Source organism: Cupriavidus sp. 291-E7 (genome assembly GCF_057798835.1).
On record NZ_JBYOJV010000027.1, the window covers coordinates 1 to 57,671 of the forward strand.

Below are 57,671 nucleotides of genomic sequence, written 5' to 3' on the forward strand. Positions count from 1 at the left end.
GGTTCTTCGGAGAATTCCGGGGACTGAATTGCCACATTCCGTATCCTAATGGCCGTTAAGACGGCTGTTGAGGAACGGGATGCTGGATCGGAAGACGCTGCAGGCCTTGGGCTGCTGGGATGGCTACAGGCTGGATCGGGTGGTATGGCCTGAAGGGGAGAGCCGTACGCTGGCGCTGTACTTGAAGCCAGTCAGCAAGGTCATGTACTGCGAGGAATGCGGATCGAAGTGCCGGCAGGTCCATGAAACGGTGGTGCGGCGCGTGCGCGATCTTCCGCTGTTCGAGTACCGGGTGGTGCTGCATGTCCCCCGCAGGCGCGTCTGGTGCGATCAATGCGGGGGGCCGCGACTCGAGCGGCTCGAATGGCTTGGGCGCTACCAGCGTGTCACAGCCAGGCTGGCGCAGGCCTGCGGGCAGTTGCTGCGTCACTGCACGGTGCAGGCCGTGGCGGCTTTCTATGACCTGGGCTGGCATACCGTCAAGACGATCGACAAGGCGCGCCTGCGCGAGGCAGTCGTCGAGCCGGACTGGTCCAGCATCCGCTACCTGGCCATGGACGAATTCGCGCTGCACAAGGGCCATCGCTATGCGACGGTGGTGGTCGATCCGATTGGGCGGCAAGTGCTCTGGATCGGTCAGGGCCGCTCGCGCGAGACGGCGCGCGCCTTCTTTGCGCAACTCCCGGCAGGCGCGGCAGAGCGCATCGAGGCCGTTGCCATCGACATGACGACCGCCTATGAACTGGAGATCCGCGAGCATTGCCCGCAGGCTGAGGTGGTCTTCGACCTCTTCCACGTCGTGGCCAAGTACGGGCGCGAGGTGATCGACCGGGTCCGTGTAGATCAGGCCAACCGCCTGCGGCACGACCGTCCGGCCAGACGGGTACTCAAGTCCACGCGCTGGCTACTGCTGCGCAACAAGGAGAACCTGAGCGACCCTCAAGCCGTGCATCTGAACGAGGTGCTGCAGGCCAATCAGCCGTTGCTGACGGTCTACATCCTGAGAGACGAGCTCAAGCGGCTGTGGTTCTACCGCCGCCCGGGATGGGCGCAAAAGGCGTGGGAGCATTGGTGTGAACAGGCAAGCCAGAGCCGGATTCCGGCTCTCGAACTGTTCGCCCAGCGCCTGAAAGCCTATTGGCACGGCATCATCGCCCGATGCCGGCACCCGCTGAACACGAGCGTCGTAGAGGGCATCAACAACACCATCAAGGTCATCAAGCGTAGGGCCTACGGCTACCGCGACGAGGAATACTTCTTCCTGAAGATCAAGGCTGCCTTCCCCGGAATTCCTCGTTGAACCATAAAAAAGCCCCCGAGACCGCCTGGCCTCGGGGGCTTTCATTCGCCGTTGGGCGGCGGCGCGTCCGCGCCGTTCATACCGCGCCGCGGGTCTCCACATAGAGCGCGTAGACCGAGTGGCTGCTGGCCATATAAAGCCGGTTGCGCTTCGGGCCGCCAAAGCAGAGGTTCGGGCAGCGCTCGGGCAGGTGGATCTGGCCGATGGCCTTGCCTTGCGGATTGAACACGCGCACACCGTCGAGCTTCGACGGATCGGCGCCAGGCGCGCCGCTGCTGCCCCAGCCGGCCCAGATATTGCCGTCGACGTCGACCTTGAAGCCATCGAGCGCGCCGGGGCCGCCGGCATCGATCAGCTTGGTCTTGTTGCCGAGCTGGCCGTCGGCGCCCACGTCGTAGGCCCACATCACGCGGTATGGCTGGGCGCGCGATTCGATGACGTATAGCTTCTTTTCATCCGGCGAGAATGCCAGGCCGTTGGGACCATTGAGGTCGGCGATGACCTGCGTCACGCTATTGTCTTTGGGGTCGATCCGGTAGACGGCGTGCGGCAGCTCGGACGGAGCCTTGTCGCCTTCCCAGTCGCCGGCGATGCCGAAAGGCGGGTCCGTGAACCAGAGCGAGCCGTCGGACTTGCACACGATGTCGTTGGGCGAATTGAAACGCTTGCCTTGATAACGGTCGGCCAGCACCGTGATCGAACCGTCGTACTCGGTCCGCGTCACGCGGCGCGTCAGATGTTCGCAGCTGATCAGACGGCCCTGCCGGTCGCGGCAATGGCCATTGGTGAAATTGGCCGGGGAACGGAACACGCTCCACTGGTTCGACGTTTCATCGAACTTGATGATGCGGTTGTTCGGGATGTCCGAAAACAGCAGGTAGCGGCCGTCGGCAAAATACACCGGCCCTTCCACCCAGCGGAATCCAGTGGCCACCTGCTCCACCGTGGAACTGAACAGCCGGTACTTGCCAAAGCTCGGGTCCAGGATTTCGACCGCGGGATCGGGATAGCGCTGCGCGGGCTTGAATTCAAACGCCTGCGCCAGGGCCTGGCCGCTGGCCGCCGCCGCGCCTAAGGCCGCGCCCGTCTTGAGCAACTGGCGACGCCGGGCGTCAATGCCGGTCTTGTTCGATTCCATGATGTCTCCTCATTGGATGGTGGCGGGCCGTATCGACCCCTTATAGTTGTCCGACATCCTATGAGATTTTTGGCGTAGTGACAAGCACTTGTACGATGACATCAAGGCGCGGCATGCCTTGCCCACAACACCATCACGGGAAAGGGTCGGTGCTATTGTCTGTTTGTGCGCGTCCGGGACAGGACGCCTGATATGCCTTCTCAACTCTCCTGAAGCACGCCCGACTCTCATGGCAAGCGCTCTCCTACTCGAAAACATCCACGCCAGCGGCCAGCAACTGCTGGGCCGCCATCAGATCGACATCGCCACGCAATCCAAGGCGCTGGCTGGCGATGCCCTGCTGGCCGCCGTCCGCGATCACGACCTGCTTGGTATCCGCTCGGCCACCCACCTGACCGCCGAACACTTTGCCAATGCCCAGCGCCTGCTGACGGTGGGCTGCTTCTGCATCGGCACCTCGCAGGTGGATCTTGGCGCCGCCGCCCACGCCGGCATTCCCGTGTTCAATGCGCCGTTCTCGAATACGCGCTCCGTCGCGGAACTGGTGATTGGCCAGACCATCATGCTGATGCGCCGGATTCCGGAAAAAAGCCGCGCGGCGCATCAGGGCGAGTGGCAAAAATCGGCAAAGGGGTCGTTCGAGATCCGCGGCAAGACCGTGGCCGTGATCGGCTACGGCAATATCGGCGCGCAGGTGGGCATCCTGGCCGAGGCGATGGGCATGCGCGTGGTGTTCTATGACATCCGCCCGCGACTATCGATTGGCGGCGCGGTGCCGATGCATTCGCTGGAAGATGCGCTGGCCGCGGCCGATGTGGTGACCCTGCACGTACCTGCCACGCCGCAGACGCGCAACCTGCTCAACGCCAAGGCACTGGCGGCCATGCGGCCGGGCAGCATCCTGCTCAATGCATCGCGCGGCACGGTGGTCGACATCGACGCGCTGGCCAAGCTGCTGGACACCGGCCACATTGCCGGCGCGGCCATCGACGTATTCCCGGAAGAACCGCGCAGCAATACCGATCCGTTCGTCACGCCGCTGCAGGGCAAGCCCAACGTGATCCTGACCCCGCACGTGGGCGGCAGCACGGAGGAGGCCCAGGAGAACATCGGCGTGGAAGTGGCCACCAAGCTGGCTAATTTCCTGGAAACCGGCGCCACGATCGGGGCGGTGAATCTGCCACAGATCCAGCCCAATCCGCTGGATTCGCCGGCGCGGGTGCTGAACATCCACTACAACCGGCCCGGCACGCTGTCGCACCTGAACCAGGCGCTGGCCGAAATCGGCGCCAATATCGAAGCGCAGCAACTGCAAACCGAAGGCGACATCGGCTACGTAATCACCGATATCAGTCTGGTGCCGCCGGCCGGCTGGGCCGAAAAGCTGATGCAGCATGACGCCTTCATCCGTTCGCGCGTGATCGTGAACCGCTGAGCCGCCACGCCCGCATGCATTCTGCGCATGCGGGCGATGAAATCGGTGGATATGCCGCGCCTATGCGCGAAAGCCCGATAGCGGGCCGTCTCCTGCATTGTCATACTGCGCAAACAACCTCGCAGACCGGACATGACAGATCCGGCAGACAATCAGGAGACAACCTCATGCAAAGACGTCGCTTCTTCCGCGCCGCGCTGGCCGTATCCGGCCTTTCGCTGGCCGCATCGCTCGGCACGCACGCACTGGCTGCCGATGAATTCCCTACCCGTCCGATCCGGCTGATCGTTCCCTATGGCGCGGGCGGCGTGACCGACCAGGTAACGCGCGCACTGGCGGATGCCGCGGGGCGCGAGCTGGGCCAGTCGATCGTCGTGGAAAACAAGCCCGGCGTCAGCGGCACGCTCGGTGCCACGCAGATGGTCACGACGGAGGCGGACGGCTACACGCTCAGCATGGCACCCGTGGTGATCTTCCGGCTGCCGCATGTGCAGAAGATGCGCTATGACCCGGCCAAGGACCTGACTTACATCTCGATGATCGCGGACTACAACTTCGCGGTCGCGGTGAAGAAAGATGCGAAGTGGCAGACCATGCAGGAGCTGATCGCCGACGCCAAGGCCGACAAGAAAGGCATCAGCTACGGCACCACCGGCATCTACGGCAGCCAGCATCTGACGATTTCGGAGCTGGCGCGCGTGTCGCAATCGAACTGGACGCACGTACCGTACAAGGGCGACGCGGAAGCCATCACGGCGCTGCTGAGCGGCTCCTCCGATGTGGCCGTGCTGTCGAATACGCTGCTGCCGTATGTGCAGAATGGACAGATGCGCGTGCTGGCGACGCTATCTGAAAAACGCGCCGCCGACTTTCCGAATGCTCCGACGCTGAAGGAGATCGGCTATCCCGTATGGTCGAATTCGCCGTTCGGCATCATCGGCCCGGCGAACATGAAACCCGCCGTGGTGAAACGCCTCGACGAGGCATTCCGCAATGCGCTCAAGGACCCGAAGTTCCTGAACGTGACGCGCCAGTACGGCATGGTCACCAACTACATGGGGCCCGAGCAATATGCCGCCTATGCGCAGAAGGCCTTCAAGAGCGAGGGCGAGATCATCGCGCGGCTGGCGGAGGCAATGAAGAATCAGTAGCCGCGGAAAGCCTGGCCGCCGCATCGGCGGTGGCCAGGCTCAGGGCGCGCGGCGGGTTCATGGCAAACCGCTCCAGCCCATCAGGCCCCATCATAAAAAGGGCTGCGCGGCAAATCGATGCGCGGCACCGAGTTGGCGGCGTGCATCGACGCCTTTACCACCGGCTTGACCGTCTGCCCCGGCTGCTGCATGGCCTGCTCGGCCGCCACCTTGGCCTCGGCGGTCTGGATGTCGACCGGATAGTCGTCATCATTGCGGCCCGGATGATAGCCGGCCTTTTCCACGGCGATCAGGTCTGCCCGAACCTCGGCGCGTGTCACGGGCGCCTGGGCGGTCTGTACGCTCTGGGCAAACGACAGTGCGGGAACGGCCACGATAGCGGCGCCAATCAGCATCTTCTTCAGTGTGTTCATGATCTGCTCCTTGTTAGCAGTGGTTGCGAACAGGCTGAATCATGGACGCTAACCGCCAACCGCCTTTTTCAGAATGCACTGAGTTGTTGTGTTGTCACGGTCGGCGTTGCACCGGCGCGGCGGCATCAGCGCTTGGGCCGATGCGGGCAAGCGCCTTCTTCGACATGGGCGCCTGGCCCCTGTTGCGCCAGCACGTCCTGCGGATTACGCAGCGGACACGCCTTCAGCGAGAGACAGCCGCAGCCGATGCATCCGTCGATCTGGTCGCGCAGCATGATCAGCGTGTGAATTCGCGCGTTCAGATCGTCGCGCCATGCGGCGGACAGCCGGCGCCAGTCCGCCACGGTAGGCGCCTTGTTGCTCGGTAGCCGTTCGAACGCTTCGGCGATCGTCGACAACGGCAAGCCCATGCGCTGCGCCACACGGATCACGGCCAGCCGGCGCAGGATGCCACGCGGATAACGCCGCTGGTTGCCCGCGCTGCGCGAGCTGGAAATCAGCCCCTTCGATTCATAGAAATGCAATGCGGATACGGCGATGCCGCTGCGTTCGGCCACCTCGCCGATCGTCAACGGATCGCGTGCGCGCAAGGTACGCGCGGGACGGCCGGAAGCGGTACCCGAACCCTTGGCCGAGGCGGCGGCCGGAGTGGTGATCTTTGGCATCTGTTTCGTGCTGGTCGGCGGGAAAGCCCTGATTCACGCAATGGTATCGCACTCGTGCTTGACCTCAAGTGCACTTGAGGTCTGATACTTGCGCGACTTTCACTCAGGACCCCGCCATGCTGCTTGAATCGCCCCGCGCCCCCTACCTGCAGTTCATGAATCCGCCCGACCTCTACGACCCCAAGCTCAATGGGTATTCCCACGTGGCCGTCGCCAACCGGCCGGCGAAGATCGTCTTCGCCGCGGGCCAGGGTGGCGAGGATATGTGCGGCGGACTCCGCGCCGACTTTTCCGCCCAGGTGACGCAGGCATTGGCCAACCTGCGGGTCGCCTTGCAGGCGGCCGGCGCCGACATTCCAGACGTGGCCAAGGTGACAGTGCTGATCGTCGACCACTCGATGGAACGACTGGCGATTTTCAGCCGTGCCTGGCAGGCGCTGCTGGGCGAGTGGCCGGCGCCGGCTTGCACGCTCATACCGGTGCCCCGCCTGGCGCTGGACGGCATGCTGTTCGAGATCGAAGCCATCGCGGTCCTGCCGGAATAAGCGGCACCGTCACGCACAAGCGGAAAGCGGCAACCGTATGAAGGTTTTCAACCTTCAAGAACGGTTGTCGACCGGTGGCGCGTCGGGGTCTCGGCCGCCGGGGTCCAGCGACTCCTCGCCGCCCGCTCCCGACGACATCTCTCCACGCCCGGTCTTACGGTCGTTCGCTCGCTCCTCATCGGAGGCACGGCGCGCGGCCATCGGGTCGCGCTCTTCCCTGGCGTCCGCCGGACGCGTGCTTTCCCTTTCCTGCTGTGCCGTGCTGGTTTCCTGTGAGTCGTGGGTACGCCGTCTATCTCGGTTGCGACGGCGTCGGGTACCTGCGTAGGCGAAAGGCATGAGCATCTCCTTGTTGGAATGGGCAATTAGCGGATGCGCGTGCTGAGCACGTGCATCGGCGCGACAGCTACCGAACTGCGGCGCCGATGCGGACGAAAATGGCGTCAGCTCCCTGTCCTGCCAGGGGTAGTGCCGCTGCCATAGCTGCCGGACGACAGGCCGCTGCCCAGGCTGCCCGTGCTGCTTGGGCTGCCCGCAGCGCTGGATGGTGTGCTGCTGGCCTGGCCGGACGGACTTTGCGACAAACCGCTGGCGCCAGCACGGCCACTGCTTGATCCGGATTCGCGCAATTCGCGCGATTCGCGGGCGACGCGAATCTGGTTGTGCACGTCCTTTACGCCAAAGACGTCGTCGGTCATGTCTTCGATGCGGTATTTCTGCTGGCGGTCCTGCACGGTGCCGCTTAGCGTCACCACGCCATTGGAAACGGACACCTCCACTTCGCGCACATCGACCCGGCTGCTCATCGCCAGACGCTCGCACAGGTCTTCGCGAATGCGTTCGTCCGAACGCTGATAACCCTTGGGGCCGGCACGTTGCGCACGGCGCGCCGAGGCGGAGCCGCCCGCGCCACCGTAACCTCGGTTCAGGTCACGATTCAGGTCGCTGCGCTCGCTGGCGCCGGTGAAGTGTTCGTACGCGCGTTCGTCCGGGTCATATCCTCCGGCACCGGTGCGGCTGGCGATGCCCGAGCCGGCCGCGGGTCGCTCGCGCCGTTCATGTTCATCGAGCCAGTCGGATGCGGCGCGGCGCTGCCAGCTGCGATAGCTCTGGCCCGCGGGCGGTTCGTTCGCACCGTAGTCCGACACACCGTAGCCGCCGCGATAGTGCGTGCGCATGTCGGCCTCGGAGCCGGCCGGCCCTTCCCAATCGTTGCCCCACGATGGTCGATTAGCCCACGACTGGCGGCCACCCGACTCACGGCCCTGCGACTCCCGTCCGCGCTGCCAACTGCCTTGCTGCGGGCTCTGGCCGCCCCGTGCCGGCCGGTCCCAGCCTCCACGGCCCTGCGCCCATTCGTCGCGCTGACTGCCTTGCTGACTCGACCACTCGCTGCCGCGCCCCGCGCGACCTTCCTGATGCCAATCGCCCCAACGCTCGCGCTCCTGACGCCCTTGCGGCGGATAGCGCTCGCTGGTATCCCGGCCATACGGCTGGGCTTGGCGGCCCTCGCCATACTCACCGTAGCGGCCTTCTCCAAAGCTCTCGTCGCCGCGCCTGCTCTGGCTTTCGTAGCCACCATATCCACTGGACCCACTGGACGAAGACACGCTCGACGTGCCCGACGAGCGTTGCCCGCGCCAGGCGCTACCGCCAGGCTGCTGGCCACTGCTGCCTTGCCAGTCGCTTCCCGCGCCGGGCTGCGAGGCACCGTGCCCCTGCCAATCGCCGCTGCCCTGCTGCCGGTGCGTAAGCCAGTCACCGCCGCTATAGGCTTCCTGCTGGCGCTGACGGCTACCTTGCGTGCGACGTTCGTCACGGTCCTCACGATCGTCGCTTTCCGTGCCGTAGTTGCCAAAGCGGTCGTCGGAGCCACTGCCCCTGTTGTTCCCCTGGTTCATGAGCGTCTCCAGTTCATGGGTCAATACAGATGGAGCGACGCAAATTCCATACCGCACCCGGATGGGGGGGCCCGGGATGCGCGCGGCGCGCCACGGCGCGCACGCCCGACGTGGACCGCACTGGGCCTCCCAGCGGTCTGATTTACATGACCATATAAATCCTGCCGACGTTGCCAAAACCGTAAGACGCGGCCGTAAGGCGCTTCAGTCACAGCCACGCAAGCGGACCTGCCTTTTCACGGTGCCTCCCCCGCATCGGAGGTCCGCGCGCGGCGCGCCGCACGCAAGCCAGCCGGCTTCATGCGGCGTGTTTTTTGCTTGTTTGTCTTCCGGTCTGCAAGATTTTCAGATCGCGCACGGGTCTGATTGCCCCGCCTCGCCGCGTGGGTCGCCTACATTGAATGCATGAACCGGAGACGTACATGGACGCACTGACCACCACGCTGGCGCGGCTCAGCCGCCACGCCATGCAGTGTGCGGAAGCGCTGTCGGCCGTGGCAGCAGCCGCGTCGGATCCCCAAATACGGGCCGTGCTTTCGCACCGTGCCAACATGCAGCGCTGCGCGGCCGTCGAACTGGCATCCCGCGCGGATGCGGCTGGCGATGGCGGCCAGGGCCAGTCGCCGGCACTGGGCGGGCGTCGTGAGCCGCCCCACGTGCCGCCGCCCGCCGAGGTGGGCGAACTGCCGCTGCTACGCCATGCCGCGCAACAGGCAGGCCGCGCTGCAGCGGCCTACGGCGAACTGTTGCGCGAACCTCTCCCCGATGCGGAACTGCGTCTGCTGCTGGCGCATTACTACCGTGGCGCTTCAGAACTGCAGCGCCTGCTGGAGCAACGGGCGACGGAATTCGCGCCGGCCCGCGCGGCGGGCACGGGCGCGCGGCGCATGGTGCCGCCGCTTCACTAGGCCTGACGGCGCGCAGTCAGTTCCTGCTGCGGCAGGTATGGGCGAATGACCAGCGCCACATAGTCCTGGTCATCGGGATTGACCACCAGATAAACCAGCCCGGACATCACCAGCGCCACCTCTCCAAGCTGCGCGGCGATGCGCGCGGCCACAAAGTATTGCAGCAGATTCGGATCGACAGTGGCATCGATGGCCCGGGCAGCCGTGCGGATCGTCGTCATGCATTGCTCGACCACACGGCAGACCACGATGACCTCGTCCAGCGCGTAGCCAGTTTGCGCGGCGCGCACCAGCACCGACACCCCTTCGCTGGTATGGGCGCGATGCCAGCCGGGCTTGGCGGCGAAATCGGGCAACGTGAACTTGGCACCCAGTTCCTGGGCCACCACATTGAACTGCTGGGCAAAGTCGTGCGGGCTGATGGCCAGCAGTTGCTTTTCAACGGGCGTGGAGGATACGGCCACTGAGGACGCTACGCTGAGCGTAGCCAGGACGGCGGTCAGGTTCATCGTTATCTCCCTCGCACGATGCTTCCCTTGCTGCAGCAATACCCGTTCCAGCCTCTTTGGGTGGATCGGACTGCTGTACTGTGGCGGTCCCCTGAAACCACTATAGGCGCCGGCTCCGGGCGGCGGGGAAATCTGGCGTCATAGCCAGCCACTGGCACGCAACTTGCCGCCTTCCTGGGTGAGTACGCAGACAACAGGAGGCACGATGAGCAAGACCCAACGACACAGTCAGCCAGACGACACGGCAGAGACCAGCGACACGGACGAACCGCAAGGCATTCCTAGCACGCTGGACCCAAGCCTTGATTCAGAAGCGACCGACGATATCGAAAAGGAACTCGGCGACATTGCGCGCGCACGCCATGAACCACCCGAGGACGAGATCCCCGAGGACGAGATTTTCGAAGAAGTGCGCCGCGCCGCCGAGGAATTGCCCGCGGATACGCCGGTCGACCGGGCCGACCAGACTGACAAGCGGATGGAGAATCCGCCCAGCGCCAAGGACCTGTAGGGGCGAAAGCACCGATAGCGCCACTAGCACCGCTAGCGACACCGGATCGGTGCATAGCAAAAAGCCCCGGCATGGCCGGGGCTTCGCAGGCGGGTGGTCCGGGAGCGCCGCGTTTATTCTGAAGCCAGCACGCCAAACGGGCGCACGTGGATCTGGTTGACCACGTCGGAGACACCGTACGTGTCATCGACGATGTCCTCGACCTCGTATTTCATGCGACGGTTGTCGACGGTGCCGGTCAGCGTAACCACGCCACCGGCAACTGCGACGGTGATGTCACTGACATCGAGCGTCTGGGCATGGGTCAGGCGTTCGCAGACCTCTTCCCGGATGCGTTCATCCGAGCGCGTGTAGTTCTTCGGCCCGGCTGGACGCGGCCCGTTCGCGTAAGGTCCGCGCCGCTCCACCGCTTCGCCCAGGCGCGGGCGCTGCCGGAAATTGCGGCCCGATTCCACGCCATAGTCCTCATACCCGGTTTCATAGTTGCCGCGCGTGCCGGCCCAGCGCTCGTCCGACCCTGGCATCGGGCGTCCGGATGCCCGCGCGCCCGCGTCATAGCCATCCTCGTAGCCGCTGCTATATGCACTGACGTAGCCGGGGCTATGCGGCGAACTTTCATCAACCGCTTCGTCATAGGTTGTGCGGCCGGGGTAATACACGGCGGCGCCCCGTGAGCGCCAGCCACCGCTCAGCTGCGCGGTTCGACCCTGGCGCCATGCCCCACGATTGCCTGGGTCTTCGTTTCGCCACCGTGAACCGCCATCGTCATTGGCGTCGTAAGGATAGCGTTCGATTGCGTTGCCATAACGCCCTGCGGAAAGGTCGCGGCGGCGCCAGTGTCGATCGTCGCCAGGCACGTAGCCATAACCCTCCTCATAGCCTCCGTATTGCTGATCGGGCCTACGGCGACGGCCGTAGTCGTCTGATCGGTTCATTGCCTTGCCTCCGTGAAGCCGGGGCGTCACACGCCCCCATGCAAACAAGGCGGGCAAGTTTCATACCGATGCCCGGCACCATGAAAAATGGCGCCGGAGACACCGGCGCCATGCAGTTTCTACAAGACCTGCGCGCAGGGATTGCGCGCGCGATTTGCCTATGACGATTTGCCGGCGCCCTGCATCGCGGCACTGTCGGCGCTGTGCGGTGTGACGAGCCGCAGCCAGCTTGCCACTGCCGCCGCGGCGGCAAAGCCTGCACCAAGCCCGAGCGCCAGCGTGGGGCCATGCGCGCCAGCCAGGCCAAACGACAGCGCGACCAGTGCCGCGCCCGTGGCCTGTCCCAGCAGACGCGCCGTCGCCACCACACCGCTGGCACCCCCCGCGCGCTCGCGCGGCGCGCTGGCCATCAGCGCCTTCAGGTTGGGCGACTGGAAGAAGCCGAAGCCTGCACCACAGATCGCCATGCGGATGCCGATGTTCAGGACGCTGGCATCGGTCGGCATCATGGCCAACGACGCCATGCCCGCCGCCATGATCGCCAGGCCGATACCACCGAGCAGGCCGGGTGGATAACGGTCGGACAGCCGGCCAGCGATCGGCGCCATCACCGCCACCACGGCCGACCACGGCGTCAGCAGGAAGCCCGTTTCCACGGGATTGCGGCCCAGCACGTGCTCGAAGTAGAACGGCAGCGACACAAACGCCAGACCCTGGGCGGCAAACGAACATACCGCAGTGGCCGTGGACAACGCAAACATCGGGCGCTTGAGCAGGTCCACCGGCAGCATGGGTGCCGGATGTCCGCGCTCACGGCGCAGCAGCAGCACGAACGCGATCAGGAACACGGCCGCCGCCGCCACCACATACTCGGTGGGCTCGCGCTGCACGCCCTCGCCCAGCGCAAAGATCAGCGCGGCAAAGGTGATGGCGTTCAGGATCGCGGCCACGGGGTCGAAACCGTGCTGACTGCGTTTGGTCTCCGGCAGCGACGGCCAGGCCATGAACAGCGCCAACAGGCCGATCGGCAGGTTCACGGCAAACAACCACGGCCACGACCCAAAGGAAAGAATGACCGACGCCACGGTCGGCCCCACAGCGAATGACACACCGACGATCAGCGCGTTAAGGCCAACGCCCCGCCCCAGCCGATGAATCGGAAAAATGGCACTGATCAGCGCGGTGTTCACACTCATCACAGCCGCCGCGCCAATGCCCTGCAGCAGGCGCGCCGCCGCCAGGGACGGCAGCGACCAGGCCATCGCACAGATGACCGACGACACGATGAAAACGACCACGCCGCCCATGTAGATGCGCCGATGGCCGAGCACGCCGCCCAGCGCCGCAAACGGCAGCAGCGTGGCCACCATCGCGAGCTGGTAGGCGTTGATGATCCAGACCGATGCCGCGGGCGTGCTGTTCAGATCCGCGGCGATGTTCGGTAGTGCGGTGTTGGCGATGGCCGTGTCGAGGGTGGCCAGTGACACCGCAATCATGATCGCGGCCATCGCGCGCTTTTCGCGCGGGGTCATCGGGCTGTCTGCAGGGGGGACTGACGCGGTCGCGGCGGGCGTGCCGCCTTCGGCGGCCTGGCTTGCGGGGTTCTGCACGATATCGATCCGGGGGCGGCTGGTACGCATGGGAGCGATGCAAATGACGCGGCAATTATTGCAACGTCAAGCATCCAGATCGAGACAATACGACAAAACGCCGCCGCGTGCTGGCCCGCAATTCGGGGAACGGGGGTGGAATCAGCCGGCGAATGGCCCGATGTGGCGGGCAAAGCGGCCTGAACAGCAGAGATTGGCCTGCGATCTTTTCGAAACGCAGGCCAATATCACTTAAATGGAATGAAACGGAAACGGAAGCGGGAGCGCCGACGCTCAGTGCGCGCCGTACTTCATCTGCACGTCATCTACGCGCTGGGTGCGGAAGTTGTAGAGGCAGGTGTAGCGGAATCCCATCGCTTCGTCGCTGGCGTCCGGCTCGAATGTGCCTTCGCCGCTGATAGACGTCTGGTTGGCGGTTTGCTGGGTGATCCGTTCGCGGTCCGGCATCATCATGACGCTGCCCGGTTGCGGATAACGCATCTTGACCGCGTCGGCCACCCGCTTTTCGCAGGCATTGCCGGCGGCATCGAGCTGGGCGCGGCTGACACCGCCTTGTGGCGACGTGATTGTGGTGGGAGCTTGCGGCGTGCGTTGCGGCGCTGGTGGCGGCATCGGCGAGCTGGCGCAGCCAGCCAGCGTCAGGGCCAGAGCCAGGGCCGTAACGGCGGAATTTTGCATCGAAAAACGTGGCATCAGGTCTATCCGGAGTCGGCGGGAAACCGTCGGAGGACGGGCTGCAGGTCTTTGGACTCTATGACAGAAATGCTTCCGGAGCAACCTGACTGGATCAAGCCCGGACTTTGCCGTCGCCGGATTTTCCCGTCGATTGCCACGCTGGCTTCGCTTCTATTGCGCCCCCGACGGCGCTGCCGGCAATGCCGCGCGCTTGGCTTTAACTCGGGAAATTTCGGCCAGTTGCGCCTCAAATTCCTCGATCTTGCACGCTTCCGCCTCACTCAGCTTGCTGCGATCGACGTGTGCCAGCAGCACGCCGAGCGCGTCCCCGATCTTGCCAAGCTGATTGCCGTACGAGCCAACCTCGTCGAGGATGCGTGCCTCGAGCTCGGGGTTGGTGCTGCGCCCCAGGTTGATATTGATGAGTCCGAACTGGCCACCGACATTGCGGACAAACCAGTTCCACGGATTGATCGACTGGATCACGTCGCCGGACAGCGGCAGGCGGAAATCGGGCATGGCAGGCTCCTACTGGGCAGGTGAGGTCTCGCAAAATCACCAGAGTAGGATGTGCGGCCGCCATATGCCAGCGGCCAGGGCATCAGGTGCCAACTATCAGGCGGCTGGAACCTTGGGCTGCGCGGGATTGGTCATGTGGGATGCCGCCGATGACAACCGCTCCCGCGTGCGGTCGTCCGCCGCTGGCCCCGCGCGCACCACGTGCCGTTTGCCCATCTGCAGCGGCTCGCCGCTGGCGGCATCCACCAGCATCGGTTCCACGATCTTGCCGGTTTCGCGGTCGACGATCTGCACGCTGGCGCCTTCGGGCGCGAAATTGCGGTTGCCCCAGGCCAGCAGCGACAGCAGTACGGGCCGAAAATCGCGCCCGCACTCGGTCAGCACGTATTCGTATCGCGGCGGCCGTTCGGAATATTGGCGCTTTTCCAGCAAGCCTTCCTCGACCAGGCCATTGAGCCGCCGCGTGAGCATGTTCGGCGCGATATCGAGATTGCGCTGGAATTCGTCAAAGCGCTTCGTGCCGTAGAACGCATCGCGCAGAATCAGAATGCTCCACCATTCGCCCACGCGCTCCAGGCTGCGGGCAATCGGGCATTGCAGGTTGCGGAATGTCTTGCGTTGCATGTGTATCGGCCCTCGTCTTCGTGGTGCATTCGGAATCCGATGTCGATGATACTCACCTTTCGGCGCATATTCCGTAAAGACGGCCGCCGGCCCCCATGAAAAAAGGCGCCGCAACCCTTTGGCTGCGGCGCCGCAATGCCTGCGCGTAGTGGAGTCCGCGCCGGCCCCTCGCTTGCGTTGCAAATGCCGGGCGACCCTGTGCCCGTCAGAAGATATGGCGCATGCCCAGCGAAATACCAAGCTGGCTATTGGAATCAGGCGTCTTGTAGTAAACCTGCGATGTCGATGGCAGATAGCCGACGGACTGCCCATTGGGCAGGTACGCGATGTTGTCCCAGTTCAGTGACGCATTGCGCGCGTAGTTCACCGCAAAAAACACATCGGTTCGCTTGGAAAGGCTGTAATCGGCCAGCGCCAGATACTGTTGCGGGTTCTTCGGATTGGTCGAGACGCCGTTGATGCGGGCGGCCTTGATGTCATCGTAGTAATAGGCCAGCGTCAGGCGCAGCGCGGCCGTGGCGTCCCAGCTCACGCCCGCCCAGTACATATCGTCGCGGTGCGGCAGCAGCGTCGGCGTGCCGGTGGACGGTGCGACCGAATTGCCCCAGCGATAGCCCGCGACCATCTTGACCTGCCCCAGCCGGTAGCTGCCGCCGAACATGGCGCGCATGTCGCGGCCATAGTCGTTCGAACCCGATGTCCCGGTCGCCTGCGCGGCGTTGAGCGACTTTACTTCGTCATAGGCCGCTGCCAGCCCAAGCGGTCCGTTGTTGTACTGCACGCCCACGCCGTAGGCCGAGCCTGACGCGAATGTGCCCGAGCGCTCACCGAACGACCAGTGCGCCATCGCGGTGATAGGGCCGAACGTGCCCTGGTACTGCACCATGTTGTTCTCGCGGAAGTTCGGCCCCGCGATACCGACAACCGGCTCAAACTCCGGCGCATAGGCCACCGGCGTGAAGCTGCCCATCGTCAGGAACGCGGACGTGTACTGGCGGCCAAAGGTGACCTTGCCCCACTGGTTCTGCAAGCCCACGAACGCCTGGCGGCCGAACAGCAGCCCGCCGTTGCCCATCTTGCCGTCGTCGGTATTGAACTGGTTTTCCAGCACGAACAGGCTCTTCAGCCCGCCGCCGAGGCCTTCAATGCCGCGCAGGCCGAAACGCGATTGCGCGATGCCCGACGAGTTCATGAACACCGTCGAACCGCTACCCGGCGCCAGCACACCGTTGCTGGTGTTCTGCACGTGGTTGACGTACTGGATGCTCGAGGTAACGACGCCATAGAGCGTCACGGACGATTGCGCCCAGGCGGCTGGCGCAAGCAGTGCGCCGGCGATGGCAGCGAACAGCGTCTTCTTCATTTGTTGTGGTTCCGAGAAGTGGTGGCTGGTGGCGCCAGTGGTCTCCTCCATCCAGCGCCCGAATGCGATCGTCTTCGATCACGTCACGCCAAATTAATCCCGCGTATTAATCTGACATGGACCGCAGGCTAACGGCATCCAGGCGTTCAGTTAGTTAGGACTTTCCCCAACAAAGCACGTATTTCAAGAAAATACGATGCAGGAAAGATGTAGGACATCGGATTTTTCCGTATCCTTGCGAGGCTTTCATTTTGATAACGACAAGCCTGCAAGGCACGCCCACACGCCATGAAGCTCAAGCAAGCGCGCGCGCTGATCGCGGACGAACAACGGAATCCCGCGCCAGAAAAGTCTCGTCGAGCTCCCGCCGCCGATACCGGTCGCACGGCGAGTGCCGAAGCGGCGGCCCCCGATGGTCACGACGGTCTGACCGATACCGCACGGCGCATCCTGGAAATCGCCGAGCGGTTGTTCGCGGAACAGGGAGTGGAACAGGTGCCGCTACGCCAGATCGTGGTGGAAAGCGGGCAGCGCAATCGCTCGGCCCTGCACTACCACTTCGGCTCGCGCGAGGCGTTGGTCAGCCATCTGCTGAACCGGCGTCTGCATCAGGTCAATGAGATCCGGCACCGCTATCTGGACGAAATGGAAGGTCGCGGCCAGCCTGCCGACGTCCATGCCGTGGTGGAAGCCACCGTCCGGCCGCTGGTCGACGTGGTACTACACACCGACTGGGGCACCAACTACCTGCAGGTGCTGGCGCAGACCACGTTCAGCCCCGCTCTGCTCAACAAGGGGCTGGTCGACAAGACCGCCATGACCGCGCTGTATCGCGTGCGCGAGCACCTCTACGCCTTGCTGCCGAACGTGCCGGGCGACGTCGTGAAATTGCGCATGATCTGGTTTATGGACACGGTGGTCTATTCGCTGGCGCATTGGGTACGCGAACGCGGCAAACGGACCCGCAGCGAGCCGCCCGTCGCGGAATTGATCGATTTCTGCGCGGCGGCACTGGAGGGTCCCAGGCCGCCGGCAGCATCGAAACCCGCGCGGGCTCGCTGATCAGCCCGTGGCGCGCGCCGCGTCCGGCGCCGTGCGGGACAGCACAGGCACCAATGCGGCGCCGGTGTGGCTGGCCTTGATGCGCGACAGGGCTTCGGGGTCGGCCGCCCCGACGATGGTGCCGCCCTGAGCGCCGCCTTCCGGCCCGAGATCGATGATCCAGTCCGCCTCGGCAATCACGTCCAGGTCGTGTTCGATCACCACCACGCTATGGCCGCCGTCGGTCAGCCGATGCAGCACACGAATCAGCCGCGCCACATCGGCCATGTGCAGACCCACCGTCGGTTCATCCAGCACGTATAGCGTGTGCGGCGCCTTCTGGCCACGCCGCGTGATGTCATCGCGCACCTTGGACAGCTCGGTCACCAGCTTGATCCGCTGCGCCTCGCCGCCCGATAGCGTCGGCGATGGCTGCCCCAATGTCAGGTAGCCCAGGCCGACGTCCTTCATCAGTTGCAGCGGATGGGAGATCTGGGTAATCGCCGAGAAAAACTCCACGGCTTCGTCGATCTCCATCGTCAGCACATCGCCGATATTCTTGCCGCGCCACGTCACCGCAAGCGTTTCGGGATTGAAGCGCTGACCATGACAGACATCGCAAGGCACCTTCACGTCCGGCAGGAAGCTCATGCCGATGGTGCGCACACCCTGCCCTTCGCATGCGGGGCAACGGCCATCGCTGGTATTGAACGAGAACCGCGACGCACTGTAGCCGCGCGCCTTGGCCTCCAGCGTTTCCGCGAACAGCTTGCGGATCGCATCCCATACGCCGATGTAGGTGGCCGGACACGAGCGCGGCGTCTTGCCGATCGGGGTCTGGTCCACTTCCAGCACGCGATCGATCGACTCCCATCCGCTGATGCCTTCGCAGCCGTGCCAGGCATGTTCCACGCTGAGCGACTTCGTCGCGGTGGGCTTGCCCGCTTTCTCCGCCGCGGCGCGTGCCCGGCGCGTGGCGGGCGACGACATTACCGAGCGGCCTACCGCGTCAAGCAGGTTTGTCATCAGCACATCGCGCGCCAGTGTGGACTTGCCCGACCCCGACACTCCCGTGATAGCCACCAGACGGCCCAGCGGAATCCGCGCGGTCACTTCGCGCAGGTTGTGCAGATTTGCACCGTGGACGGTCAGCCATTGCCCCGGCTCGGCTTCCTTCCCGGCACGCGCGGGTTTGACCGCCCGGCGCGGCTGCAATGGGTGAATCATGGGCTGGGCCAGGAACCTGCCCGTGGTGGAATCAGCCGCGGCCGACAACGCGGCCACGCCACCCTGCGCCACCAGGTTGCCCCCGCGCTTGCCGGCGCCGGGTCCGATATCGATGATGTGGTCGGCCCGGCGGATCGTGTCTTCGTCATGCTCCACCACCACCAGCGTATTGCCCTTGTCGCCGAGCTTGCGCAGCGCATCGAGCAGGATCTGGTTGTCGCGCGGATGCAAGCCGATGGTCGGCTCGTCGAGCACGTAGCAGACGCCTTGCAGGTTGCTGCCCAGCTGCGCCGCCAGGCGGATACGCTGCGCCTCGCCACCCGACAGGCTCGGCGCAGCCCGGTCCAGACTCAGGTAACCAAGCCCCACTTCTTCGAGGAACTGCAGGCGGCTGGCGATTTCGGTCACCACATCCCGCGCGATCTCGGCGTCGCGGCCCTTCAGCCGCAGGCCATCGACCCAGCGGCGCGTATCGGACACGGTCCATTGCGCCACATCGGAAATAGCGTTGGTATCGAACGTCACCGCTCGCGCCACGTGGTTCAGGCGCGTGCCGCCACAGTCCGGGCATGGCGTATCGCCCACGCCTTCCGGTTCCTGTTCTTCAGACGGCAGGCTCTGCTCGCGGCCTCGGTCGTCGCCGCCCAGCACGGTATCGTCATAGGCGGCGCGCTGCTCGCCCGTCAGCGCCAGACCGGTGCCCACGCAGGTGCCGCACCAGCCATACTTGCTGTTGTACGAGAACATGCGCGGATCGAGTTCGGGATAGCTCGTGCCACAAACCGGGCAGGCGCGCTTGGTCGAAAACACCTTCGTCTCGCCGACCTTGCCCGAGCCCTTGCCGTTGTGCATGGCGTCGTGCAACCCGTCGAGCGGTGCCAGCAGGTGCATCACGCCCTTGCCCAGCTCCAGCGTCTGGTCCAGCAACGCACGCAGCTCGGCCTCGTGATCCGGCGAAATGACGATATCGCCAACTGGCAGTTCGATCGTGTGCTCACGGAAGCGGTCCAGGCGCGGCCACGGGTCCACGGGCAGGAATTCGCCATCGACACGCAGGTGCGTATTGCCGCGCGCCTTCGCCCACTTGGCCAGATCCGTGTAAACGCCCTTGCGATTCACCACCAGCGGGGCCAGCAGGCCGACATGCTGGCCACGATAGTCGCGCAATAGCTGCGCGGCGATCGATGCCGGACTCTGCGAGGTCACCGGCGCGCCGTCGTGCACGCAATGCTGGATGCCGAGCTTGACGTAAAGCAGGCGCAGAAAGTGCCAGACCTCGGACGTGGTCGCCACGGTACTCTTGCGGCCGCCACGCGACAGCCGCTGCTCGATAGCCACCGTCGGCGGAATGCCATAGACCGCGTCCACCTCGGGCCGGCCCGCCGGTTGCACGATCGACCGCGCATAGGCGTTCAACGACTCCAGATAGCGGCGCTGCCCTTCGTGGAACAGGATGTCGAACGCCAGCGTCGACTTGCCCGACCCCGACACACCGGTAATCACATTGAACTTGCCGTGCGGGATATCGACGTTGAGCGCCTTGAGGTTGTGCTCGTGCGCGTTGACGATGCGTACCACGCCCTCGCCTTCCACGGCACGGCGCGCCCGCGCGGCCTGCACGGCCGCCTGCAGCGGCTTGCCATGCCGGTCCTGTTCCTCACGCTCGGCGGCCAGCGTTCCCGATTCGCCCAGGGCCTTGTCATACGCCAGCAGCGCGTGACCCGTGTGCGAATCGGCGCAGCCCTTGACCATCTCGGGCGTGCCCACGCACAACACCTGCCCGCCCGCGTCGCCGCCTTCCGGACCCAGGTCGACGATCCAGTCCGAGGCCCGGATCACATCGAGGTTGTGCTCGATCACGATCAGCGAATGCCCGCCATCGAGCAGCTTGCCGAACGCGCGCATGAGCTTGGCGATATCGTCGAAATGCAGGCCGGTCGTCGGTTCATCGAACATGAACAGCCGCTTCGGCAGCACCACCGCCTTGCGGTTCTTCACCGGCTGCGCGGCAGCCGTCTCGGCCAGGAAGCCGGCCAGCTTCAGACGCTGCGCCTCGCCGCCGGATAGCGTCGGCACCGGCTGGCCCAGCTTCACGTATTCCAGCCCCACGTCGGCGATTGGCGCCAGCACGCGCAGTACGGCGGCATCGCCCTCGAACAGCGCGGTGGCTTCGCTGACGGTCAGCTCAAGCACGTCGGCCACGCTCAATGTGCGCGGCGCCTGTCCGCGCGCGGCGCGCTCGATTTTCACTTCGAGCACTTCCGCGCGGTAGCGTGTGCCGTCGCAGTCGGGGCAGCGCAGATAGACGTCCGACAGGAACTGCATCTCCACGTGCTCGAAACCGGAGCCGCCGCACGTCGGGCATCGGCCGTCGCCGGAGTTGAAGCTGAACGTGCCGGCCGTATAGCCGCGCTGCAGCGCGAGCGGCGCCTTGGCGAACAGCTTGCGAATCTCGTCGAACGCGCCCACGTAGCTGGCCGGGTTCGAACGCGCCGTCTTGCCGATCGGCGACTGATCGACGAACACCACGTCGTCGACCAGTTCGGCACCGGCCAGGTCGCGGTACGCACCCGGCGACTCCGTGGCCTTGCCGAAGTGGCGGGCCATGACCGGATACAGCACGTCCTGCAGCAGCGTCGACTTGCCGGAACCGGACACGCCAGTCACGCAGACCAGCCGGTTCAACGGAATCTCTACCGTGACGTCCTTGAGGTTGTGTTCCGAGGCGCCTTCCAGCCTCAGGCGTGGGGTGCCGTCATCCACGGGCCGCAGTTGCCAGTCCGTGGCATCGGTCACGCGCCGCCGGCCACCCAGGTAGTCGCCGGTCAGCGTCCGTTCGCCGCGGATGGCCTCGGGGGTGCCGTCGAAGATGATCGACCCGCCACGCTCGCCCGGGCCGGGGCCCATGTCGATCAGCCGGTCGGCCGCCAGCATCACCGAGGGGTCGTGCTCCACCACCACGAGCGTATTGCCCGCATCGCGCAGACGATGCATCGCTTCGACGATGCGGTTCAGGTCGCGCGGATGCAGGCCGATGCTCGGCTCGTCGAGCACGAACAGCGTATTGACCAGCGATGTGCCCAGCGCGGTCGTCAGGTTGATCCGCTGCACCTCGCCACCGGACAGCGTGCGGCTCTGGCGATCGAGCGTCAGGTAGCCCAGCCCGACGTCGCAGAGATACTTGAGCCGCGTGCGGACTTCGGCCAGCAGCAGCTTGAGCGCGTCGTCGAGCAACGCGCTCGGCAGCGTGAGGTCGTCGAAAAAGCGCCGGATGCGCGCGATCGGCATCAGCATCAGGTCGTGCACGGTCAAACCCGGCAGGGCCTGGAGCTGCGCACGGGACCAGTCCACGCCCTTCGGCATGAAGCGGTCCGCCGGCGGCAGAACCGCATCGGCATTGTCATTGCTGCCCAGGCGCCACAGCAGCGCCTCGGTCTTCAGCCGGGCGCCACAGCAGGTTTCGCAAGGCGTGTAGCTGCGGTACTTCGACAGCAGCACGCGGATGTGCATCTTGTAGGCCTTCGACTCCAGGTAGTTGAAGAACCGCATCACGCCGTACCACTGCTTGTTCCACTGGCCATTCCAGTCCGGCGAACCGTGGATCACCCAGTGCTGTTCGGCCTCGGTGAGCTGGTTCCACGCCAGGTCGCGCGGAATGCCGGCCTTTGCCGCGTAGCGCATCAGGTCGTCCTGGCATTCCTTCCAGGCCGGCGTCTGCATCGGCTTGATCGCGCCATCGCGCAGCGACTTGCGGCCATCGGGAATCACCAGACCCAGGTCCACGCCAATCACGCGGCCAAACCCTCGGCAGGTCTCGCAAGCGCCATAGGCCGAGTTGAACGAGAACAGCGCCGGCTGCGGATCGGCATACCGGATATCGCTTTCCGGGCTGTGCAGGCCCGTGGAAAACTTCCATACCGGCCCCTCGCCCTCGTCGGTCACCACATTGACGCTGACGCGGCCGCCGCCGCGCTTGAGCGACGCCTCGATGGCTTCGATCGCACGGGCCTTCTCGACGTTACCGATGCGGAAGCGGTCCGCCACCACATCGAGCACCTTGCGCTTGCCGGTTGGCGACTCGACGATGCGCTGGCCGTGCACGCGCGTATAACCGCTGACCGACAGCCACTGCGCCACCTCGTCCTCGGTGGCCGATTCCGGCAGTTCCACCGGGAACGTCACCACCAGCCGCGCATCGGCGAATGGCTGGCCGGCAGCGGTACGTGCCTGAAGTTCGGTGTAGATCGTTTCCGGGGAGTCATGGCGCACCGGCAGCGCGGTCTGCTTGTCGAACAGCTCCGAAGCACGCGCGTAGAGCAGCTTCAGGTGGTCGTTGAGTTCGGTCATGGTGCCGACCGTCGACCGCGAACTGCGCACCGGATTGGTCTGGTCGATGGCGATTGCCGGCGGCACCCCATCCACCTTGTCCACCTGCGGGCGGTCCATCCGGTCCAGGAACTGGCGGGCGTAGGCGCTGAAGGTTTCCACGTAGCGACGCTGACCTTCGGCATACAGCGTGTCGAATACCAGGCTCGACTTGCCCGATCCCGACGGCCCGGTCACCACGGTCATTTGCCCCGTGTGCAGGTCCAGATCAACGTTCTTGAGATTGTGCTGACGGGCGCCGCGAATGCGGATGGTGCCGGAATCTGACAATTTCTTGCCCCAAATCAATAGGTTGGATGCGAAACTTAAAGTCTTGCCGCAATGTCATATCGCACCCGTCGGGTGCGAAGATGCCGTAACTATACTGTATAAACGTACAGGCTTCCTGACAGGCAACGGACAACTTCAAGATCCGCGGCACCGGCTGCATTGGTGCGCCTTGGGGCACTTTTCCGTTTGGGTATTGGACGATGCTTCAGCCAGCCGTGCATCGCCCAGACCCAGGCAACTCAGACTTCCTCATAGTCACCCCGCTCCACGCGCACGAATCCGCCACCGGCCAGAGACTCCGCAGTCATCGCCTCGGGCGCGCCCATCTCCGGCAGCTTACGGAAGGCGCTCTTCCAGTCGTTCTCGAAGATTTGCGTGAAATACTCGGCGATGCCTTTGTGGGCAAGCCAGACACCGGCTTCCCGGTTCTTCGAAACGGCGGAGTCGGACCAGTTCTGGGAGCTGATCAGCACGCGCTTGCCATCGACGATGATCATCTTGTTATGGCAATGCACGAATTCGTCGGTATTGATGTACCGGATGTGCTTGCCGAGCTTCAACCCGTACTGCGCGGCAAGATTCTTGAGATTCTTCTTTTCGTTGGGAATGTCCTGGCTGCTGAATACCTTGCCGAGCACAATGCGGACGTCCAGCTCCGGCGCGGCGGCCTGGGCCTTGGCGATGGCTTCCAGCAATTTGGTGATCAGCGGCTGCGACGACCGGATGTACTGCTGCTCGATCAGGATGGACTTGCGCGCCTTGGCCAGCAGGCCCGGTATGACATCCATGTAGTTGTCGGGACTGAGCACCGGCTGCACCTTCAGCGGCGACTCCAGTTCGAAGGTCTGGCTTGGGAACAACCGGGCGGGCCGCTTCGTCGGCGCACGCTCCACCAGGAAAAAGTCCTCGTCGACGGGACGCCGCAGCATTTCCGGCACGGCGTCGACCCGCGCCATGTCGGCCTCCAGAACGTCCGTGAAGAAGCGCGCCAGCGCGGACGACTCGATAGCCACCCCAGTGTCGCGATTGCCGGGCCGGAACGCGGCGCCGTCGCCGCCGCCATCCACAACATTCATCGGGATACTGTTGGCGCTGTAGTTGCCGCTCTGCACCAGCACCCACTTGCCGTCGATAACGATCACCTTTTCGTGCGAGGAGCTGAACAGGCGGACGGTGGGATTGGCGCACGACGGCGCCGATACGCCCCGCACACCCATCTGCACCAGCCGATCGAACATATCGCTTTCGCCCTTGCTATCGATATCGAGCATCAGCGTCACCCGCACCTTGCGAGCCATCGCGGCCAGCAGCAGCTCCTCCATATACGGGGCGGTGAAATCGTAGATCCCGATAACGATCGACTTCCGCGCGGCATCGATCAGCCGCCGGGTCACGGCAAAGGTGGAGTCAGGCGATGCGTAGGCAATGATCCGCGCCTTTGCCTCGACCTCAATGGCCGGGACAGCGCGTTTTTCATAGGTTTCGAGATGGCAGCTGCGGCCGACCAGCTCCGGCAGCGCAACCGGCACGGTCACCTGGGGCGCAAGCGTTTGCGCCGTGGCCAGCTTGGAGACACGGCTCTTCAGGACAAGATTCGGCATGTCGATGGCTCAACTATTGTGGTTCGAACGGCTCGGACTTGCGGATGCAAAGGCGTACGTCGACAGTCTTGCCATGCATCGATGCGGCAAGCGAATCAGGCAGGGTTGGCGCGGCGTCAGGCGCAACCCAGGCAACCACGACCCAGCCGGCGCAGCCAAATGCCGCGCCCTCTTCCACGCCCAGCGCATGCACGCCGGCCTTGGCCAGGCTGTCGGCATGCTGCTGTCTTGCGCAGTTGGCCTCGTCGAGCGTTGCCACGGAGCTTCCTCGTCAGAAGGTGAACTTCAGCGCGCCCATCACCGTGCGGATCGGGGTGAAGACACTGCCCTGCGGCGATCCGGCGAAATGCAGGCCGACGATCGCGCCGCTGTCGGAGGCAACCACCACGGATCCGGAATCGCCCGGGCTGGTATAGGTATCGCACAGGACCTGGCCCGTAAAGCCGACGGTCCCCACCCCTTCATAGCGGACCAGCACGCGGAAGTCGACGTCACGCACGATTGACTGGGAGTCCCCGCTGGTGCGGCCACGCTTTCTGACCGCCATGTCGCGTTCTGGTGAGACGACCTTCCTGGGCTTGGCCGCGCCCCAGATCTCCTCGTCGATATCACTCAGACGGCTGCGGTCGATCTCGGCCAGCGCCGCGTCGACGGTATTGGTGAAGCTGTCGCCCGGACGGAACGGCGCAAACCCGCTGAGTTTTGCCACGACGTTGCCGGGCGCCTTCCCGCCGTCGGCTACGCCCGGATACAGGATCGCATCGCCGATCGCACCCAGGCCGGAATTTGCCAGCACATGCGAATTGCTGAGGATGAACCGCTTGCGCCCCTTGCGCACGACGGCGCCCAGCGTGCCGGCGGTCACGTCCTGGTGCCCGACGCTGAAGCCGCTCTGCAATGGCGAAGCCTTGATATTGGCCTGCGGCACGATATCGCCAATTTCCACGACATCGGTAAAGACGGCCTTGCCGTTGGCGGCCGCCATGACGGGCGGCAGGATCTGGCCGGCCTGCAGGTTTGCGGCAGGCACCTTCTGCCGGACGTAGAAAACGATGCCAAGTTCGTCGGTGCGCTCGTTGCCGGTGACCTTCCTGGCAATGCCGGCGCCGACGATGTTCTGGTCTTCGAATATGGTGCGCACCCGCTGGTAGTGCTGCCGCGTGGCCAGCGCAAGGGTCTGCGGCTCGGCCAGGTCGGGCGCGGTGATGCAGTCAAGGATATCGAGCAGGGATTTCGGTGTTGCCACAGGTCCTCCTTCTTGACGAAGTCACGCGCGCAGCTTACCCGATCACATATGTCACCGGCATGACCCGCGCGCGCAGAAGCACCAGTGTGCAAGCGCGGCGCGTCCGCGAATAGCGGACAAATCTGATTTTTGCCCTGTCTGCCCCTGCCGGGACAAACGGTACGCACAATCCATCCGCGTACGCCACCCGGCACGCGGCGGACAGCAACCGCCGCGATTTCGCAATGCCGCGCTTCCGGCCGCTTATCCCCGCTGCGGCAGCTTCCAGTCCGGACGGATGAAGTGGCAGGTGTAGCCGTTCGGAATCCGCTCCAGGTAATCCTGGTGCTCAGGCTCGGCTTCCCAGAACGGGCCGGCCGGTGCGATTTCAGTGGCGACCTTGCCGGGCCACAGGCCGGAAGCATCCACGTCGGCCGCGGTCTGCTCCGCCACGTGCTTCTGCTCGTCATCCAGATAGAAGATGGCGGAGCGATAGCTGGTGCCGATATCGTTGCCCTGGCGATTCTTCGTGGTCGGATCGTGGATCTGGAAGAAGAACTCCAGGATCTGGCGATAACTGATCTGCTTCGGATCGAACACGATCTCGATGCCTTCCGCGTGCGTGCCGTGATTGCGATAGGTGGCATTGGGCACGTCGCCGCCGGTGTATCCCACACGCGTGGTCAGTACACCGGGAAAGCGGCGCAGCAGGTCCTGCATGCCCCAGAAGCAACCGCCGGCCAGGATTGCGGTTTCCGTTTGTGTCGTCATGATCGATTTCCATCGCAATGCATCAAGCCCCGTAATATACGCACACCCCACGGAATCCGCTTGCCACCATGAAGTCCCCCCAACGCGCGCAGGGTGTCGTCCAGGCCCTTCAACGCGATATCGCCGCCTGCACGCGCTGCGCCGCCGATCTGGCCGCCGGTCCACGGCCCGTGCTGCAGTTCAGCGCCACGTCACGCATCCTGATCATCGGCCAGGCGCCGGGGTCGCGCGTGCATGCCAGCGGCGTGCCGTTCGACGACCCTAGCGGCGACCGCCTGCGTGACTGGATGGGGATCGACAAGGATGTGTTCTACGATGCCTCGCGCATCGCCATCATGCCGATGGGATTCTGCTACCCCGGCAAGGGCAAGAGCGGCGACCTGCCACCACGGCGCGAATGCGCGCCACTGTGGCACGAGCGCGTGCTGGCCTGCCTGCCCGAAGACCGGCTGACGCTGCTGGTCGGCACCTATGCGCAGGCGGCGTATCTGCCGAATCCCGCCAAGCTGTCGATGACCGCGCAGGTGCAGGACTTCCGGCGCTTCGGGCCGAACGTCATTCCGCTGCCTCACCCCTCGTGGCGCGTGGTGTTGTGGATGCGCCAGAATCCCTGGTTCGACGCCGGGCTACTGCCTGTCTTGCAGGCGGCCGTACGCGCCCGCCTGTAGCGTCGGCAGCGGGACGATGACCGGTCAGCCCAGTGGCAGCGCCGTACTGTAGAGCACCTGCTTCAGCGCAAAGCTCGAACGGATGCTGGCCACGCCTGGGATACGGGTGATCTGGTCGATGATCAGCCGCTCCAGCGCTTCCACGTCCGGCACCACCACGCGCAGCAGGTAGTCGGCATCGCCGGACATCAGGTAGCACTCCATCACCTGCGGCAGCGCGGCGATCTTTCGTTCGAAAGTGTCGAGCGTTTCGCGGCGCTGCTTGTCCAGCGACACCGAGATGAACACCACCACCTTCAGGCCCAGCCGGCGGGCGTCCAACAGCGTGACGCGCCGCGAAATCACGCCAATCTTTTCCAGGCGCTTGACGCGCGCCAGGCACGGCGACGGCGAAAGGTTGATGCGGCTGGCCAGTTCCACATTGGTCAGGCTGCCGTCGCGCTGCAGTTCGCCCAGGATTCGGATATCCGTGGCATCAAGATCGATGTCCAGCATCTTTGTCTTCATTGATTTGGTTCGGCAGCATTCTATGCTGGTCAGCGCATGAATGACAGCGTGATGCGGACAATGCTGCGGTGCGATGAATCGTAGACTTTTGCACCTGGGGCGGGCCGTCGGCCTGCCCAGGGAAAGTCAATCTGTTCATGTCCGTATCCACGTCCGCAGGCAGCGCACGCTCTGCCAGTTTCAAGTCATTTCTGCCGCTGATCGGCGCCGTCATCATCTGGGGCGGCAACTGGCCCGTCATGAAATTCGGGCTGTCGCACGTCAGCCCGCTATGGTTTGCCGCCTTGCGCTTTGGCTCGGCCGCCGTGATCAGCTTTGTCGTGCTCGGCGCGCTGCGGCGGCTGCGTCTGCCTTCGCGTGAGGAATGGCCGCTCGTCTTCGGCGTGGGGCTGCTGCAGATGGCCGCGTTCACGGCGCTGGCCCTGTGGGCGCTGCAATACGTGCCGCCGGGCCGTGCATCGGTGGTGGCTTATGCCACGGCCATCTGGGTGATTCCGTTGTCGTCGCTGGTGCTGGGGGAGCGGCCATCGCGCTGGCAATGGCTGGCCACCGGATTCAGCTACGCGGGCATCGCCGTGATCGTGGCACCGGCGCTGGGCGGTTGGGAAATCCACACCGTATTGGGCCTGACCATGCTGCTCGGCGCGTCGCTGGCCTGGTCGGTCAGCATTATTCACTTGCGCTCGCATCGGCATATCCGGCTCGGCGCCGAGATGATCCCCTGGGAGTGCGCCGTGGCCACCGTGCCCCTGGTGCTCCTGGCGGTGCTGCGCGATGGCGCGCCAGATCTGGCCGCGATGGCAGGAATCTGGCCCGCGGTCTTCTACACCGGCCCGCTGGCGACCGCGCTGACCTTTATCGTCGTCCTCAACGTCACCCAATCGCTGCCGCCGGCTGCCACGTCGATCGCCATGCTTGGCGTACCGGTGATCGGTCTGGTGCTGTCCGCCGTGGCCTGGCATGAGCGGATCTCGGCGGACCTGTCGGCCGGGCTGGGCCTGATCGCGCTGGGCGTGGTCACCACGGCGCTGGCGCCTCGGCTGGGACGACTGTCCGCGCGCTGAGTGCCAGGCGCATCGTTCAAGGTTCCACCGAGAGTTCCCGCTTCAGCGTGCGCAGCACGAACGTCGAGTGGCTGTGCCGCAGGCCTGGCAGCTTGTACAGCTTGTGGCGCAGGAATTCCTCGTAACCCTCGGTGCCGGCCACGGCAACCTTGATCAGGTAGTCGTACTCGCCCGTCAGCAAGTGGGCTTCCAGCACTTCGGGCAATTGCGCGAGCGCCTCGCCAAAGCGGTGCAGCATGTCGTCATCGTGACGGTCCAGCGTGACTTCGATCAGCACCGTGTCTGGCAGGCCAAGCGCCTTCTGATTGAGCAGCGCCGCGTAGCCGCCGATCACTCCCGCATCTTCCAGTGCCTTGACACGATTCCAGCACGGCGTGGCGGACAACCCCACCCGCTCGGCCAGCTTGGCGTTGGAAATCCGTCCGTCGCGGCGCAGCTCGCGCAGGATGCGGCGGTCGATGTCGTCGAGTTTGGGAACGTTTGTCACGGCAATCCAGATCGCAAAGATGAAACACCCTAGAATGTACACCCGTACGGATGATTATTCTCCAAACGACCAGCGACTGGAGAAAAATCAGAAGCTCATTTTGCGGCATGGCTGGTAAATTTACCGGACTCCTTGCGAATCACTTCGCGCTCCTGACCGGACCCTGCCATGCCCGCCCTTCAGCTTTCCCTGCAACTCGACCGTACCGACGTCTTCGGCAGCCTGGAATGGGTGCTGGCCAACGCCCGGCGCACGGGTTTGTCTCTTGGGCAGATGACGTTCGATGCCAGCCGCGCCAACGCGGTGCGCCTGCAGTGCGAAGCGCCGGCGCTCGAACTGCTTGAGCTGTTCGTGCGCCGCGTGGCGCATGGCGTGGACCTGGAGATCGTCGACGCGGAATTTTCCGAGGACGCCGCGAACCTGGACACGTGCGAGGCGCTAGCTGCCTGAGCGTTCCGTATCTTCCAGCAGCTCGATGCCATCGAGCTCCGCCGCGCAGGTCTCGCGGACGATCGACACGAAATCCGCCACGTACGGCCGGTCGGCCATCGCCGATGGCAGCACGGCATAGAGTTCGCTCCACAAGCCTTTCGTACCAATACGCTTGGCCAGCACATAGTCGTGGTCGACGTAGTTTTTGACACCCCAGTTCGGCAATGCGGCCACGCCGCGCCGGCTGGCCACCAATTGCAGAACCGCCACGGTCAATTCCGCCGTGCGCCGTTCCAGGCGGATGCCGGCAGGCTCCAGCACCTCGCGGATCAGGTCGATCCGCTGTTCGGGCACCGGATAGGTAATCAGCGTCTCGCCCGCCAGGTCGGCGGCTTCGATCCGCCGCTTGTTGCGCAGCCGGTGCTCATTGGCGATGACCGCCAGGATCTCGAACTTGAACAGTGGCGCCACGGTCAGCCCACGTTTCGTGGGAGGCTTCGACCCGATCACCATGTCCGCCTTCCCTTGCGCCAGCAGCGCCAGCGGATCGGCGTGGAAGCCTGCCACAAGATCGATTTCCACTTCCGGCCAGCGGCGGCGGAATTCGTCCATCACCGGCATCAGCCAGTCGAAGCAGGTGTGGCATTCCAGCACCACGCGCAATTCGCCACGGGTATCGCTTTTCAGGCGCAGCAGGTCGCGCTCCGCGGCGCTGATGGCAGCCAGCGCCTCGCGCGCCAATGCAAGCAGCCGGTCTCCGGCCGGCGTAAAGCGCAGCCCCTGACGTGTGCGGTCGAACAACGCCATGCCGTAGTGCGCCTCGATGGCCTTGATCTGGTGCGACAACGCCGACTGGCTCACGTGCACGCGCTCGGCGGCGGTCGCCAGCTTGCCCGAGTCCGCGATAGCCACCAGCGAACGGAAATGCCGGACTTCAATCATGGCCGCCGCCTCGTGTGAGTTGAATGAAATTCATACTTTGTTTAAAACATCTCGCTTGATTCATTCTAGCCGCGAACCGACACTGTGCGCCACATCAGACTTCATCGGAGCACGGGCATGGCACGCACACACGTATTGGGTTTTCCGCGCATTGGCGCACGGCGGGAACTGAAGTTCGCGCAAGAGGCATTCTGGCGCGGCGAAACATCGGAAGCGGCACTCCGCGAAACGGGTGCCACGCTGCGCCGCCGCCACTGGCAGCTGCAGGCCGATGCGGGTCTGGCCACGGTGACGGCCGGCGACTTCGCCTGGTATGACCAGATGCTGGGCCTGACCACGCTGCTGGGCGCCCTGCCGAAGCGTTTCGATTTCGATCCGTCCGCGCTGACGCTGGCCCAGTACTACGAACTGGCGCGCGGCAATGCCGCCCAGCCGGCGATGGAAATGACAAAGTGGTTCGATACGAACTACCACTACATCGTGCCGGAGCTGGACGCCGACAGCACATTCAACGGCGGCGCAAACTGGTTCTTCGATGAAATCGACGAGGCGCTGGCGCTTGGGCTGCCAACCCGCCCGGCACTGATCGGGCCGGTGACGTACCTGTGGCTGTCGAAGTCTCACGTTGCCGGCTTCGATCGCCTGAGCCTGCTGCCGAAGGTGGTGCAGGCCTATCGCCGCATCCTGTCGCAATTGCAGGCGCGCGGTATCGAGTGGGTACAGATCGACGAACCGGCGCTGAGCCTTGATTTGCCGCCCGAATGGCTCGATGCCTACGACCAGGCCTACCCGGCGCTGGCCGATGCGGGCGTAAAGCTGCTGCTGGCCACCTACTTCGACACCGCCGCGGACCATGCGGCGCGTATCACCGCCCTGCCCGTGCATGGATTCCATATCGATCTGGTCCGCGCGCCGCAGCAACTGGATGCCTGGCAAGCTGCGCTGCCGGCCCACGCCGTGCTGTCCGTCGGCGTGATCGACGGCCGCAATATCTGGCGTGCGGATCTGCGCAAGGTGCTCCAAACCGTGGCACCGCTGCATGCGCAGTTGGGTGACCGCCTGTGGCTGGCGCCCAGTTGCTCGCTGCTGCACGTTCCGGTATCGCTCGATGCGGAAACCCGGCTCGATCCCGAGCTGAAGGCCTGGCTGGCCTTCGCCACCGAAAAGCTCGACGAACTGCACACGCTGGCGACCGCGTTGAACCGTGGCGAGGCCGCCGTGGCGGAACAACTGGCCGCTTCGGACGCCGCGCAGGCATCGCGCCGGACATCGCGCCGCGTGGTCAATCAGCAGGTGCAGAAGCGCCTGGCCGCCGTAACCGCCGAGATGGCCGAACGCGACAGCGTGTTCGATGTCCGCATCGTCCGCCAGCGCGACGCGCTGAAGCTGCCCCCGTTGCCCACGACGACCATTGGCTCCTTCCCGCAAACCACGGCCATCCGTCAGACCCGGGCCGCCTACAAGCGCGGGGAAATCGGCGCGCTCGATTATCTGGAGCGGATTCGCGGCGAAATCGAACTGGCCGTGCGCAAGCAGGAGGCCCTGGGCCTGGACGTGCTGGTCCACGGCGAAGCCGAACGCAACGACATGGTCGAATACTTCGGCGAGCAGCTCTGTGGCTATGCCTTCACCGAGAACGGCTGGGTGCAAAGCTACGGCTCGCGCTGCGTCAAGCCGCCGGTGATCTTTGGCGACGTGTACCGGCCGGAGCCGATGACCGTGGAAACGGCGCGCTTTGCCCAGACACTGACCGATCGGCCGATGAAGGGCATGCTGACCGGCCCGGTGACCATGCTGCAGTGGTCTTTCGTACGGGACGACCAGCCGCGCGCCCTGACCACCCGGCAACTGGCACTGGCCATCCGCGACGAAGTCTGCGACCTGGAGGCCGCCGGTATCCGCGTGATCCAGATCGACGAACCGGCCCTGCGCGAAGGCCTGCCGCTGCGCCAGGCCGACTGGGCTGACTATCTGGCCTGGGCCGTCAACGCGTTCCGCCTCTCGGCATCGGGCGTCGACGATGAGACGCAGATCCACACCCATATGTGCTATGCGGAGTTCAACGACATCCTGCCGGCCATCGCCGCGATGGATGCCGACGTGATCACGATCGAGACGTCGCGCTCTGCAATGGAACTGCTCGAAGGCTTTGGTGACTTCGACTATCCGAACGAGATCGGCCCGGGCGTGTACGACATCCATTCCCCGCGCGTGCCTTCCGTCGAAGCCATGACGCGCCTGCTGGCGCGTGCTTGCGAAGTCATCCCGCCGGAACGCCTGTGGGTCAATCCGGACTGCGGCCTGAAAACCCGCGGCTGGATGGAGACCGAAGCCGCGCTGGCAAACATGGTGAACGCGGCGCGCGCCCTGCGTGAGAAGCTGGCCGGCCAGGCGCCCGTCACGTGGAAGCGCGTCGACCGTGCCGCCGGCAGCGTGGCCGGCAAAGCGGCGCACGTGCATGGCGCGGCATGCGGCCCGTCGTGCGCAGGCCAGGCAACCGTCTAGGAACCTGCTGAGCTTATGCGCTAAAGCGCACGTTGCGTCGCTGTGTCGCATGGCGGCGCGACGTGCGCGTACGTATCCTTCCGGTCGAGCCAAACAAGAAAATTACGAGCTGTACCGACCTCCGGGGCGGTCCTCGACCATCGGAATGAAACGAGCCACACCCTGGCGCCGCGCTGCGGTGCTTCCTGCCGCCGCACTCACCGGCGCAGCCTTTGCGCAATCCGCGACGGTCACCGCGCCGGATGCATCCACCGTCCACACCCTGCCAACCGTTACCGCCACGGCAAATGCCATCGGTTCGCTGACCGTGCCCAGCGTGGCCCGGCAGCGCCAATCGCTGTTCCAGTCGGCCGGGTCCGTCGGCTTTGTCGATGCCCAGTCATACACGAACACCTATGCCTACGACCTGCGCGATGTGCTGAAGGATTCGCCCGGCGTCTACGTGCAGGAGCGTTACGGCCAGGAACTGCGCCTTTCGGTGCGCGGCTCGGGCGTGGCACGTGGCTTCCACACGCGGGGCATCGAAATACTCCAGGACGGCGTGCCGACGAATTTTGCCGACGGCAGTGGTGACTTCTACCAGATCGATCCGTTGTCGCTGTCGGCCGCCGAGGTCTACAAGGGCGGCAACGGCCTGGCCTATGGCAGCACCACGCTGGGCGGCGCGATCAACTTCACCACGCCCACCGCGCTGACCGCCGATGCCCAGAACCTCGTGCGGCTGGATGGCGGCAGTTTCGGCACCGTGCGCGGCAGCGGACAGGTGTCGCGGCAGCTTGGCCAGTGGGACTTCCTGGTCAATGCGACGGTCAGCCACTCGGAAGGCTGGCGCAATCACGAGCGGGGCCAATACGAGCAGATCAACGCGAACGTCGGCTACCGCTTCAGCCCGGCCGTGGAAACGCGCTTCTACTTCGGCGCATATATCGTCGATCAGTTGCTGCCCGGCGCCCTGACGCTGAACCAGGCACTGACCACACCGCGCATGGCATCCGCCAGCGCGCTGGCTGGAGACCAGGCGCGAAACACACGTACCGAGCGGCTGGCCAATGTCACCAGCGTCAAGCTCGACAACGGCCAGATCGACTTCACGACGTGGGGCATCCACAAGAGCCTGTATCACCCGATCTTCCAGGTGGTGGATCAGGACAGCTGGACCTACGGCATTGCGCCGCGCTACACCGGCAATTTCACGCTGGGCGGCATGCGCAACCAGTTGATCGCCGGCGCGCGCTTCTTCGGCGGCAACAACGACGCGCGCCAGTACGTCAACGTCAATGGCAATCGTGGCGCGCAGACGCTGAACGCAAGGCAGGACGCCTACAACTACGAGGCCTATCTCGAAGACCGCCTGTACGTGCTGCCCACGGTGGCGCTGATGGCCGGGGCCAAGGCCTACCGCAACCGCCGCGAATACACCGACTTTGGCGGCCTGCCCGCCAACCCGACCGCCAAGGCGGACGCCACCACCTATAGCGGCGTCAACCCGAAATTCGGCGTGCTGTGGGAACCCAAGCCGGACATCCAGGCGTTCATCGACATTACGCGCAGCGCCGATGTGCCCGACTTCTCGGACCTGAACCAGACGATCGGCACCACGCAGCAGTTCGTGCCGCTCGCCGCGCAGCATGGCTGGACGCTTGAGCTGGGGACGCGCGGACGGACGGACCGCTTTGCCTGGGACATCACCGCATACCGGTCGCTGCTGCGCGACCAGTTGCTGCAGTACACGGTGAGCCCCGATATTCCGGCGTCGACCTTCAACGCCAACAAGACGGTGCTCCAGGGCCTGGAGCTGGGCGCCAGCGCCGACGTGCTGCGCGACTTGGCGTCCAAGGGCGACAAGGTGACCGTGTCGCAGATCTGGAACTACAGCGATTTCCGCTTCGATAACGATCCGGTCTACGGCAACAACCGCATTGCGGGCGTGCCGAAGCACGTACTGCGCACCACGCTCGCCTATAGCCGCAACAGCCGGCTGCGGGTGGCCGGCACGATCGACTGGGTACCGACCGGCGCCTATGTCGATTACGCCAACACGCTCAAGGTGCCGTCGTACGTGCTGTTCGGCATCGAGGCCAGCTACGAGTTCGAGCGCGGCGTGACCGTGTTCCTGGACGCCCGCAACCTGGGCGACAAGCGCTATGTCAGCGACTTCAGCACCGTCACCGATGCACGCACGGCCAACACCTCGGTGTTCTATCCAGGGGTCGGCCGCGCGTTCTATGCCGGCGTGAAGTATCGCTTCTAGCGGTTGCCAGGCCGGGGCATGCGCCCGGATACGCGCACATCCCGTACATCCCCGCCAATAAAAAACCCTTCCGCAATGGAAGGGTTTTTTGTTGGAAGCCCGACGATACCTTGTCAGTTCACGCGCTGCACCGCCGGAGGCATCCACTTGCCATCGAGCACTACCTGGTCCGGCCAATAGGCACGCATCATCAGGTTGAACGCATCAGGCGGTGCCGGCAGCCAGTTGGCCACCTGGTCCGGCGCCGGACGCTCGTACTGGATGTAGATATCCAGCGAGCCATCGCGGTTGTACCGCAGGCGGTCGCGGCTGCCAATCGTGTAGCGCTGCAGCGGATTGCTGGCGAATGCCTGCTTGTCGTTGTAGGCGCTCAGCGACCAGAACGCCTTGGCGGGCGGCAACTGGCCCTTTTCGAAATGCAGCACATAGCGGCTGCCGCCGTCGAACGGACGCCCCGTGGCATCCGCGCGTGCAATCGGGTAGACCGCGTCCTCGGGCAGGTTCGCGCCAAGACCCGACAACGCAACCGCGGCGCGGCGCTCGTAGTCGGCACCATAGGTGCCGGTGTCGTGCTGCACGCGCCAGCCGGTGCTGCCCGCCGCGCTCTTGCGGGCATTGGCGCCGATTGCCGCCAGCGCCGCCGTCGCGCCTTCCTGGACTGCGCGAGCCGTGGACGGCTCAAGCACCGTGGTCTTGAACGGTTCCCCGGCCTTGATACCCATGCGCTGCATCTTCTCAAGCATCGACACATCGTCCGGGCCGGGCGGATTCGCCTGCAGCAGCGCCGCCATGCGGCTGAAGAACGCCTGCGCATCCATTGCAGCCACCTGCTCGGACGGCGGCGTCTCGGTATCAACCAGGCCGACGCGCGGCGTCACCGGCGCCGCCACGCGGGAGCCCTTGCGCCAGGCGGACAGTGGCACCAGGCGGAACTGGTCCTGCAAGCGGTGCACGTTGGGGTAGTCCGCCTTGCCGTTGGTCTGGATTCGTCCGATCAGCCAAACCATGTTGGTGGGCGCGCGAACCTCGGTGATCCCCTTGGGCAAGGTTCCTTGCCAGTCCGGCCCGACGATCGCGAACGCGCCGCGACGGGTGCCGGTGGTACGTTTGCCCGGCGACGCGAACACATTGGTCCACGCATCCAGCATCTGCATCACGTAATAGCGTCCGGCCGTATCGGGCACGGACAGCACGACCGGTTCACTGCCGACGTCGACCCAGGCCGACGAATACAGCGTATCGGCATTGGGGCTGACCACTTTGGTAAACGTGGCATCGGGGAACGCGCGAAGATGGTTGAACGTGTTGACCGGCGTCCGGGCCGTCATCACTTCGCGCGTGACATCCATCAGCACGAGCGGATAGCCGTAGGTAAACACCTCGGCCGAAAGCTTTTTCATCGCCTGGTCCGACGGCGGCTGCTCCACGGCAGGGGCAGTCACGGGTTCGGGCGTGGTCGCGCAAGCGGAAAGGAAGACGGCAAGCGCGAGGACGCTCGCCAGTTGGCGTATCGATCGGTTCATGACCCCGTTTCCCAGTATGGTGGCGACCTTCCGGGAGCAAACTGGCTGACGAGTCGGGGGACGCGTGTTGCTCCAGAGGCGCATCTATTCCGAACGAATAATGTGCCTGCCGCTTGGCCCCTGTCAATGATTCCAAGGGCTGCTTCCGGGGGCTACCGAACACTCCGCGGGAACTGTCGCTACGTTAGCGGCGCATGAGCCTCATAAGGCACTTGCATCAGCCGCCCGGTGCGCGAGGGTTGCGATGCGCCGACCGGCGCGTACCCGTCGCGCCTTCGAACACTACTGGCGGCGCGACATGCGCCACGGCGGCGTCGGCCCCAGCGCTTTGCGCAACATCTCAACAAAAAGCCTCGCGCGCATCGACGACTGGCGTGACTGCGGCACCAGCGCCGTCACGTCGGCGTCGGGCAATCGATATGCGGGCAGCAGCGCGACAAGACGTCCGGCGACCAGGTCATCGGCCACATCCCATTCCGACCGGGTCATGATGCCCTTGCCTGCCAGGCACCATTGATGGACGACATCGCCGTCATTGCTCTCCATCGTCGGGCGCACGCGTACTGTCTGCTCCCGTGAACGAACGGGCCGCGTGTTCTTGCCGATGCTTCGACTGTCTCCATCCGATGCGCCGTCCTCGCCCGGGCTTCCTTCGCCGCCAGTAAAGCGCCATAGCGTGACGTCCTCTTCGTTCTCCCTGAGAACCAGGCAGGCGTGCCGCTCAAGGTCAGCGGGTGTCTCCAGCGGGGGCGCCTTGGCCAGATATTCCGGCGCCGCGCACAGAATGCGCCGGTTCGGTGCAATGCGATGGGCGATCCAGCGCGAATCCGGAATCGTGCCGATGCTGACCAGCACATCGAAGGCATCACGACCGTGCACCGGCTGGCGCGGCAGCATGAGGTTATCCGACAGATACAACTGCACCTCAAGATTGGGATGCGTGGTCTGAAACTGGGCCAATAGCGGACCAAGGTAGCGACGCCCGAAGCCAAACGGCCCATGTATCTTGAGTTTGCCCGCGACGGAGTGGCTGCGCTGCTGCAAGGCCTCCTGGATTGCCTGCATCTGTTCGAGGATTCCGGTCGCCTGCTGGGCCAGTAGTAACCCCTCGTGCGTCAGTTGCAGCCGCCGTGTGGTCCGCTGGGCCAACCGCACGCCCAGGCGCGCCTCAAGCAGATTCAGACGCTTGGTCACGGCAGGCGGTGTGACATTTTCCTCCCGCGCCAGGGCGGCCAGGCTACCCAGGCGATCCAGTGCCAGGACGAACCGAAGGTCCTCGATATCCAGCTTCATTCTTAACCTTTAGGTGAATTAAGAAATTCTAAGCCATTAACCACATGCGGACATCGCGCACCTACACTGGCAGCTCGCAAACAGGAGAGCGCCGCCATGACCGAGCCAACAGGCCAAACCGTGCAGACCACGCCGCCAGCACGTCAATACGACTTCGTCCTTTTCGATCTGCTGACCGCCCTGCTCGATTCCTGGTCGCTATGGAACAGCGTCGCGGGCGGCGAGGCACCGGGTCGGGCGTGGCGTGCCGCGTATCTCAAGCGCACCTATGCATGCGGCGCGTACCGCCCCTACGAGGCACTAGTGCGCGAGGCCGCGATCGAGACTGGCTTGCCCGCGTCGATGGCGGATGCGCTCGAAGATCGATGGACGGAACTCGCACTCTGGGACGGTGCGGCCACCGTCCTGGAATCGCTGCGTGCGTCGCATTCGCTGGGCGTGGTGACCAACTGCTCGGAACGGCTGGGGCGACTGGCCGTCGAGCGGCTCAATGTGTCGATGGACGTCATCGTGGCATCCGAACGCGCCGGCTTCTATAAACCAGATCCGCGCCCTTACCGCCAGGCGCTTCAGGAAATGGGCGCGGACCCTGCGAAGACGCTCTTCGTCGCGGGGTCCGGTTTCGATCTGTTTGGCACATCGGCCGTCGGCATCGATACCTACTGGCACAACCGCGTGGGGTTGTCGTTGCCCGACGGCGCACCGGCCCCGTTACAGGAAAGCCCGAGCATCTTGCCCGTGCTGGAACTCGCTTCGATGCCTCGCCGCACGACCAGCTCACACGGTTGATTCGGAGCGCCATCGCCACAACTCCGCTGCGCGGCTCGCTATACCAAGGGTAGCCACACGGCGCACCCTTCCCAAAGGAATCCCATGAACTTGCAAGAACTCGAAACGCCGGCGCTTCTGCTGGACCGAATCAAGATGGAGCGCAATATCGCGCGGCTGAAAGACCGCCTGGCGCCCTCTGGCGTGACATTGCGCCCCCACGTCAAAACCAACAAGTCGGCCGACGTCACCGCGCGTATCGGCGCGCCCGGTACGCCAATCACCGTGTCCACGTTGAAGGAAGCGGACTACTTCCTTGAGCATGGCTGGTCCGACATCCTGTACGCGGTGGGTATCGTGCCGTCGAAGCTGCCGCATGTCGAAAAGCTCGTGCAACGCGGCGCCAAGCTGACCCTGCTGCTCGATAACGTGGAGGCCGCCCAGGCGCTCGCCGCGTGGTGCCGCGAGCGCGCACTCGACCTGCCCGTGCTGATCGAAATCGATACCGATGGCCATCGGTCCGGCGTCAAACCGGAAGATGGGCTGCTGCTCGATATCGCCGCGGCGCTCAGCGCCGAGGAAGGGACCGGCGCCTGGCTCGCGGGAGTGCTCACCCATGCGGGCGACTCGTACAACTGCCGCTCGGCCGAGGCCATCGAAGCGCTGGCCGAACAGGAGCGCGCCGGCGCCGTACGGGCTGCGGAGCGCTTGCGCGCGGCAGGCTATCGCGCGCCAGTGGTGAGCGTCGGCAGCACGCCAACCGCACACTTCGCCCGCTCGCTTGAAGGCGTGACAGAAGTGCGCGCCGGCGTATTCGTGTTCTTTGATCTGGTGATGCACGGCATTGGGGTCTGCGCCGTCGACGACATCGCGCTGTCTGTGGTGTGCACGGTCATCGGTCATCAGCGCGAGAAAGGCTGGCTGATCACGGATGCGGGCTGGATGGCCATGTCGCGCGACCGCGGAACCGCAAAGCAGCCGGTCGACCAGGGCTATGGACTGGTGTGCGATGTCGACGGCAAGCCGCTATCGGACCTCGTATTGATCGACGCCAATCAAGAGCACGGTATCGTGCGCCACCGCACGGACCCGTCGGCCACGCCAATGCTCCCGGTTGGCACATTGTTGCGTGTACTCCCCAACCACGCATGTGCGACGGCGGCACAGCACGACAGCTACGCGGTCATCGCGGGCGGCACTGAATTGGAAGCGCGTTGGACTCGCATTGGAGGATGGTGAGCGCGGTGACGACGGTGCTGCCTTATTCGCCATAGTGCAATCCCAACGTACGCCAACAGACAGATCGAAGTCTCAGGGTGGAATTCCATGCAAACGACACGCGCGATCCAGGTGTCGGGTGCATCGTCCCAAGCCGTGGCCGCTGCATGTGGCGTTGCGCGTTTGACCACGCGCCAGCACGCCATGACATCCCGATCACAACACATCGAGGAGCGGCGACATGAGGCTGAGATTACTTGCTCTTGTGGCGTTACAGGCGTTTGTGAGCCAGGCGCACGCGCAATCGAGCGTGACGCTATATGGCGTAATCGACGCCAACGTCGAGTACATCAATCACCTTGGCGCAGTACCGGTGGCCGCAAACGGTTTCAACTCCGGCCCGTCGCACAGTGTCGTGCGGATGGATTCGGGCGGTGTATCGGGATCGCGTTGGGGGTTGCGCGGCACGGAGGCCCTGGGCGCGGGACTCAAGGCAGTATTCGTGCTGGAGAGCGGTTTCAATGTGGAAAGTGGAACCTCGCAGCAAGGCGGCCGACTGTTTGGCCGTCAAGCCTTCGTCGGTCTGCAAAGCCAGTACGGCCAGTTGTCGCTCGGCCGCCAGTACACCTCGATGTTCGAGTCGCTGGCGAACTTTGCGCCGGCCGCCTATGCCACGCAATACGAGCCTGCCGTCGTTCTGGCCGGAGCCAACTTCCGGGAGGACAACACCGTCAAGTACACCGGCACGTTCGGTCCGGTAACGGCACTGGCGCATTGGTCGTTTGGTACCGGCGTGGCCTTGCCACCGACGGTTGGCGCGCCGTTCATCCTCGGCGGAAATGGCGAAGTACCGGGCCAGTTTCGCCGCGACACCGCCTATGGCGCGGCAGTGATCTATGCGGCCGGACTGCTGGGACTGGTCGTCAGCTATGACCAGTTGAATCCGACCATCGCGCCCGCGTCGGCACCGGCCAACGCGGGCACTGGCACGTTCAAGAAGGCCGCCGTGGGGGCCAGCTACCTGTTCGGCGCCGCCAAGATCATGGGCGGCTACCGCTGGGGCCAGAACAAAAACCAGAATGGCGGCGAGTTCCTGCGTGACAACTTTTACTGGATCGGCGGGACTTATCAACTTACGCCCGCAATCGGCCTGACGCTCGAATACAACTACGACGACGTCAAGAACCAGTTCGGCAATGCGAACCAGCCCAATCCCTGGCAGATTGCCGTTATTTCAAACTACGCGTTCTCCAAGCGTACCGATGTCTATATCAGTGCCGCCTATGCGAAGTATGCGGGCCTCGGCCTGGAATCGGCGGCAATCTTCTATGCCAACAGTCTCTCGCTCGGCAACAGCTATGCGCTGCCCAACGGGCAGAACTCGATGCTGGGTGTCGCCGTGGGACTGCGCCATAAGTTCTGAGTGACGGCTTGCGGGCGCGCATGGCATACCGGCGCAAACCGGCCACCGTCACCCCGCCCCCAGCACCGCCAACGCCCGCCCCACCACCGGCGAACGATTGCCCGGTTGCCACACCACCGAGTACTCGGCATGCGCAGGCTCCCCTGCCAGCGGCTTGAGCACGACACCGGGCAACTGCGCGCGGTCTGGCGTACGTGGCACCAGCGACACGCCTCGGCCAAGCGCGACCAGGCTGGCTACGGACAGCAGATGTCGGGCGTAGTGCCGCACATTCGGGCTGAATCCCGATCGCAGGCACGTCGCTACGATCAAATCGAAATAGGCCGGCGCACTCTCGCGCGGAATCACGATAAACGGCTCGCCGGCCAGATCCGCCGGATCGATCTTCTTGCGCTGCGCAAGCGGATGCGTGTCCGGTAGCGCAGCCATCAGAGGCGTGCGCGCAATCGGATGAATACTCATCTCTCCAGCGCCGCTCGCCCCTGGCGACACCTGCGCCAATCCGAGGTCGATCCTGTCATGCCGCAGCGCCTCGATCTGCTCCGAAGAACCCATCTCTTCCCATATCGTCTCGACCCCTGCCAGATTCCGCTCCAGCCGTGCGATCAGCTTCTCCATGCCGATGTACAGCAGCGCCGCCACAAAGCCGATTCGAAGCGTGCCGGTTTCTCCTTGCTCGGCGCGTCGCACCACCTCGCGCGCCATATCGGCCTGACCGATGATTCGTCGCGCCTCCTGCACGAGCGCGCTGCCCGATGCCGTCAACCTCACGCTGCGCTTGTTGCGGTCGAAAAGCATGACGCCCAGTTCGCCCTCCAATTGCTGAATGTGTTTGGTCAGCGGCGGTTGCGAGATCCGCAGCCGCTCAGCAGCGCGGCCGAAGTGCAATTCCTCCGCAAGAGCGAGAAACATCCGAAGGTCGCGGATTTCCATGATGGCGAGTGAGGGTTGAGGACGCCGAGGGATGGCGGGGATTCATTCTAATTCGGAATTACTGTGCTCCCAAAAATATATTGGACGATGCCATCGGCACTCAGCAGAATGCATCCACCAAACCTACAACGACATGGAGACAACCTTGCGGGGCGCCATCTCACCGCCACTGGAACCAGTGGTGAGCGCCCGTCCGCATGCCAATCTCCTTGCGTACCGTAGCCCTCGCAGCCCATTCGACGAGACCTGTGCATGACCCGCATTCAGCCCCTCCGCCCCGAAGACATGACCGAAGACCAGCGCGCAGTGCATGCCACCATCGTGGCAGGCCCGCGCGGACAGGTACGCGGCCCGCTGGCCGTCTGGCTCCATCGGCCCGGCCTGGCCGCCAAAGCGCAGGCGCTGGGCCAGTACTGTCGCTATGACTCCTCGCTTCCACAGCGACTGTCCGAACTGGCCATCCTCGTGATGGGCCAATTCTGGCGTGCCGAGTTCGAATGGTGGGCGCACAAGCCAATCGCACTGAAAGCCGGCGTCGACGAAGCTGTGATCGAAGCCATTCGCACTGGTGCCGAGCCCGCCTTCACTCACGATGACGAAGCGACGGTCTATGCGGTCATGCGCAGCCTGAACGAGGCACACAGGATTCCCGCCCCTCTCTATGAGCGCGCGCTGGCCGTGCTCGGCCAGGACGCCGTGATCGACCTGGTTGGGCTTGCGGGGTACTACACGCTGATTTCCATGACGATCAACGCGTTCGAGGTCATGCCGCCCGATGGCACGCCCCTGGAACTCGACCAGTCCGCCGCGCGCTGAGCCAGCACATCGCCCTTCATGACCCCATCATCCCCATCAGGAAGCATCAATATGTCGCAACACACCCAAGGCAGGCTCGCAGGAAAGGTCTTAGTCGTGACCGGTGCGGGGTGCGTCGGCCCCGGCTGGGGCAACGGACGCGCGGTCGCCGTGCGCTTTGCCGAGGAAGGCGCCAAGGTCTTTGCTGTCGATAAAAGCGCGGAGGCAATGGAAGAGACGCTAGCCCGCGTACGCGCCATCCCCGGTGCGCAGATCGAGTCGCACACATGCGACGTGACCCAGGCATCCGAAGTCAAAGGCATGATCGACGCCTGCGTGGCACGCTTTGGCCGCGTCGATATCCTCGTGAACAACGTCGGCGGATCGGCGCGCGGCGGTCCGGTGGATCTCACAGAAGAAGCGTGGGACAAGCAGATCGACTTCAACCTGAAGAGCGTGTTTCTGGCCTGCAAGTACGTGCTGCCACTGATGGAAGCACAGGGCGGCGGCGCGATCGTCAACACGGCGTCCACCTCGGGCATTCGATGGACGGGCGCCGCGCAGGTCGGTTACGCCTCGGCCAAAGCCGCGGTGATCCAGTTTTCTCGCGTGGTCGCGGTGGAATACGCCAAGAAGAATATTCGCGTGAACACGGTCATCCCCGGTCAGATGCACACGCCGATGGTGGAGGCACGCCTCGCCGGACAGCGCGCGGGCGGCAACGTCGATGCACTGCTGGCGCAGCGCCAGGCTCGCATCCCGCTGGGCTTCATGGGCGACGGCCGGGATACCGCCAACGCCGCACTGTTCCTCGCATCGGACGAGGCGCGGTTCATCACCGGTGCGGAGTTGATCGTCGACGGCGGCATGAGCGTGCGCTGCGACTGAGCGCGACACACAGGTCGACGCTCGCCCTGAAGCGAATACGCCATCAAGACAGATAACGGAGACAACGCCAGCATGCCATCCAACCAACGCACACATGTATCGCGCCGGCGCGCGCTGATCCATGCGCTTGCCACCTCGGCCGTGCTTGCAGCCCCGATATGGCTGACGACACCGGCGCAAGCGGCGGCCTATCCTGACAAACCAGTGCGAATGGTAGTGGCCTTCTCGCCCGGCGGCCCGACGGACATCATCGCGCGCGTGATTGCCCGCAAGCTCGGCGAACGCCTGGGCCAGCAGGTAGTGGTGGAAAACCGCCCCGGCGCGGGCGGCAACATCGCATCGGAGCAGGTTGCCAAGTCACCGGCCGACGGTTACACGCTGCTCTACAACAGCTCGTCGATCGCGATCTCGCCGGCCCTGTTCCGCAAGCCCGGCCTTAACCCGACCGAAATCTTCACGCCCGTGGCCTACGTGGCAACGGTGCCGCTGGTGGTGATCGTGAATGCGGCCAGTCCAATCAAGACGCCGGAGGACTTTCTCCGGCAGTTGAAGGCCAATCCGGGCAAGCTCAACTTCGGTTCGTCGGGCAACGGCACCATTGACCACCTGACCGGCGTGCTGTTCGCCGCGAAGACGCAGACGACGTTCAACCATATCCCCTATAAAGGCAACGCCGCGGCGCTCCCCGACCTGCTGTCTGGCCGGCTGGATTTCATGATGTCCGGCAGCCTGAACGCGGCACTGCCGTTTATCAAGGACGGAAAGCTGCGCGCCATCGCGGCCACCACGCGCCAGCGCGTCTCAGTACTGCCCGACACGCCAACGCTCGCCGAAACCATCGTGCCGGGATTCGACTCCGGCACCTGGCAAGGCATCGTCGCACCGGCCCGCACACCTGCCGATATCGTCAACCGGCTTAACCGCGAGATCGCCGCCGTGCTCAAAGATCCGGACGCGCTGGCCGCGCTCCGTGCGCAGGGCGCCGAACCCACGGGCGGCACGCCCGCCGCCTACGGACAGCTCATCAAGACCGAGTACGCACGCTGGACGCAGGTGGTCAAGGAAACCGGCGCGCGCTCGGACTAAAGCGGCTGCAACGCTGTCAACGACGCCGGGCCGAACTCCACCGACGATGCATCGCCCCTTCCTTCTTCGAGAACCGGGATGAACACACGGAACCATAACGAGATACCGGCCGACGCCGGTATCTGGGATTGCCACACGCATATCTTCGGCCCGTATGCCGAACACCCCCTGCCGCCGAATGCCGTATACCGCCCGCCTGCGGCACCGTTCTCCGCACTGCGCGCCTTGCACCGTTCGCTCGGCATCACGAACGGCGTACTTGTGCAGGGCGCGTGCTATGGCGACGATCACGATGCGGTGCTGACCGCGCTCGATGGCGCTGACGGCATGTACCGTGGCGTGGCGCTGATCTCGCCCGACGTCGACGAGGGCACCCTGCAGCAGATGCATGCGCGCGGCATTCGCGGCATCCGCCTCGGCTTGATGTCGCACCTCGGCGGCAAGCCCGATGCGGGCCGCATGGTGGCCCAGCTCGAACGCATCCGCTCATACGGATGGCATGCGCTCGTGCATGGCGAGGTCGGCGACGTCGTCGATGCGCTTGATGTGCTGGCGCCGCACGGTGTCCCGCTGGTGATCGACCACATGGCCCGCGTCGATGCGGCCAAGGGTATCGACTATCCGGCGTTCGCCGCGCTGGAATGGTGCCTCGCGCTGCCCAATGTCTGGATCAAGCTGTCCGGCGCGGATCGCATCACGGCAGGCGTGGCGCCGTACGACGCCGCGCACGCCATCGCATGCCGGCAACTGGCCATCGCACCCGAGCGTGCCATCTGGGGCACGGACTGGCCGCACCCCAATATCGCCTATCCCGTACCCGACGAAGGCCAGTTGCTTGGATGGATTCGCCGCGTGTGCCGCGATGTGTTCGGCAACGAGGACGGCGCCGATGCCGTGTTGCGCGTCAATCCATCGCGTCTGTACGCATGAGCCAAACCACCGGACCAACCATGAACATGAACACGATCCCGACCCTTGCCATGCCCACCGGACGGTATCCCGATCCCGCAGTGCAGGTTCTTGCCCCCGCGTTCGAGAAATATCGCCTGGTCCTGGCCGCCGTGGAACGTATCGCGTCCGGCTCGCGGTGGGCCGAAGGGCCCGTCTGGTTCGGAGATGGCCGCTACCTGCTCTGGAGCGACATCCCGAACAACCGCATCCTCAAGTGGGATGAAGAGACCGGCATCGTCAGCGTCTTTCGGTCACCTTCCGGCCACGCCAACGGTAATACGCGCGACCGGCAAGGCCGCCTGATCAGTTGCGAACACGGCGGCCGGCGCATCACGCGCACCGAATACGACGGCAGCATCACCGTGCTGATGGACAGCTTCGACGGCAAGCGTCTGAACTCTCCCAACGACGTCGTGGTCAAGTCCGACGGCTCCATCTGGTTCACCGACCCGCCGTTCGGCATCGCCGGCTATTACCAGGGCGAGCAGGCCCAACAGGAACTGCCGGAGCGCATCTACCGGCTCGATCCCGACACCGGCAAGGCCACCGTGATTGCCGACGACATCAGCGGCCCCAACGGACTCGCGTTCTCTCCCGACGAACGAACGCTCTACGTGATCGAATCGCGCGCGCGGCCTCGCCGCATCCGTGCGCTCGCCGTCGACGCCGACGGTATGCGGGTCGGCGATAGCCGGGTGCTCATCGACGCGGGTCCCGGCACGCCGGACGGCTTTCGCGTGGACGTCGACGGCAACCTCTGGTGCGGCTGGGGCATGGGAACGCCGGAGCTCGACGGCGTGCGCGTGTTTTCGCCCGAGGGCGAAGCGATCGGCCATATCTCGCTGCCCGAGCGTTGCGCCAACCTCTGCTTCGGCGGTCGCCATCGTAATCGGCTGCTGATGGCGTCCTGCACCTCGATCTATTCGCTGTACGTGAACACACAAGGCGCGGCGGGCGGCTGAACGCCACGCCGGCACCATATCAGGAGACATCGTCATGCACATCCAGTACACGCGCCGCCGCGCCATGTCCGCGCTCGCCGCCACCCTGCTCGCCACCGGCGCGGCATGGACGGCGCTGCCCGCCTGCGCTGCGCCTATCACCCGGCTGGTAGTGGCCTTCCCCGCAGGCGGCCCTGCGGACACGCTCGCGCGCACGCTGTCACGCCAGCTGGAGTCTGAACTCAAGCAAACCGTGGTCGTCGACAATCGGCCGGGCGCGAACGGTGCCATCGCCATCAACGCCGTGGCCAAGGCGCCTACCGATGGCTCCGTGCTGTTTCTCACCAGTGCTGGCGCCATCGTGATCAATCCGGCGCTGTATCCCAACCTGCCCTACGATCCGCAGAAAGACCTCACGCCGATCTCCCTGGTGGTCAACACGCCGGAGGTTCTGGTGGTCAAGCCGGACGACACCGTTGCCAACGCCGCTGCGTTCGTCAAGCGCGCACACGCCGCCGGCAAGCCGCCCAGCCTGGCTTCCACTGGCATCGGCAGCATGCCGCACATGGCTATCGAGCTGTTCAAGATTTCCACGCGCGTGAACTTCCTGCACGTCGCGTACAAGGGCGCGGCGCCGGCCATCACCGATACGCTAGGCGGCCAGGTGGATGCATTCATCGGCGACGCCTCCGGGCTGATGACCTACATCACGTCGAAGCGGCTGAAGCCGATCGGCGTAGCAGCGCCGAAACGCCTTCCGTTCCTGCCCGATGTGCCTACCCTGGCCGAGCAGGGCATCGCAAACGTGGAAGCCAGCAACTGGTATGGACTGATGGCCCCCGCAGGCACTGCGCCGGATGTGGTCAAGAAGGTCAACGATGCGCTGCGTCGCACGCTGGCTGCGCCGGAGGTCCGCAAGAACCTTGAACAGCTTGGCCTGGAGCCGGCACCGGGGACGCCCGCGGAGTTCACCTCCATCATCCGGGCGGATACCGCCAGATGGGCCAAGGTAATCAAGTCGCAGAACATCCGTGGAGAATGACATGACGACCGTGATCGCCCCGACAGACGAAGCCTTCAGCACTGCCGCGCGCCCCGGCGAACTCCGGCTGTGCTGGTCTCCGCGCTCGCCGTTCGTACGCCGCGTGATGGTGGTTGCGCACGAACTCGACCTTGCCGCGCGCATCACTTGCATTGACACCGTCGTCGGCATGACGGGCTGCCATGCGCAGCTCATGCGGATCAATCCGCTCAACAAGATCCCTACGCTGATTACCGACGATGGCTTCGTGCTGTCGGACACGGTTTTGATCTGCGAATACCTCGACAGCGTGGCGCCCCTGCCCCGCCTGTTTCCGCAAGCCCATACCGCACGCATGCGCGCCATGCGCTGGCACGCGCTTGGTCACGGTCTGACCGATCTGCTGGTGCTTTGGCGCAATGAACGGCTGCGCCCGGCAGAGCAACAGCACGCGCCGACCATCGCCGCCTGGCATGCCAAGTTCACCGCCACGCTGGCCGCGCTTGACCGGGAAGCGGGACAGCTTGCCGACGCACCGCCCTGCATCGGCCAGATCGCGATTGCCTGCGCGGTCGGCTATCTCGATTTTCGGTTCCCCGACCTCGCGTGGCGCGACGGCGTTCCGGCGCTATCCGCGTGGTTCGCGCAGTTCGAGCAACGTGCATCGATGCAGGCGACCTTGCCTTCTGGTGGATAAGAGATACCGAGGGACGTTGGTACAGGTCCGCCATGCCACGGACTAGTCCGACTTCGCTCCGGCGTCGAGCGTGGTCTTGAGTTTTTGCACCGCCGCAGCGGACTCCTCATCGATCTGTTTGCGTAGCGCCGCCCAATTGAGTATCGAAAACAGCAGGGTCGGCGCTTGATAGACAAAGTCGCGCTCGAACCGTGTACCGGCGCCGCTCGGTGTCAGCCTATAGGTCACGGTTCCAGCATTCCTACCCTCAATCGCGCCATCGATACGCCAGAATGACGGTGCCTGGCGTCCGGTAACGGTCCAGACAACCGACCCCTCCCGACCTGCCACCCTGAAGGCCTCGGTCACCTGTTCCCCTACCTGCAGCGAATGATCGGTGGCACCTTGCACGGCCAGCGACGATGGATGCCACGCCGGCCAGTTCGCGGGCGTCGACACGTACTCGAACACTTGCGCAGGCGACCGCTGAATCGTGACCTCGCTGTGAATGCGCGTCATCGATTGCCAAGGCAACGGTGCAAAGAGCAGCACCGCAATCACGATGACGGCCGCAAGTGCACGGAAAGCAGTCCTGCGAGACAGCATGGTCGAGCTCCGGAACGATGCCTCGCTGCAACTATAGGTAAAACGGGAGATATCCGGCAGCAGGTCGGCGTCCGGCTCCGAACCTCCGCCGCGCGGGGCTTGACGTTGGCGTCGTTGGAGTCGACGGCCCCGACCCCTGGCCCACCACCGCCGCCCCGACGACTTTCGGCCGGCCTGGAGACAGCGGCCCGGCTCTGGGGCTAGACTAGCGCTGTCCCGCAACGGGACGGCTACCCAAACGCTGCATGCTTACGTTGGCGCTTCACAATCGGAGGAAGCAGGATGGCAAAGCTCATGGCGCTCTACAAGAAACCTGCGGACAGCGCAGCGTTCGATTCACACTACTTCACCAAACACATCCCGATTGCCAAGAAAGTCCCGGGCTTACGCGGCTATGAAGTAAGCGCCGGTCCGGTTGCGACCCCAGCCGGTGATTCGCCCTTTCACCTGGTTGCGCTGCTGAGCTTCGATTCCCTCGCGGATCTTCAGCGGGCGCTAGCCTCGCCAGAGGGCGCCGCAGCGGCGGCGGATTTGGCAAACTTCGCGCAGGCTGGGGTGGATCTACTTATCTTCGATACAAAGGAAGTCTAGATCGTTGGCGGACGTATGCGCGGGGGCTTTGGAAGGCCCTGCGAGTACGCCAGAATTCAGACGGGGCCGGCGGGCATCGGCCGCCACCGCTACTTGCACGATCCGGCCGGGCTGACCTCCACCACCTTGGAAGGATCGCTGAGCGACGTGATGTTTACGGTGCAGCTTCTGGCCAGTTTCGTACCCATGAAGAACGCCTCGTAGTCCACGTCCTTCTCCGGCACGAAGGACACGGCAAACCAGCACTGATAGACGCCGCTACCGACCATGTACTTGAGGGTGATCGGCTGATTCGCGCGGACATAAAATTCCGCCGAATCATGGTGCCGCACCTGCTCCCTCACCGGCATGCCGAGGCTCTGGTCGCGCAAGCCGCGGCTGCCGGGGAATCCGCCGATCACGGTGCCGGAGGTCTCGGCGCCCCAGTCCATGCAGTCGCGCTCCGGCGCGCCCCAAACCGCGCCGCCCGAAGGATTCCCCGTGGTCATCACGCGCAAACGGGCACGATCACCCCCCACTGCCTCCTGCATCGGGTTGAACTGCGTGTGCGTGATGCCTGCGATACCGCACGCCCCAAGTCCAAACACCGAGGCCACGAGCACCAGCACCGTTCCGCATCGAAGCGCATTGGATGCGTCGCATCAGAACTCCAGTCCAAGTTGCGCCGCCACATTGGTACGACGGGTGCGGAAGTTCTCGGGCTTCTTGACCGGCATGCCGAACGTGACCTCATACGAGAGCGCCGCGAGGCTACCCAGGCGCCAGCGGCCGCGCGCACCGATCACCGCGCCCATCAGGGTCTGGCCCACCAGAAATGCCGCCGATGGCCCACTCACCTGCCCCATATCGAAACCGACAAACGCTTCCTGCCCGGTATTGCCAATCTGCCACGCCAGGTCGTTGCGCATCGTGACGCCGTTCTCAGCAGAAAGCGTGAGTTGTTCGTCGAAACCACGCACCGAGTAGCGGTTGCCAATCACGAAATAGTCGGACGGCAGGATGCGCGTGAGGGCGTATTGCGCGCGCACCGTCCCCTGGTAGCGCAGTCGCTCGCCGCCGATCTGGTACGGCGCCATCAGGCCCACGTTCCCTTGCAGGATCTGCGAGCCTCCGTCCCAATTTGCATCGCCCAACACGAAGCCCGGTGCCTTGGAGTGGTTCGGCATCGACTGACGCCACGCCGTGCCGACGTCGAAGACGCTGCTACCGAAATACTGCCGGTGCGACGCGCCGATCTCGAAACCGACAAAATCCCGGCGCTGGACGCTCAGATCCAGCCCATCGATGGTGCTGCTGGCCGACTTGCGGAACAGCTTGCCGTAGACCGACGTCTTGCCTGACGCATTCCGGAACGGCACGTATCCCACCCCGGCCTCGATTTGCGTGCTGCGCCCCCCGTAGACAATGTCGCCCTCGAAGCCCGCCGCGGTTTGCTTATAGCGCGATTGGTTGGCGTTGAAAAAGGCGTTCCAGTAACCGAACGGGACGCTGTAATTGATCGCCGACGAGCGCGTACCCGCAGCACCATTGCCATAGTTCGCATTGGTGTTGCCGGTGATGGTGAGGCTGTCATACAGAAAAAGCGGCGAATCGATCGTAAACGTGCCGCCCAACTGGTACTCGCCGGTGTTCTGCAGACCAGCGTTGTCTGCCGTGACAAGGCCGTGCCAGCGCTTGCCGGTACCGGGCTTCACGACCAGATCGGCCTCGCCCGGATTGTCGCCCGGCACCAGGTCAATCGTGGCATCGGCCTGACCCTGCAGACGCCTGATGTTCTCCAAACTCTGGTCGAGGTCGCGCTGGTTGACCAGACCGCCCGGCCCGGTCGGCAGCGCCGTCCGCCACCAACCGATGGTGTTATCGGATTTGACGTGCGCGATATGCCCGGCCACGAGTTGCAGACGCAACGTACCGCTCGCGAGATTCTGGCCTGGAATCATCACGCGGGTCGTGACAAAACCCAGGGTTACCAAGCGCGCAGCGAAGTAGTCCCGGACCGCCTGCAGCCCCGTGGTGCTCGCGCATTGGCCAAGCAGAATACCGGTCTCATCGTGAAGCCAGGCGAAATCTTCCGCGCCCTCCCATACGACTTCCGTGATCGGGAAGCACGGCGATTCCGTGGGCAAGATCAACGGCCCACTGGTCGGTGCGCTGGCCGCTGGCGATAACACATCGGGCCGCGCCATCGCACGCTGTTTATCGGCCTCATTGCGCTGTTCCTGCAGACGCTCGATCGCACTATTGGGCGTGAGGTTGGGAAGAGCAGGCAAGCCCTGCGCCCTGGCCACTGGGGGCATCGCTAAGAGAAGCGGGACAAAAAGGAAGACACCACGCGCCCCACGGCGCGCGTTTCGAGGTTTGTACGGCATGCAGGCGTTAGGTATAGGAAAGTATGGTCGGGTTTCTGCTGACTTGCGCGGACAGAGAATCGACTATTTCCTATCGCTCGGATATCGGATATATGCGATATCGTGGGGGATCGTGCTATTTAACGCGTTTTGGACTGGAAAAATAGCTGGTTAGCAAATTTTCGGCGTGCTAACCATGAACATTGATTGCATCTGACGAGATGGGAAATTGAGCATTGCGAACGGTCTCCACCTCATCGAGTACTTTTGTCTGTCGCATCTAGACGAATCTTACTTTTTCGCCAGAGCACGAGATACCAAATTGCTATTCCGGTGGACCAAGCAGCGCAGAGTACCCCCATAGCTTCGAAATGATCTGTCGTAACGTTCAGTCGAAGTACTCGAAAAGCCACGAGCGGCAAAAACAAAATCCACGGAGCGAGGATTCCCTTCAAAATAGCTTCTTTTGCTGTCATTGGTTCGGCCTCCGCGATTTCGATATTATATAGTGACTTTTACGTTATTTCTAACGTAGGCCTCATGAATTAAATCTCCACATTGCAAACAATCCAACCATCGAAATTAGTATCATTGCCCCAATCGCCTTAATTACGCTCCACAATAGGTCAGTTGTTGGGCGCTCGTACGGGAGATTTGTGAGCATTAACCAAATAATTGACCTGGCTCGCCGCGATGCTACCGCCGTCATTAATGCTCGAAATAGACTAATCTATTAGACCAGCCTTTCGTAGATGCGGAGGAAGAACAATGATGTGAATAATCAGCAATATAATGAATACTGGTATTCCAATCCAGATAAAGCAGAATTTCTCTTCCATTTCCGTCACGAGCCGTACCGCGCCTGCAAAAATAAATGCATACAGTCCGCTAGAGGAAATTGATATGCCTCCGATAATGGTAATGTTTCGTTCTATTTTGAAAATTTTTCGAAAATTCATTGATTTAGAGCCTTCGTTACATCGGTTACTACTGTGGCAGCCTTAGCCCCTGCCCCGAACAGCAAAATATTCTGTGTTGTCCCATTCGGCTCCGCTCGCTTCAAAAATGGAGTCAGCGTCGGATTGTTGAACCTTGATACTGTGACATTGAACATAGAATTCGGTCTACCAAGGCCATCTGCGACGCCCATTTTCAAGGGAACTTGTGCTCGCATAGCGCCAACATTGAAGAGCAGATTGAGACCATCATAGACCGTTGTCCCCCATGTCGGACTCAATTGATCGAACCCATATCTAAGAACATTAGTCCCAGGGGAATTTATTCCATTGAATCGATTGTAAAGACCATCCGCGCCAGCTCCTACATCGCTAAGCCCGAACGCAACCATACCTCCGCCACCAAGAAGACAACCCAGCCCCGTGGTGGTACATATAGTCGCTCCGGTCTTGGCAACTAGCCCGCCCGTTACAATTTTTGCCGAATCCTTTGCTAGGCCGATAGGGTCGCTTTTGATGGCATCAATTGCCTTCTGCGCAGGCGCATAGACGAAAAGTTTCGCCTCTTGCTGACGATGGACCCAAGCCAGTTCCTCTTTAAGCTGACCCGCCTCCATCACGTTCACGTAATTCTTGTTGTAGAGATCGCTGCCAACGGGGTATTCAGCCCAGCATTTCACTTCGTAACACGCGGCTTTCGTCAGGCGTTCTTCGAGCGCTTTGTCCCCATTCGCCTGTGCTCGGATCTTTTCCTTCTCACTTTCATGCAGCTGCCGGTTGTAGGCATCCACCGTACTAGCCACCGCCGCCCCAGCCCCCCCACCCGCCGCCGCCCCAATGCCCGTCGCCACTGCATTGGCCACCAAATTTCCAAGCACCGCGTCAACCTTGTCATTACCGGTTTTCACACCACTGGCCACAGCATTGCCGAGGTTATTGAGCGTCGGCGCCGCAAATGACGTCAGCCCGGCGGCGGCGGCTCCGGCCAGCGCGCTGCCACCGCCCAGCCCCGCGACCAGCGCGCCGCCTGCCATATGCAGTTCGGCACGGTAGGCACCGCCTTCCTTCCATCCGGCGACATCCGCTCGCGCTGCATCGATAGCCGCCTGATTCTCGGGACTCGGGTCCGCGTTGAAGTTGCCCTCGGCAATCTTCAGTTGCTTCTCGGCGTCCTTCTGCTTCGCCGTGGCGTAGTCACCAACCGTCCGGGCAATCGCCGCGCCGGCCGCCTGCGCTGCCGCCATCGTATCGGCCTGCTTGTCCAGCAGGTTCTTCAGATCCGGATTGGTGCCGACCTGCTTGTTGGTGTCAGCGGTATCGCGCTTCAGGGCAGCAACGTCCTGCACTTGACTGCTCTGATCCTTGATCTCGATCGTGCCTTCGGCAACGGCGGACCGTGCCGCGCCACTCTGGCTGCCGCTTTTTCAACTGCCGGTTGGAGGCGTCTGAACAACCCGACGCGCTTTCTCGCGGCGATAGCTCTCCAGCCCAAACGAAGCACGATTACTTATAGTCAAATATCCCTTGAAAAAATGTCTAGTCGGATCCGAGCAAACCTTCTATTTGTTACCGTCGCCTCGTATGGACGTAAGAATAAATGTGCAAAGTACCGTCAGAAGGCCGATTCCAATTGGAAGAAGAACTCCTACCGGTGTAAACATTCGCTCAGAAAATACTCTGACCGCCTCCGAAACTCCAACCCTCCTTATTCCCTCAATCAAAATATAAATGTAAGAAAAAATCCACCCGAATAGAAAAATCATTCGGTATTTGTATCTTGCCGCCCATTGCCGAATGGGCGCCCCAAAAATCCCGCCAAGTATTCCGCTTAGAAAGCCTCTGATGATATCGGGACTCATAGTTAATTACCTGCGCGATTTTCGTCTTGCTGCTTGACAGCCGCTTGCGCCCCTCTACCAGCGGTCTGTCCAAATGCTAGAGAGTTGCCTCGAATTACAACGCCAGGGACAGTGAACATATTTGCCGCTCCATTTGGAACACCCGCCCAACCAAACATTGCCGTTGAAAATGTCCCAGTGGTCGCCCCAACTGTTGCCGAAACTGCAAGTCCGGGAAGGGAGAATCGGTCAGAGAATGCGGTTCCAAAATTGCTTCCATTGAAGTACCAATCCGCGCCAGCACCCAATGCAGCACTGCCTGTGAACAATGTAGCTGAAACAGTAGCACCAGTGGCCGCAGCTGTTCCAAGTGAGTAGCTAGCCTGTGCAGCTTTGTATGTTGCAAACGCCTTTCCTGCGAACTCACCAGCCGCCGTTGCGGCCGCAACGATTTCCGGGGCAACCGCTGCGGCGGCTAGTCCACCTGTAATGGCCGCAGCCAATCCCAGCCCGACTTTCGGATTTGCGATGGCTCCAGGCAATGCTCTTTGCTCTGGGGTTAAGGTTCCATTTGAGTTGCCATTCAAGAACGGATTGCTATATTCAGCCGAACTGGCGGAGAATAAACCACTACCATTCTGACTAATGTAAGCAACGGCGGCGGAATCCCCGCCCGGACCTTTGCTGGCCACAGCGTCAACTAATCGGTAACCATTTGCCAGCAACATGCTTTCAGCCTGATCGGCCGTCAATGTCTTCCCAGTGGTACGCCCATAGTATTCAGCAAAATCCTTTGCTTTGTCCTTAGCCCACTTGCGTTCATCCTGATGCAACTGCCGATTAAACGCATCCACCGTACTAGCCACCGCCGCCCCAGACCCTCCACCCGCCGCCGCACCAATACCCGTCGCCACTGCGTTGGCCACCAAATTTCCAAGCACCGCGTCAACCTTGTCATTACCGGTCTTCACACCACTGGCCACGGCATTGCTGAGGTTATTGAGCGTCGGCGCCGCGAATGACGTCAGCCCGGCGGCGGCCGCTCCGGCCAGCGCGCTGCCTCCGCCCAGACCCGCGACCAGCGCGCCGCCTGCCATATGCAGTTCGGCGCGGTAGGCACCGCCTTCCTTCCATCCGGCGACATCCGCTCGCGCCGCATCGATAGCCGCCTGATTCTCAGGACTCGGGTCCGTCTTGAAGTTGCCCTCGGCAATCTTCAGTTGCTTCTCAGCGTCCTTCTGCTTCGCCGTGGCGTAGTCGCCCACCGTCCGGGCAATCGCCGCGCCAGCCGCTTGCGCTGCCGCCATCGTATCGGCCTGCTTGTCCAGCAGATTCTTCAGATCCGGATTGGTGCCGACCTGCTTGTTGGTGTCTGCGGTATCTCGCTTCAAGCCGGCCACGTCCTGCATTTGACTGCTCTGATCTTTGATCTCGATCGTGCCTTCGGCAACGGCGGACCGTGCCGCGCCACTCTGGCTGCCGCTTTTGCGCTGCGGGATCATCGGACTCATGGCGGTCGGACTGGTGCCCACCGTCGCGCCAAACGAGGTGGCGCTGTAGTCCGAATGGTTCTGAACGTCGCTAAAGGTGAGCGTGCCGGTGGACAGCTTGTTTCGATCCTTGCCCGCGTCACTGGCAATCACCGCGCCCTTGAGGTCGGTATTGCCCTTGACGTTGATATCGAACCCGCCATCGCCAGCGTAGATGCCTGACTGTTCGGCCACGTTGGCATAGTTGCCGCTGGCCTTGCCCTTCATGAACGATGCACTCGCACCGCCGCCGCCCATCGTGCTGAAGCTCGCCCCCGCGCTCATGCTCTGCTGGTCGGCGCGCATGACGTTCGTATCCTGACGGCTGGCAAGGTTCAGGCTCCCGCCTGCGTCCAGGCTCACCTTCCCGCCTGCGACCGTGCCGCCAAGGAGGTTCGTGTCATTCCCCGACACGATGGTCACGCTTTCGCTGCCGCGAACCTGACTGTTCGATTGAGACGTGCCCGTACTGTCGGAATTACCCTTTGCCTTTGATACGGACGCCGAGACGCCATAGCCGCCGGTGCCGACCGACACGCCCACAGTGAAGCCGCTGGACTTGTTGGTGCTGCGACTTTCGTCGGTATCGGTTGCCGACACCATGTTCACGTCATGCTTGGCCTGAAGCACCACCTTCTGCGCGTTGATGCTCGAACCGATAACATTCAGGTCCCCAGCGGTCTTGTTGCCATCGGCGTCGATGCCGGT

General features: G+C 63.7%; 50 protein-coding genes (1 of these 50 running past the window's edge). 23 read left to right on the forward strand and 27 right to left on the reverse strand.

Annotated features, from left to right (window positions below; genetic code table 11):
• Positions 1-79 precede the first annotated feature (79 nt).
• On the forward strand, positions 80-1,300 hold the full coding sequence (locus AC3FLX_RS29950; RefSeq protein WP_488694692.1) for an ISL3 family transposase: 1,221 nt from the start codon (positions 80-82) through the stop codon (positions 1,298-1,300).
• Between the two features lie 76 nt (positions 1,301-1,376).
• On the opposite strand, the gene AC3FLX_RS29955 is transcribed toward AC3FLX_RS29950, so the two are convergent.
• Positions 1,377-2,438 carry an SMP-30/gluconolactonase/LRE family protein gene (locus tag AC3FLX_RS29955; protein WP_488700970.1) on the reverse strand — a complete coding sequence of 354 codons (1,062 nt, stop codon included), beginning with the start codon at positions 2,436-2,438 and terminating at the stop codon, positions 1,377-1,379.
• Between the two features lie 229 nt (positions 2,439-2,667).
• On the opposite strand from AC3FLX_RS29955, the gene serA reads away from it, so the two are divergent.
• Both serA and AC3FLX_RS29965 read left to right on the forward strand, forming a co-directional pair.
• Positions 2,668-3,873 (forward strand): phosphoglycerate dehydrogenase, encoded by a 1,206-nt coding sequence (serA, locus tag AC3FLX_RS29960; protein WP_488700971.1) that lies wholly within the window; start codon positions 2,668-2,670, stop codon positions 3,871-3,873.
• A gap of 167 nt (positions 3,874-4,040) precedes the next feature.
• Complete coding sequence (locus AC3FLX_RS29965; RefSeq protein WP_488700972.1) at positions 4,041-5,024, forward strand: tripartite tricarboxylate transporter substrate binding protein; 984 nt, start codon at positions 4,041-4,043, stop codon at positions 5,022-5,024.
• A gap of 80 nt (positions 5,025-5,104) precedes the next feature.
• Here AC3FLX_RS29965 and AC3FLX_RS29970 read toward each other — a convergent pair whose 3' ends face one another.
• Both AC3FLX_RS29970 and soxR read right to left on the reverse strand, forming a co-directional pair.
• Positions 5,105-5,437: a DUF4148 domain-containing protein gene (locus tag AC3FLX_RS29970; RefSeq protein WP_488700973.1), complete on the reverse strand. Its 333-nt coding sequence runs from the start codon at positions 5,435-5,437 to the stop codon at positions 5,105-5,107.
• A 125-nt stretch (positions 5,438-5,562) separates the two neighbouring features.
• Positions 5,563-6,102 (reverse strand): redox-sensitive transcriptional activator SoxR, encoded by a 540-nt coding sequence (gene soxR, locus AC3FLX_RS29975; RefSeq protein ID WP_488700974.1) that lies wholly within the window; start codon positions 6,100-6,102, stop codon positions 5,563-5,565.
• 116 nt (positions 6,103-6,218) lie between these two features.
• Here soxR and AC3FLX_RS29980 point away from each other — a divergent pair, with 116 nt between their 5' ends.
• The gene (locus AC3FLX_RS29980; protein ID WP_488700975.1) at positions 6,219-6,647 is read left to right on the forward strand and encodes a RidA family protein; all 429 of its coding nucleotides are present in this window, start codon (positions 6,219-6,221) and stop codon (positions 6,645-6,647) included.
• 443 nt (positions 6,648-7,090) lie between these two features.
• On the opposite strand, the gene AC3FLX_RS29985 is transcribed toward AC3FLX_RS29980, so the two are convergent.
• Positions 7,091-8,548, reverse strand: coding sequence for a BON domain-containing protein (locus AC3FLX_RS29985; RefSeq protein WP_488700976.1), 1,458 nt, complete (start codon positions 8,546-8,548; stop codon positions 7,091-7,093).
• Positions 8,549-8,970: 422 nt separating this feature from the next.
• Between AC3FLX_RS29985 and AC3FLX_RS29990 the strand changes: the two genes are divergently transcribed.
• Entirely contained in the window at positions 8,971-9,456 is a 486-nt protein-coding gene (locus AC3FLX_RS29990) for a hypothetical protein (protein ID WP_488700977.1), read from the forward strand.
• Here the strand turns inward: AC3FLX_RS29990 and AC3FLX_RS29995 are convergent.
• Complete coding sequence (locus AC3FLX_RS29995; protein ID WP_488700978.1) at positions 9,453-9,965, reverse strand: malto-oligosyltrehalose synthase; 513 nt, start codon at positions 9,963-9,965, stop codon at positions 9,453-9,455. The two genes, AC3FLX_RS29990 and AC3FLX_RS29995, sit on opposite strands and share 4 nt — an antisense overlap.
• 205 nt (positions 9,966-10,170) lie before the next feature.
• Between AC3FLX_RS29995 and AC3FLX_RS30000 the strand changes: the two genes are divergently transcribed.
• A complete protein-coding gene (locus AC3FLX_RS30000; protein WP_488700979.1) occupies positions 10,171-10,476 on the forward strand; it encodes a hypothetical protein in 306 nt (101 codons plus the stop codon).
• Between the two features lie 113 nt (positions 10,477-10,589).
• On the opposite strand, the gene AC3FLX_RS30005 is transcribed toward AC3FLX_RS30000, so the two are convergent.
• The 6 genes from AC3FLX_RS30005 to AC3FLX_RS30030 all read right to left on the reverse strand — a co-directional run bounded on the left by AC3FLX_RS30005 (position 10,590) and on the right by AC3FLX_RS30030 (position 16,202).
• On the reverse strand, positions 10,590-11,411 hold the full coding sequence (locus AC3FLX_RS30005) for a BON domain-containing protein (RefSeq protein WP_488700980.1): 822 nt from the start codon (positions 11,409-11,411) through the stop codon (positions 10,590-10,592).
• 158 nt (positions 11,412-11,569) lie between these two features.
• A complete protein-coding gene (locus AC3FLX_RS30010) occupies positions 11,570-12,943 on the reverse strand; it encodes an MFS transporter (protein WP_488701017.1) in 1,374 nt (457 codons plus the stop codon).
• Between the two features lie 351 nt (positions 12,944-13,294).
• The gene (locus AC3FLX_RS30015) at positions 13,295-13,699 is read right to left on the reverse strand and encodes a short-chain fatty acid transporter (RefSeq protein WP_488700981.1); all 405 of its coding nucleotides are present in this window, start codon (positions 13,697-13,699) and stop codon (positions 13,295-13,297) included.
• 168 nt (positions 13,700-13,867) lie between these two features.
• A complete protein-coding gene (locus AC3FLX_RS30020; protein ID WP_488700982.1) occupies positions 13,868-14,215 on the reverse strand; it encodes a hypothetical protein in 348 nt (115 codons plus the stop codon).
• 96 nt (positions 14,216-14,311) lie between these two features.
• The gene (locus AC3FLX_RS30025; protein ID WP_488700983.1) at positions 14,312-14,839 is read right to left on the reverse strand and encodes a winged helix-turn-helix transcriptional regulator; all 528 of its coding nucleotides are present in this window, start codon (positions 14,837-14,839) and stop codon (positions 14,312-14,314) included.
• 205 nt (positions 14,840-15,044) lie between these two features.
• Positions 15,045-16,202, reverse strand: coding sequence for a porin (locus tag AC3FLX_RS30030; protein ID WP_488700984.1), 1,158 nt, complete (start codon positions 16,200-16,202; stop codon positions 15,045-15,047).
• A gap of 288 nt (positions 16,203-16,490) precedes the next feature.
• Between AC3FLX_RS30030 and AC3FLX_RS30035 the strand changes: the two genes are divergently transcribed.
• The gene (locus AC3FLX_RS30035; RefSeq protein ID WP_488700985.1) at positions 16,491-17,264 is read left to right on the forward strand and encodes a TetR/AcrR family transcriptional regulator; all 774 of its coding nucleotides are present in this window, start codon (positions 16,491-16,493) and stop codon (positions 17,262-17,264) included.
• On the opposite strand, the gene uvrA is transcribed toward AC3FLX_RS30035, so the two are convergent.
• The 5 genes from uvrA to msrA all read right to left on the reverse strand — a co-directional run bounded on the left by uvrA (position 17,265) and on the right by msrA (position 26,723).
• Positions 17,265-23,126: an excinuclease ABC subunit UvrA gene (gene uvrA / locus AC3FLX_RS30040; protein WP_488700986.1), complete on the reverse strand. Its 5,862-nt coding sequence runs from the start codon at positions 23,124-23,126 to the stop codon at positions 17,265-17,267.
• Positions 23,127-23,365: 239 nt separating this feature from the next.
• Positions 23,366-24,727: a phospholipase D-like domain-containing protein gene (locus AC3FLX_RS30045; RefSeq protein ID WP_488700987.1), complete on the reverse strand. Its 1,362-nt coding sequence runs from the start codon at positions 24,725-24,727 to the stop codon at positions 23,366-23,368.
• 13 nt (positions 24,728-24,740) lie between these two features.
• On the reverse strand, positions 24,741-24,986 hold the full coding sequence (locus AC3FLX_RS30050; RefSeq protein WP_488700988.1) for a hypothetical protein: 246 nt from the start codon (positions 24,984-24,986) through the stop codon (positions 24,741-24,743).
• A gap of 12 nt (positions 24,987-24,998) precedes the next feature.
• Positions 24,999-25,973, reverse strand: a complete 975-nt coding sequence (locus tag AC3FLX_RS30055; protein ID WP_488700989.1) for a chymotrypsin family serine protease — start codon at positions 25,971-25,973, stop codon at positions 24,999-25,001.
• 243 nt (positions 25,974-26,216) lie between these two features.
• A complete protein-coding gene (msrA, locus tag AC3FLX_RS30060; protein WP_488700990.1) occupies positions 26,217-26,723 on the reverse strand; it encodes a peptide-methionine (S)-S-oxide reductase MsrA in 507 nt (168 codons plus the stop codon).
• A gap of 68 nt (positions 26,724-26,791) precedes the next feature.
• On the opposite strand from msrA, the gene AC3FLX_RS30065 reads away from it, so the two are divergent.
• The gene (locus tag AC3FLX_RS30065) at positions 26,792-27,391 is read left to right on the forward strand and encodes a uracil-DNA glycosylase family protein (RefSeq protein WP_488700991.1); all 600 of its coding nucleotides are present in this window, start codon (positions 26,792-26,794) and stop codon (positions 27,389-27,391) included.
• Positions 27,392-27,415: 24 nt separating this feature from the next.
• Here the strand turns inward: AC3FLX_RS30065 and AC3FLX_RS30070 are convergent, their stop codons facing one another.
• Complete coding sequence (locus AC3FLX_RS30070; protein WP_137927145.1) at positions 27,416-27,886, reverse strand: Lrp/AsnC family transcriptional regulator; 471 nt, start codon at positions 27,884-27,886, stop codon at positions 27,416-27,418.
• A gap of 149 nt (positions 27,887-28,035) precedes the next feature.
• On the opposite strand from AC3FLX_RS30070, the gene AC3FLX_RS30075 reads away from it, so the two are divergent.
• Complete coding sequence (locus AC3FLX_RS30075; RefSeq protein WP_488700992.1) at positions 28,036-28,962, forward strand: DMT family transporter; 927 nt, start codon at positions 28,036-28,038, stop codon at positions 28,960-28,962.
• A gap of 16 nt (positions 28,963-28,978) precedes the next feature.
• Here the strand turns inward: AC3FLX_RS30075 and AC3FLX_RS30080 are convergent, their stop codons facing one another.
• Positions 28,979-29,449, reverse strand: coding sequence for an Lrp/AsnC family transcriptional regulator (locus tag AC3FLX_RS30080; RefSeq protein ID WP_488700993.1), 471 nt, complete (start codon positions 29,447-29,449; stop codon positions 28,979-28,981).
• A 168-nt stretch (positions 29,450-29,617) separates the two neighbouring features.
• Between AC3FLX_RS30080 and AC3FLX_RS30085 the strand changes: the two genes are divergently transcribed.
• The gene (locus AC3FLX_RS30085) at positions 29,618-29,899 is read left to right on the forward strand and encodes an AsnC family transcriptional regulator (RefSeq protein ID WP_488700994.1); all 282 of its coding nucleotides are present in this window, start codon (positions 29,618-29,620) and stop codon (positions 29,897-29,899) included.
• Here AC3FLX_RS30085 and AC3FLX_RS30090 read toward each other — a convergent pair.
• Positions 29,888-30,823, reverse strand: a complete 936-nt coding sequence (locus tag AC3FLX_RS30090) for a LysR family transcriptional regulator (protein ID WP_488700995.1) — start codon at positions 30,821-30,823, stop codon at positions 29,888-29,890. The two genes, AC3FLX_RS30085 and AC3FLX_RS30090, sit on opposite strands and share 12 nt — an antisense overlap.
• 117 nt (positions 30,824-30,940) lie before the next feature.
• On the opposite strand from AC3FLX_RS30090, the gene metE reads away from it, so the two are divergent.
• Together metE and AC3FLX_RS30100 are read left to right on the forward strand one after the other, a co-directional pair.
• Complete coding sequence (gene metE / locus AC3FLX_RS30095) at positions 30,941-33,328, forward strand: 5-methyltetrahydropteroyltriglutamate--homocysteine S-methyltransferase (protein ID WP_488700996.1); 2,388 nt, start codon at positions 30,941-30,943, stop codon at positions 33,326-33,328.
• 145 nt (positions 33,329-33,473) lie between these two features.
• Positions 33,474-35,579 (forward strand): TonB-dependent receptor family protein, encoded by a 2,106-nt coding sequence (locus AC3FLX_RS30100; protein WP_488700997.1) that lies wholly within the window; start codon positions 33,474-33,476, stop codon positions 35,577-35,579.
• 113 nt (positions 35,580-35,692) lie between these two features.
• Here AC3FLX_RS30100 and AC3FLX_RS30105 read toward each other — a convergent pair whose 3' ends face one another.
• Positions 35,693-37,102, reverse strand: coding sequence for a DUF1254 domain-containing protein (locus AC3FLX_RS30105; RefSeq protein ID WP_488700998.1), 1,410 nt, complete (start codon positions 37,100-37,102; stop codon positions 35,693-35,695).
• A gap of 282 nt (positions 37,103-37,384) precedes the next feature.
• Complete coding sequence (locus AC3FLX_RS30110; protein WP_488700999.1) at positions 37,385-38,395, reverse strand: LysR family transcriptional regulator; 1,011 nt, start codon at positions 38,393-38,395, stop codon at positions 37,385-37,387.
• 96 nt (positions 38,396-38,491) lie between these two features.
• On the opposite strand from AC3FLX_RS30110, the gene AC3FLX_RS30115 reads away from it, so the two are divergent.
• From AC3FLX_RS30115 to AC3FLX_RS30125, 3 genes are all read left to right on the forward strand, one after another.
• A complete protein-coding gene (locus tag AC3FLX_RS30115) occupies positions 38,492-39,184 on the forward strand; it encodes an HAD family hydrolase (protein WP_488701000.1) in 693 nt (230 codons plus the stop codon).
• An 84-nt stretch (positions 39,185-39,268) separates the two neighbouring features.
• Positions 39,269-40,402 (forward strand): DSD1 family PLP-dependent enzyme, encoded by a 1,134-nt coding sequence (locus AC3FLX_RS30120; protein WP_488701001.1) that lies wholly within the window; start codon positions 39,269-39,271, stop codon positions 40,400-40,402.
• A gap of 220 nt (positions 40,403-40,622) precedes the next feature.
• Positions 40,623-41,804 carry a porin gene (locus AC3FLX_RS30125; protein ID WP_488701002.1) on the forward strand — a complete coding sequence of 394 codons (1,182 nt, stop codon included), beginning with the start codon at positions 40,623-40,625 and terminating at the stop codon, positions 41,802-41,804.
• 48 nt (positions 41,805-41,852) lie between these two features.
• Here AC3FLX_RS30125 and AC3FLX_RS30130 read toward each other — a convergent pair whose 3' ends face one another.
• The gene (locus tag AC3FLX_RS30130) at positions 41,853-42,737 is read right to left on the reverse strand and encodes a LysR family transcriptional regulator (RefSeq protein ID WP_488701003.1); all 885 of its coding nucleotides are present in this window, start codon (positions 42,735-42,737) and stop codon (positions 41,853-41,855) included.
• A gap of 252 nt (positions 42,738-42,989) precedes the next feature.
• Here AC3FLX_RS30130 and AC3FLX_RS30135 point away from each other — a divergent pair, with 252 nt between their 5' ends.
• From AC3FLX_RS30135 to AC3FLX_RS30165, 7 genes are all read left to right on the forward strand, one after another.
• A complete protein-coding gene (locus AC3FLX_RS30135) occupies positions 42,990-43,553 on the forward strand; it encodes a carboxymuconolactone decarboxylase family protein (protein WP_488701004.1) in 564 nt (187 codons plus the stop codon).
• A 51-nt stretch (positions 43,554-43,604) separates the two neighbouring features.
• On the forward strand, positions 43,605-44,420 hold the full coding sequence (locus AC3FLX_RS30140; RefSeq protein WP_488701005.1) for an SDR family NAD(P)-dependent oxidoreductase: 816 nt from the start codon (positions 43,605-43,607) through the stop codon (positions 44,418-44,420).
• A gap of 72 nt (positions 44,421-44,492) precedes the next feature.
• A complete protein-coding gene (locus tag AC3FLX_RS30145; RefSeq protein WP_488701006.1) occupies positions 44,493-45,506 on the forward strand; it encodes a Bug family tripartite tricarboxylate transporter substrate binding protein in 1,014 nt (337 codons plus the stop codon).
• A gap of 78 nt (positions 45,507-45,584) precedes the next feature.
• Complete coding sequence (locus AC3FLX_RS30150; RefSeq protein WP_488701007.1) at positions 45,585-46,436, forward strand: amidohydrolase family protein; 852 nt, start codon at positions 45,585-45,587, stop codon at positions 46,434-46,436.
• A gap of 50 nt (positions 46,437-46,486) precedes the next feature.
• Positions 46,487-47,419 (forward strand): SMP-30/gluconolactonase/LRE family protein, encoded by a 933-nt coding sequence (locus AC3FLX_RS30155; RefSeq protein ID WP_488701018.1) that lies wholly within the window; start codon positions 46,487-46,489, stop codon positions 47,417-47,419.
• 34 nt (positions 47,420-47,453) lie between these two features.
• Positions 47,454-48,440 (forward strand): Bug family tripartite tricarboxylate transporter substrate binding protein, encoded by a 987-nt coding sequence (locus tag AC3FLX_RS30160; RefSeq protein WP_488701008.1) that lies wholly within the window; start codon positions 47,454-47,456, stop codon positions 48,438-48,440.
• A gap of 1 nt (position 48,441) precedes the next feature.
• Entirely contained in the window at positions 48,442-49,116 is a 675-nt protein-coding gene (locus AC3FLX_RS30165; RefSeq protein ID WP_488701009.1) for a glutathione S-transferase family protein, read from the forward strand.
• 42 nt (positions 49,117-49,158) lie between these two features.
• On the opposite strand, the gene AC3FLX_RS30170 is transcribed toward AC3FLX_RS30165, so the two are convergent.
• The gene (locus AC3FLX_RS30170) at positions 49,159-49,701 is read right to left on the reverse strand and encodes an SRPBCC family protein (protein ID WP_488701010.1); all 543 of its coding nucleotides are present in this window, start codon (positions 49,699-49,701) and stop codon (positions 49,159-49,161) included.
• Positions 49,702-49,983: 282 nt separating this feature from the next.
• Between AC3FLX_RS30170 and AC3FLX_RS30175 the strand changes: the two genes are divergently transcribed.
• A complete protein-coding gene (locus AC3FLX_RS30175) occupies positions 49,984-50,292 on the forward strand; it encodes an EthD family reductase (protein ID WP_488701011.1) in 309 nt (102 codons plus the stop codon).
• A gap of 89 nt (positions 50,293-50,381) precedes the next feature.
• On the opposite strand, the gene AC3FLX_RS30180 is transcribed toward AC3FLX_RS30175, so the two are convergent.
• The 4 genes from AC3FLX_RS30180 to AC3FLX_RS30195 all read right to left on the reverse strand — a co-directional run.
• Positions 50,382-50,900 carry a hypothetical protein gene (locus tag AC3FLX_RS30180; protein ID WP_488701012.1) on the reverse strand — a complete coding sequence of 173 codons (519 nt, stop codon included), beginning with the start codon at positions 50,898-50,900 and terminating at the stop codon, positions 50,382-50,384.
• A gap of 33 nt (positions 50,901-50,933) precedes the next feature.
• Entirely contained in the window at positions 50,934-52,562 is a 1,629-nt protein-coding gene (locus AC3FLX_RS30185) for a ShlB/FhaC/HecB family hemolysin secretion/activation protein (protein WP_488701013.1), read from the reverse strand.
• 1,033 nt (positions 52,563-53,595) lie between these two features.
• Positions 53,596-54,942 carry a hypothetical protein gene (locus tag AC3FLX_RS30190; protein WP_488701014.1) on the reverse strand — a complete coding sequence of 449 codons (1,347 nt, stop codon included), beginning with the start codon at positions 54,940-54,942 and terminating at the stop codon, positions 53,596-53,598.
• 515 nt (positions 54,943-55,457) lie between these two features.
• Positions 55,458-57,671: the 3' portion of a hemagglutinin repeat-containing protein gene (locus AC3FLX_RS30195; RefSeq protein WP_488701015.1), read on the reverse strand. It continues 5,967 nt past the right edge of the window; 2,214 of the gene's 8,181 nt are visible here — the last part of the coding sequence; its start codon lies off the right edge, out of view — the gene reads right to left on this strand; it ends in the stop codon at positions 55,458-55,460.

Excerpts from the sequence above, each read along its gene's own strand:
- AC3FLX_RS29950 (WP_488694692.1), top strand. The coding sequence starts at position 80 with ATGCTGGATCGGAAGACGCTGCAGGCCTTGGGCTGCTGGGATGGCTAC.
- AC3FLX_RS29955 (WP_488700970.1), bottom strand. The coding sequence starts at position 2,438 with ATGGAATCGAACAAGACCGGCATTGACGCCCGGCGTCGCCAGTTGCTC.
- serA (WP_488700971.1), top strand. The coding sequence starts at position 2,668 with ATGGCAAGCGCTCTCCTACTCGAAAACATCCACGCCAGCGGCCAGCAA.
- AC3FLX_RS29965 (WP_488700972.1), top strand. The coding sequence starts at position 4,041 with ATGCAAAGACGTCGCTTCTTCCGCGCCGCGCTGGCCGTATCCGGCCTT.
- AC3FLX_RS29970 (WP_488700973.1), bottom strand. The coding sequence starts at position 5,437 with ATGAACACACTGAAGAAGATGCTGATTGGCGCCGCTATCGTGGCCGTT.
- soxR (WP_488700974.1), bottom strand. The coding sequence starts at position 6,102 with ATGCCAAAGATCACCACTCCGGCCGCCGCCTCGGCCAAGGGTTCGGGT.
- AC3FLX_RS29980 (WP_488700975.1), top strand. The coding sequence starts at position 6,219 with ATGCTGCTTGAATCGCCCCGCGCCCCCTACCTGCAGTTCATGAATCCG.
- AC3FLX_RS29985 (WP_488700976.1), bottom strand. The coding sequence starts at position 8,548 with ATGAACCAGGGGAACAACAGGGGCAGTGGCTCCGACGACCGCTTTGGC.
- AC3FLX_RS29990 (WP_488700977.1), top strand. The coding sequence starts at position 8,971 with ATGGACGCACTGACCACCACGCTGGCGCGGCTCAGCCGCCACGCCATG.
- AC3FLX_RS29995 (WP_488700978.1), bottom strand. The coding sequence starts at position 9,965 with ATGAACCTGACCGCCGTCCTGGCTACGCTCAGCGTAGCGTCCTCAGTG.
- AC3FLX_RS30000 (WP_488700979.1), top strand. The coding sequence starts at position 10,171 with ATGAGCAAGACCCAACGACACAGTCAGCCAGACGACACGGCAGAGACC.
- AC3FLX_RS30005 (WP_488700980.1), bottom strand. The coding sequence starts at position 11,411 with ATGAACCGATCAGACGACTACGGCCGTCGCCGTAGGCCCGATCAGCAA.
- AC3FLX_RS30010 (WP_488701017.1), bottom strand. The coding sequence starts at position 12,943 with ATGACCCCGCGCGAAAAGCGCGCGATGGCCGCGATCATGATTGCGGTG.
- AC3FLX_RS30015 (WP_488700981.1), bottom strand. The coding sequence starts at position 13,699 with ATGCAAAATTCCGCCGTTACGGCCCTGGCTCTGGCCCTGACGCTGGCT.
- AC3FLX_RS30020 (WP_488700982.1), bottom strand. The coding sequence starts at position 14,215 with ATGCCCGATTTCCGCCTGCCGCTGTCCGGCGACGTGATCCAGTCGATC.
- AC3FLX_RS30025 (WP_488700983.1), bottom strand. The coding sequence starts at position 14,839 with ATGCAACGCAAGACATTCCGCAACCTGCAATGCCCGATTGCCCGCAGC.
- AC3FLX_RS30030 (WP_488700984.1), bottom strand. The coding sequence starts at position 16,202 with ATGAAGAAGACGCTGTTCGCTGCCATCGCCGGCGCACTGCTTGCGCCA.
- AC3FLX_RS30035 (WP_488700985.1), top strand. The coding sequence starts at position 16,491 with ATGAAGCTCAAGCAAGCGCGCGCGCTGATCGCGGACGAACAACGGAAT.
- AC3FLX_RS30045 (WP_488700987.1), bottom strand. The coding sequence starts at position 24,727 with ATGCCGAATCTTGTCCTGAAGAGCCGTGTCTCCAAGCTGGCCACGGCG.
- msrA (WP_488700990.1), bottom strand. The coding sequence starts at position 26,723 with ATGACGACACAAACGGAAACCGCAATCCTGGCCGGCGGTTGCTTCTGG.
- AC3FLX_RS30065 (WP_488700991.1), top strand. The coding sequence starts at position 26,792 with ATGAAGTCCCCCCAACGCGCGCAGGGTGTCGTCCAGGCCCTTCAACGC.
- AC3FLX_RS30070 (WP_137927145.1), bottom strand. The coding sequence starts at position 27,886 with ATGCTGGACATCGATCTTGATGCCACGGATATCCGAATCCTGGGCGAA.
- AC3FLX_RS30075 (WP_488700992.1), top strand. The coding sequence starts at position 28,036 with ATGTCCGTATCCACGTCCGCAGGCAGCGCACGCTCTGCCAGTTTCAAG.
- AC3FLX_RS30085 (WP_488700994.1), top strand. The coding sequence starts at position 29,618 with ATGCCCGCCCTTCAGCTTTCCCTGCAACTCGACCGTACCGACGTCTTC.
- AC3FLX_RS30090 (WP_488700995.1), bottom strand. The coding sequence starts at position 30,823 with ATGATTGAAGTCCGGCATTTCCGTTCGCTGGTGGCTATCGCGGACTCG.
- metE (WP_488700996.1), top strand. The coding sequence starts at position 30,941 with ATGGCACGCACACACGTATTGGGTTTTCCGCGCATTGGCGCACGGCGG.
- AC3FLX_RS30100 (WP_488700997.1), top strand. The coding sequence starts at position 33,474 with ATGAAACGAGCCACACCCTGGCGCCGCGCTGCGGTGCTTCCTGCCGCC.
- AC3FLX_RS30105 (WP_488700998.1), bottom strand. The coding sequence starts at position 37,102 with ATGAACCGATCGATACGCCAACTGGCGAGCGTCCTCGCGCTTGCCGTC.
- AC3FLX_RS30110 (WP_488700999.1), bottom strand. The coding sequence starts at position 38,395 with ATGAAGCTGGATATCGAGGACCTTCGGTTCGTCCTGGCACTGGATCGC.
- AC3FLX_RS30115 (WP_488701000.1), top strand. The coding sequence starts at position 38,492 with ATGACCGAGCCAACAGGCCAAACCGTGCAGACCACGCCGCCAGCACGT.
- AC3FLX_RS30120 (WP_488701001.1), top strand. The coding sequence starts at position 39,269 with ATGAACTTGCAAGAACTCGAAACGCCGGCGCTTCTGCTGGACCGAATC.
- AC3FLX_RS30125 (WP_488701002.1), top strand. The coding sequence starts at position 40,623 with ATGAGGCTGAGATTACTTGCTCTTGTGGCGTTACAGGCGTTTGTGAGC.
- AC3FLX_RS30130 (WP_488701003.1), bottom strand. The coding sequence starts at position 42,737 with ATGGAAATCCGCGACCTTCGGATGTTTCTCGCTCTTGCGGAGGAATTG.
- AC3FLX_RS30135 (WP_488701004.1), top strand. The coding sequence starts at position 42,990 with ATGACCCGCATTCAGCCCCTCCGCCCCGAAGACATGACCGAAGACCAG.
- AC3FLX_RS30140 (WP_488701005.1), top strand. The coding sequence starts at position 43,605 with ATGTCGCAACACACCCAAGGCAGGCTCGCAGGAAAGGTCTTAGTCGTG.
- AC3FLX_RS30145 (WP_488701006.1), top strand. The coding sequence starts at position 44,493 with ATGCCATCCAACCAACGCACACATGTATCGCGCCGGCGCGCGCTGATC.
- AC3FLX_RS30150 (WP_488701007.1), top strand. The coding sequence starts at position 45,585 with ATGAACACACGGAACCATAACGAGATACCGGCCGACGCCGGTATCTGG.
- AC3FLX_RS30155 (WP_488701018.1), top strand. The coding sequence starts at position 46,487 with ATGCCCACCGGACGGTATCCCGATCCCGCAGTGCAGGTTCTTGCCCCC.
- AC3FLX_RS30160 (WP_488701008.1), top strand. The coding sequence starts at position 47,454 with ATGCACATCCAGTACACGCGCCGCCGCGCCATGTCCGCGCTCGCCGCC.
- AC3FLX_RS30165 (WP_488701009.1), top strand. The coding sequence starts at position 48,442 with ATGACGACCGTGATCGCCCCGACAGACGAAGCCTTCAGCACTGCCGCG.
- AC3FLX_RS30170 (WP_488701010.1), bottom strand. The coding sequence starts at position 49,701 with ATGCTGTCTCGCAGGACTGCTTTCCGTGCACTTGCGGCCGTCATCGTG.
- AC3FLX_RS30175 (WP_488701011.1), top strand. The coding sequence starts at position 49,984 with ATGGCAAAGCTCATGGCGCTCTACAAGAAACCTGCGGACAGCGCAGCG.